Source organism: Paractinoplanes rishiriensis (assembly GCF_016862375.1).
GTDB lineage: Bacteria > Actinomycetota > Actinomycetes > Mycobacteriales > Micromonosporaceae > Actinoplanes > Actinoplanes rishiriensis.
Window position 1 is genome coordinate 1 of the sequence record NZ_BOMV01000041.1, and the last position, 55,531, is coordinate 55,531.

The window sequence follows — 55,531 nt, forward strand, 5'->3', positions numbered from 1 at the left end:
ACTCGTTCAACTTTACTAGGTCGACCTGCCCATGTCAACCGGTTTCTCCCGGTTGGAACCGATCTGCCCTAGTACCTCCCCCGAGCCAGGCGCGCAGCGTTGCTGCGATCCGAAGTTCGAAGGATTTGGCAGGACGGCCGCTGCGGATCTCTCCGCTCGCTCGTCCGCGTCCCTGCCGGCTCCCAAAACATTACCCGGTCCCGCACGCGCCTCCAAATCGCCCCCCGCCTTTCCGCATCACCCCAGCTCAGCGCTGGGAGAGGCGCAGGAAAGGGCGATCGCCCCCAGTAGGGCGGAGACGGGGGCCGCAGGGCGCGAGGGCGAAGGGTGAGGACGGAAGGGCACGGAGGGCGCAAGGCCCCAGGGCGCCAGGGCGCGAGAGCGGCGAGCGGACTTCAGGAAGCGCGCGGAGAGCGGAAGTACAGAGCGCCCTCGCGCAACCCCCTGGGTCAGGGCCGGCGGACCTCGACCATCCCCGCCTTCACCCGCACCCCCAACAGCGGCTGGTCACTGGCCGCCGGCCCGTGCACCACCGCGCCGTCCGTCAAGCGGAAGGTGCTGCCGTGCCAGGGGCAGACCACGCAAGCGTCTGCCCCTGACCCGACCACCTCACCATTACCCAGCGGTCCCGTCTCGTGGCCACAGCGTTCGATCATTGCGGTGACCAGCGAAGCCGTGCGGTACAGCAGCACCGGCACGGCACCGACCGAACGGACGACCGGCTTCTCGTCGGGAAGCGACGCCAGCGAGCAGATCTCCGTCCACTCCTCCGGGACGCGCGCGATCTCCGGTGCCGCCTGGTTGACGCCCGCGCTTCGGGCGTACGACAAATGTCCTCCGAGGTAGGCACCCAGCCCAGCCACCGACAGGCCGGCGAAAGCCAGGCCGACACCCGACCGCCCGCGCTTGCGGGCCACCAGCGACGCCGCGTAGAGCGCAACCGCCACGCCGTTGGCCGAAGCGTGCACCAGGCCGACCCGTTGACGGTCCTTGGTCATCTGGGACCAGTCGGTCCAGCCGGCCAGGATCGCCGGCGGCGCGGTGGCCACGCCCAGGCCGATCAGCTTGGTGGCCGCGTTGCGCATGCCGGGCAGCAGGTCGAGCACCGCGGCCGAGACAAACGCGCCCACCGGCAGCTGGACCAGCACCGGGTGCAACGGGTGACCCAGCCAGGTGCCGTGCAGCAGGTCGCGCAGACGCTGCGACCGGATCGTGCCGGTCACGACCGCCTGCACCTTCTCCGCGACGCCATCCAGTTCGCGGGCTTGCTCGAGGCGGTTGAGCATCTGCATCCCGGCCGGGTTCCCCCAGTTCAGCGGTCGAAACCCAGTCCCTTCAGCGCGTCGCCGAAACCCCGGTGGAAGGTCGGGTAGGCCCAGATCGTCGACAGCAGCGTGCGCACCGGCACCTCGGCGTGCACCGCCACCGACATGGCCCCGAGCATCTCGCCGCCGGACGGGCCGGCCGTGGTCGCACCCACCAGCACGCCGCGCTGCCGATCGGCGACCAGCTTGATGAAGCCCTCGTTGCCCGGACCGTGGATGTAGCCGCGCGACGTCGAGGACAGCGGCACATGGCTCTCCACCACGTCGATCCCGGCACCGCGGGCCTGCACCGCGGTCATCCCCACCGCGCCGATCTCCGGGTCGATGAAAGTCACCCGCGGCCGTGCCCGGTAGTCGGCGTCCGGGCCGCCCTGGCCCAGGATGTCCCGCACCGCGATGTCCGCCTCGTACATGGACATGTGGGTGAAGGCGCCGTTTCCGGTCACATCGCCGACCGCCCACACACCGTCCTGCACCCGCATCCGGGCGTCGGTACTCAGCCACCGCGCCGACGGGTCAAGCCCGACGGTGTCCACCCCGAGATCGCCCAGCCGTGCCGTCCGACCGGTCGCGACCAGCAGTTTCTCCCCGGTCAGCACGGTGTCGTCGGTGAGCTTCAAAGAAAATTCGGTCCCGTACGCGACCTCCGACGCGCGGACGCCGGTGCGCACGCGGACCCCGTCGGCCGTGAGCGCCTCGGCCGCGACCTGTGAGGACTCCGGCTCCTCCAGGGCCATCAGCCGTTCGCCGCCCTCGACGATCGTGACCTGCACACCGAACCGCGCGAACACCTGCGCCAACTCGCACCCGATCGAGCCGCCGCCGAGGATCAGCAGCGACGACGGCAGGGTGTCGGCCTCAATCGCCTCCCGGTTTGTCCACATGGGCGTGCCGGCCAAGCCGGGCACCGGCGGGATCACCGCCTTGGTCCCGGTCGCGATCACCAGGCCGCGCGTGGCCGCGTACGTGTCCTCGCCGACTTTGATCTGACCCGGACCGACGATCCTGGCCGTACCCCGCACGAAGCTCGCGCCCTTACTGACGAGTCGGTCCACGGCGACCTTGTCGTTCCAGTCGTCGGTGGCGGCGTCCCGGATGCGTTTGGCGACCGGTGCCCAATCCGGCGTAACCGTCGCGGAGCCGGCGAGTCCCGGAATCCGGCGGGCCTCGGCGAGCGCCAGCCCGGCCCGCACCATCATCTTGGTGGGCACGCAGCCCCAGTACGGGCACTCGCCGCCGACCAGCGTGTTTTCCACGCCGACAACCGCCAGCCCCGCCTCGGCCAGGCGTCCCGCGACCTCTTCGCCGCCCACGCCCAACCCCACGACCACCACGTCGACCTGTCGCTTCTCGCCCATGGGGTTCAGCTAAGCACTAGCGTGCCGCCCATGGAGGGCTTCATCGCACCCGGTTTCGAGGCGGTGGCCGCGGCGTTCGCCGTGGAGCCGCGAGGTGGTTCGGCGCTCACTGTGCTGCGGCACGGTGAGCCGGTTGTGGACGTGCGCGAGGGCTGGCGGGACCCCGCTCATTCGCTGCCATGGGACGAGAACACGCTGGTCAACGTTTATTCGGTGGGCAAGCCGATCCTCGCGGCGGCGGTGCTCATCCTGGCGGGGCGCGGCCTCATCGATATATCGGCGCCGACCGCGGCTTACTGGCCGTCGTTTCAAACAAAGGCGACCGTACGCGACCTGCTCGCGCACCTCGCTGCGCTGCCGTCGTTCCCGGTGGAGCGCCCGGTGGCGGCGTGGTCCGACTGGGACCTGCTCTGCGCCGACCTGGCCGCCGCCACCCCGGAATGGGAACCCGGCACGGTGGCCGCCGAACACGCGATGACGTACGGGCATCTGCTCGGCGAGGTGGTGCGGCGCGTCGACGGCCGCCCGCCGGCCCAGTTCGTCCGGGACGAGATCGGTCCGGACCTGGGCTTCGCACTGTCCGATGCGGACATGTCGCGCTGCGCGGACCTGGAGTTCGAGTCGCCCGGCTGGCCGGCGCAGACGCTCGGCGAACCGGGCTCGGTGCACGCGCGCGCCGTCTCCAACCCACCCGGCGCCCGCGACCTGGCCGTCCTGAACAGCCCGTTGTGGCGCCGCGCAGCCGTCCCCGCGATCAACACGCACACGTCGTCGCGCGCGATGGCCCAGTTCTACGCAGACGTGCTGGCCGGCCGGCTGCCCGCGCTGGCCGTTCCGCAGTACACCGGCTTCGACCGTTTCCTGGACAGCGACGTGACCTGGGGTTTCGGCGTCCAGATCGAGGCCGACGGCACCTGGGGCCAGGGCGGCCTGGGCGGCAACGCGGCCTGGGCGGACCCCGCGCGCGGCCTGGCCATCGCGTACGTGACCAGACGTTTGGGCGATTTCGACGCGGTCGACCGAATCGAGGAAACCTTGGCGCAACTCCCGGCGGATTCTTCTCATGCCGCCCGGCCCGCCGCCGATTCCTAACGACGCGGAAGAGGGATCAAGGAGGCGGCGACGAGGGGGCGATGACGGACCGGGCTGGTGTCCGTCATCCTCGTCACCGCCGCGCTGGCGCCGTCCGTGGTTTCGGCCACGGACGGTGCCAGCGATCCCGCCGCTCAGCGGCGGTCAGTCGTTCCGGCACTTCGCACTGCCGGAACCGGCAGCACAGAACCGTCCATGTTGATGCCCAAAATGGCGCAAATCGTGCGGAATGCTTGGGGCTTCCCGACACCGCAGGAGTTCCGATGTCCTACATCTCGCCGCCGGCCCTGTTCGACGAGGCGCCGGCCCTCCCGGTCGAACCGCCCCGCGCGAACCTGATCAGCGTGATCCCCGCGGTCGCCGTCGCGGCGCTGGCCCTGTTCGGCGCCGGCTGGTACGGCGGTGTCACCTACGCCACTGCCGAGCACGACGCGAAACCGGCTGCTGCCCAGGTCGGCCGCCTGCAGCAGGCTCAGACCACCTGCGCCGAACCGAACGCGGGCGTGAGCGTCGCCGACGGCGGACGAACGTTGACCGTCGACGTCAAGGGTGAGGAAGACTTCGTCGGCACGACCACCGGAACCCTCGACTGTGTGCTCCAGTTCCTCGAGTCACCCGCGGCGGTGACCCAGCACATCTACCAGACCAGAGCGCTGGACGGGCGCCAGCAGAACACCTGGCAGACATACGCGGCGTCGTGGTCCTACCACCCCGACAGCGGCCTCAACCTGATCGTCCAGGCGAAGTAGCGCGCGTCAGAAGGTGGCGATCGGGTTGACCGGGCTGCCGGACGTGCCGGCGAAGCGGACCGGCGCGACGGCGAGCTGGAAGTCCCACTGGCCGAGCTCGGCCGCCGTCGTCGCGCACGCCTCCAGGTCGCAGTTGTCGAGCAGCCACAGCCCCATCGCGACGAGGCTCACGGCGTGCACCGGCATCAGCACGGCGTCGTACCCCGACGGCTGAACGTCCTGCGGTGTGTCGGCGCCGATCAGCGCGACCTCGCGTTCCTGCAGCCACGGCAGGCAGGAAGCGTGCCAGCCGGCCTGCGTGATGCCGCCGGCCGGACCGGACTCGTGCCGGGCCCGCCCATAGCCGGTCCGCAGGAGTACCGCGTCACCGGACCGAACCCGCACACCCTGGCGGCGCTCGGCCTCCTCGAGATCGTGGGGAAACACCCCCTGCCCCGGCTCCAGCCACGGCACTTCACGGACCGCCGCAACGTCCAGCAGCACGCCCCGCGTGACGATCCCGTCCGCCGCCGCCGTGACGGCCGCCCACGCAGATCCGCTCGCGGCGTCGACCAACGAATGCGACCGCCCGTTGTACATCCTGCCGTCCCAGAACAGATGGCACGGCGAATCAAGGTGCGTGATCGTGTTGCCGTGGAACATGATGCCGAGCCGCTCGTTCGAAAACCCCCACCGCCGGTCGGCGTGAAAGTGGGCCGGCATGTGCTCGGCCCCCGGCATCTCGGCAGCACACGGGCACGCGGTAGTCGACCGCTCCATCTCCCCCGGTACGGCGACCTCCCACCCACACGACACACTCCGGCCGTGCCGCACGGCCCGCGCCGCCGCCAGCCGAACATCGTCGGTGATGTGGTTGAGGGTCCCGCGCTCGTCGTCGTCGCCCCACCGCCCCCAGTTAGACAGCGTGTCGAAATACCCGACCACGTCGTCCTGTGTGGGTACCGATCGCTCGGCCGTCATCCCCGCATCGACTCCTCCGCCGACCTTACGATTTCCGTCACGCAGATCCTATGCAGCTCGACGGATGCTACCGGGCGGCGTGCAAGGCTGACCTCATGCGAAACCTGGCCTCAATTGCCCTACCGGCAAGATCCTGCGCGATGTCGCCTAGCGCGGGAGCGGAACCGGCTTTTCCGCAGCAAGCAGGCTTCAGGTGCTTGACGCATAGACATGCCTGTGAGCAATCCGTGAGCAGTGCTCTCGCTGGTGTCAAGAGGAATGACGAACGCCGACCCGCGCTTCCGCTGGTCGGCGTGCTATCGCTCTGGTGGCCAGGGGCGGGGTCGAACCGCCGACCTTCCGATTTTCAGTCGGACGCTCGTACCAACTGAGCTACCTGGCCAGGGAATTGCTGCGGTCCTGACGGGACTTGAACCCGCGACCTCCGCCTTGACAGGGCGGCGAGCACTCCAACTGCTCCACAGGACCTTGCTATTCAACTGTGCTATTCAACTGTCTTACCGCTGGTCTTGCTGGCAACCTTGCGGCAACCAACTTACCAGTGCCCCCAACGGGATTCGAACCCGTGCTACCGCCTTGAAAGGGCGGCGTCCTGGGCCACTAGACGATGAGGGCAACTCCGCCAGTATTGCACGTCTGCAACACCATGCGGTGGTGACCCCAACCGGGCCCCGCTTGAGGCTTGGAAAGCATACGTGATCCGGTGGTCCCAATCCAAACCGGTATCCCCTTCCCGGCGGCAGGCCTCCTACCAGGGGAAACGTCAGCCGACGGCGGCGGAGACGAGCGCGACCGCCTCGGCCAGTCCGGTGAGCTGGACCACGCCGGCGGGGAGTTCGTGGGGCCAGCCGGGGCCGGCGGCGGCCACCAGGAACGGGGGCCGCGGGTGGGCGGTCAGCGCGTCCAGCTGGGTCGGGTCGCCGGTGCCGGGCAGCTGGGACCAGAGCACGACCGCGGTGGGGCCGGTTCGCGTCACGGCGTCGGCGAGAGCTCGCGGGGGGACCCGGGCGCCCAGCAGACGGGCCGGCACGCCCGCCTCGGCCAGGGCGGCCGCGAGCGCCTCCAGCGGCAGGGTGTGCTGTTCCTCGTCAGCCGCCGCCAGGAGCACCCGGGGCAGGCCGGGCGGCCGGGGCACGGCGGCCAGCACCTCGGTGAGGCAGCGGGAGAGCAGGTGTTCGACCTCGACGAAACGCTCCGTGGCCTGGTAGCGCTCGCCGATCCCGATCAGGACCGGCACCACCACCTCGGCCCAGGTGTCGATCACGCCGTGCTCGACCAGGGCGGCGGTGAGCAGGTGGCGCATGGCCGGCACGTCCAGGCGCATGGCGGCCCGGGCCAGGCCGCGGGCGGCGGGTGAAGCCGGGCCGAGCGGGATGGCCTGACCACCGCCGTCCCGGGCGGCTCCGGGGACCGGGGGCGTTTCACCGTTGGCGGCGGCCGCGCCGACCGAGGCCGCAACGCCGGCCGGGATACGCCGCGCCCAGGCAGCCGCCTCGGCCGGCGCCACGCCCTGCGCGGTGAGCCGCAGCATGACCTCGAGCCGGTCCAGGTCCTGTCTGGTGTACCTGCGGTGCTGTCCGGGCACGTGCCGGCTGGGTCCCAACCCGTATCTCTGGTGCCACGTGCGCAACGTCGTGACCGCCACGCCGAGACGACGGGCGGCCGCGCCGGCGCTCAGGCCGTCATCGACCACCCGGCCGCTCCGGCGCCTCGCGAGGAACGGGAACGGGCAGAACGGCGGTGACCCCGGCCAGCCACGGTGCATACCGGTCGGGCTCGGTGTCCAGGGCGGTGAGCAGGGCGGACACCGACACCCAGCGCAGGTCGGCCACCTCGGCGGGATCCGGCACCGGGCGCCGCGCGTCCGGCAGATCGCCCACCAGCACGTGGTCGTACTCGTGCTCGACCCGCCCGGTCGCCGGGTCCTCGGCCCGGTACGTGTAGACGCCCACCTCCGACAGCGGCACCCCGGCGATACCGAGTTCCTCGACCAGCCGCCGCCCGGCCGCCGTCGCCACGTCCTCGCCGGGCTGCGGGTGGCCACAGCAACTGTTGGCCCAGCGCAGCGGAAACCGGGTCTTGGCGGCGGAACGTTGCTGCAGCAGCACCCGGCCGCTGTCCGGATCGCGCAGGAACACGGAGAAGGCCCGGTGCAGCCGTCCGGGCGAGCGGTGCGCCTCGTCGACCGTCATAACCCCGACCGGCACGCCCGACCCGTCGACGAGTTCAACCTGGTGCGATTCCCGGACGCTCATCACGAGGCCCCGGTGATCCGGGTGGCCGCCAGCTTGCCGGAGATCAGCACCATCGGCACGCCCACGCCGGGCTGGGTGCCCGAACCGGTGAAGACCACGTTTTCGAGCGCGGGGTGCAGGTTCGACGGCCGGAACGGACCGGTCTGTCCGAAGGTGTGCGCGGCCGCGAACGGCGTACCGGCCGCCATGCCCTGGTCCTGCCAGTCCGCCGGGGTGATCACCCGCTGTACCTCGATCCCGTCGCCGAAGCCCACATAGCCGCGCCTCTCCAGGGTGCGGACCAGCGACGCCGCATACCGCTCGGCCAGGTCGCCACGCCAGTCCATCGGTCCGGTGACCAGATTGGGTGCGGGTGCCAGCACGTAATAGGTCTGCCGGCCGTCCGGAGCAGCCGCCGGGTCGGTGTGCGTGGGGTTCGTGACCAGCAGCGACGGGTCGCTCATCAGCAGGCCGTCCCGGATCACTTCGTCGAAGGTGCGCTTCCAGTGCGTACCGAAATGGATGTTGTGATGGGCGATTTTCCGGTACGCCTGCCGTGAGCCCACATGCAGCACCACGCACGACGGCGAGTACCGCAGTTTGCGGGACCGGCCCGGCGGGAGGAGATCGCGGTACGCGACCGGCAGATCGGGGTTGAGCACCACCACGTCGGCGGGGATCCGGCTGCCGTCCGCGGTGATCACCCCGGTGGCCCGGCCGGCGCTCGTCTCGACCCGGGTGACCGTGGTGTCGTAGCGGAACGTGACCCCGTGCTTTTCGGCCGCGCCGGCCAGCGCCCGCGGCACCGCGTGCATGCCGCCCTTGGGGAAATAGACCCCGGCCACCGAGTCCAGGTACGCGATGACGGCGTAGATCGCGAGTGCATCGTGCGGCGCGAGCCCCGCGTACATGGCCTGGAAAGAAAAAATGCGCAGCGTGCGCGGGTCCCGGAAGAATTCGCCCATCTTGGGTTGGAGGCGGCGGAAGCCGCCCATCCCGAGCAGCTTGAGCAGGTTGAGGTTGAGCAGGTCGAACGGGGTGTCCAGGTTGCGGCCGATGAAGTGGTGGCGCTCCAGCTGCCAGAGCTGCCGGGCGAAGTCGACGAAGCGCAGGTAGCCGTCGGCCTCGCGGGGACCGCACACCCGGCTGATCTCGGCGGCCATCCGGACCGTGTCGGTGCGGACGTCCAGCGTGGAGCCGTCCGGGTAGTAGGCCCGGTACGCGGGGTCGAGCGGGGTGAGTTCCAGCCAGTCGGTCAACCGCTCGCCGACTGCGGCCAGCGGCTCCTCGATCAGCGACGGCATGGTCAGCACGGTGGGGCCGGTGTCGAACTCGTATCCCTGCGCGGCGAGGCGCCCGGCCCGGCCGCCGGGGACCGGTTCCCGCTCGACCACGGTGACCTGGCGGCCGGCCGCGGCCAGGTGCAGGGCGCAGGCCAGGCCGCCCAGTCCGGCGCCGACCACCACCACCCGGTCGGTGGGTCCCGTCACGATTCGCATGGCTGACATCATGCCGGGCGCTGGGTGGCGCGGACGGCGAGCTCGTTCAGCGCGGCCCGGCTGTCCGGCCGGATCGGCGCGGTGGCCAGCACCGCGGCCGCCTCGGCGACCCGGTCCCGGATCATGGTCTCGACCCGCTCCGGAGCGCCGGTGTCCGCGATGACCTGCGCGATCCGGGCGATCTGGTCGTGGTCGGGCCCGCCGGGGCCGTCGGCGGGGTTGACGGCCCCGGCGGGGTCATACGCCAGCTCAGCCTGCTGCGCGGGAGTGGCAAGCCGGCGGGCGAGCATGAGCAGGGTGGTGGGTTTGCCGGAACGCAGATCGTCGCCGGCCGGTTTGCCGGTGACGGCCGGGTCGCCGTACACCCCGAGCAGGTCGTCGCGGAGCTGGAAGGCCTCCCCGACGAGCAGTCCGTAGCGCGCGTACGCCTCGTCCAGGGCCGGGTCGTCGACCGGGCCGGCCAGCGCGAGGCCGAACTGGAGCGGGCGTTGCACCGTGTAGCCCGCGGTCTTGAGCCGGGCGACCAGCAGGGCCTGCTCGACCGACCAGTCCCCGGGCTTGGTCTCCCCGAGCACGTCCAGGTATTGCCCGGCGACCGCCTCGACCCGCATCCGGTCGTAGCAGGACCGGACCGCGAACAGCGTGGCGGTAGCCACCGGGCTGCGGGCCAGCAGCTGGTCGGCCCAGACCAGGCACAGGTCGCCGACCAGGATGGCCGCGGTCGAGCCGAACCGGTCGGCGTCGCCGGAGCGGCCGTCCGAGGCGTGCTGGCCCGCGAAGATCCGGTGCGCGGTCGGCCGGCCGCGGCGGGTCGCCGACTCGTCCATCACGTCGTCGTGCACCAGCGCGAACGTGTGCATCAGCTCGAGCGCGGCGAGCGCCGGCAGCAGCGGTTCGATCGGCTCGCCGGGCTGGGTGACCCCACGCCAGCCCCAGTAGGCGAAGGTCGGCCGCAGTCGCTTGCCGCCGGCCAGCACCAGGTCACGGGCGGTGCGGGCGAGCCCGCCGAGGGCCGGGTCGATGCCGTCCAGCGCGACGGTCTGCGCCGCCAGGAAGTCGGCCAGGGTGCCCTCGATCGCATCGATCAGCACCGTTACGCGGGCAGCTTGGCGGGGTATGCCGCGGTGCCGGTTTCCCTCGAGCGTGTCGTTCGCCACGGGACTCACCGTACTCTAGGTTGGTAGTTGCGTCGATTCGTGCGTCGATTTTCGGAGGGTTTCCGGTGGAAACGGATGTGGCCGCGGCCTACCAGCGCTGCCGGGCCCTGCACAAGCGCCACGGCCGCACCTACTACCTGGCCACCCGGCTGCTGCCGGCCTGGAAGCGGCGGCACGTGCACGCGCTCTACGGCTTCACCCGATATGCGGACGAAATCGTCGATCAGACCGAGGCGCTCCCGGCCGCCGAGCGCGCCGCCCGGCTGACCGCGTGGTCTGAGCGGTTCGTGGCGGGCCTGCACGGTGAACCGGTCGACGACCCGCTGCTGCCCGCCGTGCTGCACACCATCGCGGTGTTCGACCTCGACGTGGACGACTTCGACACGTTCCTGCGCTGCATGGCGATGGATCTGACGATCACCAGCTACCCGGCCTACGACGATCTGCTCGGCTACATGGAGGGCTCGGCCGCCGTGATCGGCACCATGATGTTGCCGATCCTCGGTTCCCGCGATCCCGCCGCGGCCCGCGAACCCGCCCGCCAACTCGGCCTCGCGTTCCAGCTCACCAACTTCATCCGGGACGTCGCCGAGGACCTCGAGCGCGGCCGCGTCTATCTGCCGCAGGAGGACCTCGCCCGGTTCGGCCTGAGCACCGCCGATCTGCGTCCGGGCAACCCCAGGATCAAACCCCTGATCTCGTACGAGGTGAGCCGGGCGCGACGGCATTACCGGGCCGCCGCGCCCGGCATCCCGCTGCTCGAGCCCGCATCCCAGGCCTGCATGCGAACCGCGTTCGAGCTGTACGGCGGCATCCTGGACGAGGTCGAGGCGGCCGGCTACGACGTGTTCGCCCGGCGGGCCACGGTGCCCAACCGGCGACGGGCCGCGGTCGCCGTGCGCAGCCTGCTGACCAGGCCCGGCGCCCCGGTGGCGTCGTGATGCGTACCGCCGTCGTCCTCTTCACCCGCGACCTGCGTGTGCACGACAACCCCGCGCTCGCCGCCGCCTGCGCGAACGCCGACCGGGTGGTGCCGCTGTTCGTGCTCGACCCGAAGCTCGCCGGCCTCTCGCCGAACCGGCTGCGCTTCCTGCACCAGTCGCTCGCCGACCTGCGTGCGACGCTGCGCGACAGGGGCGGCGACCTGGTGCTGCGCACCGGCGACCCGGTGGCCGAGACGATGAAGGTGGCCGGCGAGGTCGGCGCCACGATGCTCGGGATGGCCGCGGACGTCACCGCGTACGCCCGTCGCCGGGAACGCCGGCTGACCGCGGAGTGCGAGCGGGAGCGGATCTCGTTGCGCTTGTTCCCGGGGGTGACGATCGTCGACCCGGGGGTGCTGCGGCCGGGTGGCGGCGGTCCCGCGTACAAGGTCTTCTCGCCCTACCACCGGGCCTGGCAGTCGGCGACCTGGCGGGACGAGGTGGCCACCCCGCGCCGGATCACCGTGCCGGACGGCGTCGCAGCCGGGGGGATGCCGGCGATCGGGGCCGGCGAGTCACCGGACGCGGCCGGCGGCGGCGAGACCGAGGGACGCCGGCGACTCGGCACCTGGCTCAACCACCTCGACCCGTACCCGGACCTGCATGACGACCTGCCCGCCGACGGGACCAGCCGGCTCAGTGCGTACCTGCGCTTTGGTTGTGTCTCGCCACTCGCTCTCGCCAATGCAGCCAGGCAGCGCAACGCCGAGGCCTATGTCCGCCAGCTCTGCTGGCGGGACTTTTATTACCAGGTGGTGCTGACCTTCCCCAAGATCTCCACGGACGCTTACCGGCCGAATGCCGACGACACCTGGCGCGCCGACCCGGAGGCCCTGAAGCACTGGCAGGACGGACAGACCGGGGTGCCCATTGTGGACGCCGGGATGCGCCAGCTGAGGGCCGAGGGGTGGATGCACAACCGGGCCCGCCTGATCACCGCGGCGTTCCTCACCAAGCACCTGGGCGTCGACTGGCGACCGGGCCTGGCCTGGTTCTTCCGCTGGCTGATCGACGGCGACGTGCCGAACAACTCCGGCAATTGGCAGTGGGTCGCGGGCACCGGAAACGACACCCGTCCCTACCGCCGCTTCAATCCGATCCGTCAGGCCCAGCGTTTCGACCCCGATGGCGTGTACGTTCGGCGCTACGTACCCGAGTTGAAATCGGTCGAGGGCGCCGCCGTCCACCAGCCGTGGCGCCTCCCGGCCGACATTCGTCGCGGCCTCGATTACCCCGGACCCCTGGAGTCACACCGGGACGAGGCAGTCTGGCTGCGGCCGTAACAGCGGGGTCCGCCTGGCCCGTTGCGTCCGTCAACCTGGGGGCCGGCGGATCCCGCGCCACGCTTGCTATGCCCCGGCAGCCGCGTCTCTAACACTCGCGATCATCGGTGCCGGGCCGCGTTCCGCCACGGAAAGGCGGATTCTCCGTTCCACGAGCAGCAACGTCGATCTATTCTCACAGGACGCTTTCGAGGAGGAACGGCGTGCTGACATTCACAAATGCGGCCGAACAAGGGGCGTGGACCCTGGCCGAGGCACTGAGCGAAAAGGCCTTCGCGGCCATGAAACAGGCGGAGGAGGCGGCCGAGGCGTTCCGCACCGGCAAGCTGGCCATGCGCCGGCAATTCAAGTCGCGCGGCATGTCCGAAATAGACGCCGACATCCGATGGTCAGGCACCACGCAGGCACGGAAGGCTCTGTCCGACAACGAGTGGTACATGGCGCAGGCCAGCATGTACAACGAGGCCGCGGCCGCGCAGTACGCGAAGGCGCTCTACCTCAAGAAGAGCTGACCTCGGTCCGGCCGCCCAGGTCGGCGGTCTGACCGGCGTGATACCCGTGCGCCATCCCGCCGCCGCGCAGCCGCCGCGGGCCCATCTTGGCCAGCCGCGGATAGACCTCGTTCCGGCGCCGCTCGACCAGGTCGGTGCGGTCGACCAGGACCAGTTCGGCACCCGGCTCGGCCGCGACCGCACTCCGCTCGGCCGCCCGGAGCCGCGCCTGAATCGCCTGCGTGTAGCCGGCCAGCCAGGACCGGCGGTACGCCGCCGCGTGCTGTCCGCCCGGCACCGGCGCACCGGTCAGCCCGTGCGCCGCCTGCACCAGCAGCGAGGTGAACAGCAGCTCGACCCGTTCCAGGTCGGCGCCGTGCCCGAACAGGTGGAGCCGCAGGTCACCCGGCCGCGCGAGCTGCACGACGCGACAGCGCAGTGCGGCGGCCACCGCCGCGAGCAGGGCCGCTTTGTCCCGGGCGTACGGGGCGACGACCGTGACCATCCGGTCGCCCACCGGATCGGCCGTGGGGTCCGCCGCGGCCAGCAGTGCCTGGTCGACGCCGTACTTGGCGATCAGGTCGGTGGCCTTGGCCGTGAACGCCTCGGCCTCGGCCGCGGTGCACGCCGGGTCCTCGGCCATGGCCAGCAGCTTGCGGACCCTGGCGAGCAGCGGATCGTCGTCGTTCATGCGGACCCATGATGCAGGTCGCTCATGCGGCCCGGTGGCGCAGGGTCGCGACCGTCGAGCCGGCCAGCGCCAGGAGACAGTCGGGCAGTTGCCCGTCGGCGATGGCCGCGCCGAACAGGGCCTCGCCGGTGCTGATGTCGCCGTTCATGTAGGCGCTGACGAACCGCGCCACCCAGCGCTTGTCATATCGAGCATCGTCAATGCCAGGGAAGTCAAGTGTCCATGCTCCGCCTGGCGGGACCTGCCCGACCATGGTGGCGGCGAGGCACCAGGCGACGTCGTAAGCTCCGACGACGCCGAACCGGTCGACGACCGCGTCGAAGGTGCCGACCACGGCGTCACTGTCGCCGCTCAGCGCACTCTCCAAGACCAGCGCCGCGTCGTCGAAAGCGTGCTGTGGTACCTCCGTCACGCCAAGAAAGGTACGTGGATCGGTCAAGGTGTGCTCGTCGACGGCCGAACTAGTACCGGAATTCACGCTCCGCGAAGAAGGCACGTGATCCGCGCGGTGCAGACCCGATCCCCGTCGTCGTCGGTGATGACCACCTCGTACGTGGCCATCGTGCGACCCCGGTGCACCGGCCTGGCCACCCCGGTCACCACCCCCGAGCGGGCGCCCTTGTGATGGGTGGCGTTGATGTCCACGCCCACCGCGAACGGCCGGTCCACGGTCTGGCCGTGCATCGCGGCGCCGACCGAGCCGAGCGTCTCGGCCAGCACGCACGAGGCGCCCCCGTGCAGCAGCCCGTACGGCTGGGTGTTGCCGACCACCGGCATGGTGCCGACCACCCGATCCGGCGACGCCTCGCTGAGCTCGATGCCCATCCGCTCGCCGAGCGCGCCTCCGCCGGAGGTGAACAGGCCCTCGACGGCGTCGGCTGCGATATCCATGAGCCGGTACGTTACCTCCGGTTGCGCGCCTTTCCTGCGACTTCGATCACATCAGCCGGGTCGCGGAGTCGCCCCGCTGGTCCTACTGTTCGCATGACCGATCCGGCCTTGAGGAGACCACATGACCGAGCCGCAGGACACCGTCGAGACGCGCGGCGACGACCGCGTCGACCTGATCGCGAACGACACCACCGGCGACGGCCGGCCGAACGTCTGGGTGTCGGACACCGACGGCGACGGCAAGCCGGACCTGTTCCAGTTCGACACGGACGGCGACGGCCGGGTCGACATCACCATCGTCGACCTCGACCAGGACGGCACCCCGGAGACCGTGGTGGACGGCGACGGCGGCCTCCCGCCGCAGGTCTAGGCGCCGCCGAGCGCGGACAGCGCGGCCCACAGCACGGCGATCGCGAGCAGCGTCGTACCGACCGTGGAGGCGGTATGACGCCATGACCGCGGGCCGGCGACCGCCTCCGGGTGACCGAGGCGGCGCAGCAGCGCCCGCTGTTCGCGGATCTCATCGCACCGGGAGCCGGCCGACCCGTCGGACACCCGCGCCGAGGCGCGGCTGAGCTCGACCGCCAGCCGCGCCTGACCGCGCTGGAGGCGGCGGACGGCCCGGCCCGCCTCGCGTCCGGCCGCGGTCATGGCGTGCCGGCGGGCTGCCGACCGGCCGGCACCCGAGCCGAGCACCGCCAGTTCGCCCTCCGTGATCAGCTCGGGGTCGCGGAGGGTGGCCAACTGCCCGACGTAGTAGTCCGCCTCTCGGTCGTGCAGATGCCGCACCAGCAGCAGGATCAGCAGCAGCGGCGGCAGGCCCTTGAGCAGCAGCACGCCGAGCAGCCCCAGGGTGCCGTTGCCCAGACCGTCGCCGAACAGCGGCGAGTTCCAGAGCACGTGCGCGGCCCACGCCCCGGCCACGGCCAGCAGCGCCACCCCGGCCCGGTGTGGCCGGCCGCGGCCGCGCTGCACCACCAGATAGCCGATGCCGGCCCCGGCCAGCGCGCCGAACAGCGTGTGGCTCCACACCCCCGACAGGAAGCCGCGCAGCAGGAACGTGGCCACCACCGGCTGCACCTGGTCACCCTGCCCGGCGAGCGCCACCGCGCCGACCGCGAAGACGACGTCCTCGGCGATCTGGAAGCCGAGCCCCACCATGGCGCCGTAGACCACGCCGTCCAGCACGCTGTTCACCTGCGTGCGGGCCATCAGCACGATGGCCACCACGCCGAGCGTCTTGGCGGTCTCCTCGACCGTCGGACCGGCCAGCGCCGCGCCCCAGTCGGCCGCGAGATGCGGCGAGCCGAGCTTGGCCATCAGGTTTTCCAGGGCCGCGCTGCCCGGTATGGACACCGCGGTGGCCACCAGCGCACCCCAGGCCAGCGCCAGCACCAGCAGTTCGGTCGGTTCCCGCTCGAGGAAGTCGAGTTCCGAGAGAAAAAGCCAAAACGGTACGGCGAACAGCGCGAACAACAGCACGGCGGTGCCCGCGGCGATCGGGTACGCCACGAAGAAGCGCCCGGTCAACTGGGTCATCCGCACCGCACCCGCCACGAGCAGGACCAGCACCACCCAGAACGCCGGCGTCCGGGCCAGCGCGGACGCCCGGCCGCCGGCACTGGCGGGCCGGACCACGGCCGACGTCACCGGGTCGTCCCGTCGTGGCGCAGGGTGCTGGTGCTGGCCTCGATCCGGGGCAGCGTGCGGCCCAGGTCGAGCTCGCCGCCGCTCACCGTCACCTCGATGGTCAGGCCGTCGACCACGAAGACCAGGTAGCGGCCGCCCCGGCCGGGCGCGGTGTAGCCGCCCTGCAGACCGTTCAGCCCGCCCATCGTGGCGACCGCCAGCTGGGTGCCGGTGACCTGGTAACCGGAGGTGCCGGTGATCCGCTTGCGGAGCCGGGCCGCGGCGGTGGCGAGGTCGCCGGCGAACGGGCGGACCGCGATCGCGTACCGCACCGGGCCGATCCGGAACAGCGCGGTGCCGGCGGTGTCGCCGGGCCGGGTGCCGGTCACGTCGACGGTGGCACCGGGTGGCGGCACGACGCTCACCCCGGCCGCCACCGGATAGGGCTCGTCGGACCGGACCGGCCGCTCGGCCGGCAGCGCGCGGTCGATCGCGGGCAGGCCGACGGCCGGCACGGCGAGGATGGCGACCACTCCGAGTGCACCGAGGAGGTTTCTCCGCTGACTCCCGGTAACCGCCATGTCCCCACGCTAATCGGACATGCGCCGGCCCGCGCCGAACGGCCACTGTGGAGAGCGGAGCGACCAGGGAGATTACGGATTTGTCCGTTTTAGCGAGAGGTAAGCGGGCGGGACGGCCGGGGTCAGCCAGACGCCGTTCTCGCTGCGGTGGAAGACGTGGCCGGCGTCGGCCATCGCGGCCGCGGCCACCTCGAACACCACCACGTCGGCCGACCGCCGATGCCCCACCCGCAGCGCCGTCGGTACGTCCAGCGAGAGGTGGACGTGCTGCCGCCGGCCCGGGCGCAGGCCGTCCCGCCGGATCGGCTCGGCGTTCTGCCGCGGCGTGCCGTGATAGAGGACCGGGGGCGGCTCGGCGGGCGGCAGCGCCAGGTCGACGCCGACCCGGTGCGAATGGCCCTGGCTGGCCCGGATCCAGTCGGTGCCGTCGGGGCGGCGGGCGACCGCGAACCGGGACTTGTCGTTCTGCGCCACGATCAGGTCGAGGTCGTCCCGGCTGAGACCGAGCGCGGCGAGCAGGTCGGCGACCGGCACCCAGCCGTTCGGGTCCAGGGTGAGGCCCGCGGACTCCGGCCGGTGCCGCAGCACCATCGAGATCCGGCGGCTGACCCGCGCCTGCTCGCGCGACAGCTGGGTCATCCGGTCAGTTCCAGGACCGCGAGGTAGTACGGGCGGTCCTCCTCGTCGATCGACACGAGCCGCCACCGGGTGCCGGACACGAGTTCCGCCAGCTCGCCGATCGAGCAGTTCAAATAGTCGAACCAGGTGGTGGCCAGCAGCCGGTAGCGCAGCCGCAGCCGCAACTGGCCGCCGAGCCGCCCGCGCTCGCGATTGCGCCGGTGGTACGTCACGTGCACCGGATCGGTGGTGCGGTACGGGTCGGTGCCCTGCGCCACGATCCGCGCACCCGGATTGGCGAGCCGGGCCAGCGCCGCGAGGAAGACCGGCGCGCGCTCCGGCCCCTCGAGCAGCCCGAGGTTGTTGCCGAGCAGTAAGAACGTGTCGTACCGGGCGGGCGCGCCCGCGGCGTACGCGTCAATCGTGGTGACCACGGTGTCCCTCAGCCCGCGCCGACGGGCGATGTCGATCGCACCGGGCGAGGTGTCCAGCCCGGTCACCGCCATGCCGCGCCGCTGCAACTCGACCGCGATGCGCCCGGCGCCCACCCCGATGTCCAGCACGTGCCCGCGACACAGGCGCAGCGCCCGATGGTCGTGCGGCTGCCAGTCCTCGGGCTCGTCCAGGTAGTGGTCGGCCGGCGCCCCGTTGATCAGCCCGTCGTCCCGCTCGATCACCTCGATCACCGGCCGCGGCACCCGGCCACCGGCCAGCGGGCGCGGTCCGACCCCGGTGCGCACCGCGTACGCGTCCCGGATCATCTCGCCGAACACATCACCGATCGTTGGCTGCTCCACATCACTACCCTTGGCGCATGCCCTCGCTCGAGCAACTCGGTTCCGAGAAATACGTCCTGCTCACCACGTACCGGCGGGATGGCCGCGCGGTGCCGACCGCGCTCTGGGTCCTGCCCGACGGCGACGGACTCGCCTTCTGGACGCCCCGGGACAGCGGAAAGGTGAAGCGGATCCGCAACAGCGGGCGGGTCACGGTGACCGCCTGCGACCTCCGCGGCAATCCCCGCGGGGAGGCACTGCCCGGCACGGCCCGGCTCGGCGACGAGGCCGATCGCAAGCACTTCGGCCGGGTGCTGGCCCGCAAGTACGGTCTGATGGGCCGGCTCACGCTGCTCGGCAGCCGGATCCGGCGCACGGTCGACGGCACGGTGATCATCCGAGTCAAGCCGGTCGAGGCCTGACCAGAAGACCCGACCCGGAGACGAGGAAGGGGCGATCGCCTTCCCCAGCGCTCGCCCCTTGCAACGATCTTTCGCCTCGACTTGAGACTTGTTCAGTCACCCTGACGCTGCGTGGGAATCTGTCCTTGCAGCAGGGCACGAACTTCCGACTCCCGGTAACGACGGTGGCCACCCAGCGTGCGAATTGCGCTGAGTTTGCCGGCCTTCGCCCACCGGGTGACAGTCTTTGGGTCGACACGGAACATCGACGCCACCTCGGCCGGCGTTAGTAGCGGCTCAGGATCGTGCGTACGCGATGCCATCGGTCACTCCTCCACAGGTACCTAAAGACATCGGCCGGGGTCCCGCCGGCCGGTGCGTCTCTCATGGTCCGGCTAGTCCCCGATGTCCGACATGGGCCGAACGGACGAACGTCCCCAGATAGACGGATGAAGCATGCCCGATTTTTACGTGTTTTCTACGCCAGATAGTGCCTCGTTTAGTCCGATTATCACGCTTCGCCTGGCGTCGATTACGAGGAGTATTCGCCTCGGGAGCGTTCCCACGGGCAGTGAATCATGCCCGTCTGTCCCATTTTCGCAGGTCAGTTGCAGCGCTCGAGAAGCTGGACGGTACGCCACCGTTCCACCAGCTTTTCGTACGCCGTCGAGGCCGCCTCGGCGTCGCCCCGGGACAGCGCGGAGAGGCCCGCGGCCACCAGACCGGGTGAATCGTCCTGGGTCAGAACGTCATCCGGGAGGATGTTGACCAGGCCGCCGTAGTCGAGCTCGACGATGGACCGGGGGTGGAACTCCTCCAGCCACCGGGTGCCCTCCTCGACCGCCTCGGTGATCGGGGCGTCGCCCAGCGACTTGCGCAAGACCGACACGCCCCGGTGCGCCCGGCGGCGGGCCTTGGAGATCTCGGTGCGGTAGCGCAGCGTGCGCCCGCCGGCCTCCAGCGAGATCTCCCGCTCGTCCAGATCGACGAAGACGAACCAGCGCAGCGGCACACCCCAGGTGGCGATCTGCTCGTGCACCCGCGGCACCCCGTGCTCGAGCACCTTGGCCCCGCTGCGCCAGTCCTCCACGATCGCCCGGGCCTGACCGGCCAGCACCGGCGGGACGAACGCGTCGGCCAGCACGCTGGGCACGCCGTCCCGCGCGTTCAGGGCCGCCTCGGCCACCCGCAGCCGCAGGTTCCAGGGGCACACCAGCAGCGACTCCCCCGACTCCAGCACGTACGCCTCGTCGGGCAGGTCGGGCAGCCTGGTCCAGCCGGCGCCCAGCGCCTCGAGCACGGCGGTGCGCTGCTTGACCGGACCGTCGACCGGGCCCAGGGCGCGGCCCTCACGGGCGTAGCGGCGCCAGAAAACCTGCCGGTCGCGGTCGAAGGCGGTCAGCGGCTCGTAAACCCGTAGGTACGACGCGAACAGTGACGGCACGGCGCGATCCTTTCACGAATTCCGCCGCGTGGAACTTCCCGCTCGGACGTAATCCCGACGGTGTCCGCCCTACTACGCTTTCCCCAAGTCCGGCATACCCCGCCGGATCACTGGCCCCACGAAGGCCTCGACCTCAGATCAGGAGAGCAACGATGGGCGTGTTCGACACCGACGGCACCGACGCCAGCGGGCACGAACAGGTCGTTTTCTGCCAGGACCGGCAGACCGGCCTGAAGGCGATCATCGGCATCTACTCGACGGCCCTCGGGCCGGCACTCGGCGGCACCCGCTTCTATCCGTACCCGAGCGAGGAGGCGGCCCTCGCCGACGTGCTCAAGCTGTCCCGCGGGATGGCCTACAAGAACGCGCTGGCCGGGCTCGACCACGGCGGCGGCAAGGCGGTGATCTGGGGCGATCCGGCCCTGGCGAAATCCGAGGCGCTGCTGCGCGCGTACGGGCGGTTCGTCGAGTCCCTCTCCGGCCGCTATTACACCGCCTGCGACGTCGGCACCTACGTACTGGACATGGACGTCGTCGCCCGCGAGACGGGGTACGTGACCGGCCGCAGCGTCGAACACGGTGGCGCCGGCGACTCCTCGATCCTCACCGCGTGGGGCGTCTTCCAGGGCATGCGCGCGGCGGCCGAGCACGCCTGGGGCAGCCCCACCCTGTCCGGCCGGACGGTCGGCATCGCGGGCCTCGGCAAAGTCGGTAAATACCTGGCCGGCCACCTGCTCTCCGACGGCGCCGAGGTGATCGCCACCGACGTCAACGAGGCCGCACTGGCCTGGGCCCGGGCCACCCATCCGCAGATCCGGCTGGTGCCGGACACGGCGGCGCTGATCACCTCGGACATCGACGTGTACGCGCCGTGCGCCCTGGGCGGCGCGCTGGACGACGACACGGTGCAGGTGCTGCGCGCGACCGTGGTGGCCGGCGGCGCCAACAACCAGCTCGCCCATCCCGGCATCGAAAAGACCTTGGCCGAACGCGGCATCCTCTACACGCCCGACTACGTGGTCAACGCGGGCGGCGTGATCCAGGTCGCCGACGAGATCGAGGGTTTCAACTTCGAGCGCGCCAAGCTGCGCGCGACCGGGATCTTCGACACCACCGGGCGCATCCTCGCGCTGGCCGACGAGGAGGGCGTGTCGCCCGCCGTGGCCGCCGACCGGCTGGCCGAACAGCGGATGGCCGAGGTCGGCCGGTTGCGGTCGATCTACCTCGGTTGACCCACCCCGATCCACCTCGGCAGAGAGCGGTTTCGGACCTGCCGTGCGTTCCGGGAGAGAAAACCGCGACGCGCGGCAGTGTCACACGCAACCCGAGGTGCCGAAGGCGGCATCGTCCATGTACCGTAAGACCCACGAGAGATGCCTGACGTCATCGGGGCCCGCCTTCGGGCTGCCCCGAATTCTGTGCGAGGGGGTCGAGCCATGGGGCGCGGCCGTGCTAAGGCCAAGCAGACGAAGGTGGCCCGGGAGTTGAAATACCACTCCCCGAACACCGACCTCACCGCCTTGCAGCGCGAACTGGCGGGTGCCAGTAAGTCCGACCGTCATTTCGACGACGACAACGATGAGTTCGTCGACGACGACGAGGACGACGCGGACGACGACCAGGACACCTGGTCGCCGACAAGGCGCTGACCCGCATTGCACAGAGCACGCGGCTGACCGCGTGCTTCCGTGTGTCGTGGTCACCAATCCCACGTTTCAAACAACACTGAAGCCCACGCGGGCTGACGCTCGCGTGGGCTTCGAGCCGGTTTCACCAACCCGCTGTGCTGGGGCTCAGCGGGGCCGGTTGTTCCAGTTGTAGAACGTCGGGATGTTCTCGAAGTGGTTCCAGGCGCACACCGCCGAGCCGCCGTCCTCCGACGTGCCCTCGGCGCGCTCGAGCCGAGCCGTTTCGGCCTCCTCGATGAGTGCGGCCAACCCGGCCCGGGTGTCGTGCACCCGTGCCGTCACCGGATCGACTCCCACGCCGTTCGGCTGTTCAGCCTCCGACGCCCGTGGGTTGGTGATCTCGGGCATGGTCCAGCACTCCCTCCAGTAGGCGAATCTTGCTGTTGCGGCAGTGGTCGGTCTCGGTGGTGTCGAACCGGCCATGCTCGAAGTAGCGGTTCGCCGCGTGGGCGCCGCCGCAGAAACCGAAGTACGGGCAGGACTGCCGGCATGCCTGGACGCCGTCCAGGAACTCGGCGATCCAGGGCGTCGCCGCCGCACCCGCGAGGATCTCACCCAGCGGCCTTTCGAGTACGTTGCCGCTGCTGAAGTCGCCGTATCGGGGGTCGTGGAAGCCGGCCAGCTCGGGCGAGAGCAGAACCACCGAGCCGTCGTACGCGATCGTGGGAATCGGATCGAGCCGGCGCGGGAGCAGGTCGTCCGCGGTGCCGTCCAGCACCGCCGCGACGTAGCGCAGCGACCACTCGACCTCGCGCAGGTGGATGCGCGGTTCGCGGCGCCAGGCGGCGACCAGTTCCGACCAGAACGCGGTGACGTCGGCGGCCTCGTGCCGGTTGGCCCGGGTGTTGACGCCCTCGCGCTCCTCGACGTTGATGCCGAGCACGTCACAGCCCAGGTCGAGGAAGTAGTCGTACAGGCCGGCCGCCACGCCTGGTCGTGGGTCGCCGACGACGCAGAGCGCCGAGAACGGGATGCCGCGCCGGCGCAGGGTGTCGATGCCGCGGACGATCCGGTCGTACGCGGGCCGGCCGCCACGGGTGATCCGCTCGCCGTTGTACGCCTCCGGGCCGTCCACGCTGACGCTGACGCGTACCTGGTGCTCGATGAAGAAGTCGCACCAGGCGTCATCGATCAGCGTGGCGTTGGTCTGCACGTGGTGCTCGATGCCGGAACCGAACGGCGCCAGCAGCGCGGCCAGGTGCTCGCGTCCGGTCGCCAGCGGCTCGCCACCGTGCCAGACCACCGAGAACCGGCCGGACCGCGCCCACTCCGCGACCAGCTCGGCCACCGCGGCCGCGACCTCGACCGGCATCCGCTTGTCGACCTGGCGGAACGGCAGATAGCAGTAGGAGCAGTCGAGGTTGCACAGGGTGTTGGGCTGCATCACGACATAGGTGGGCACAGAGGCGATGCCGCGCATCCCGCTCCAGGCTCGTGTCATGGCGTGCACCCCCGTCCAACCGTCCAGGTCAGGCTAGGCCGCACGGTCCACCCCGTACATGAAAGATCCGCATGTGCCCAAATATCGACACACGCGGATCAAAGCTTTGCCGTCAGCCGCGGGTGTACTGCCCCATCATCTGGACCTCGCCGGTCCCGTCGATGACCTCGCCGACCTGCCACGCCTCGATGCCGCGGCCGGTCAGGTATGCCATCGCGCGGTCGGCGTCGTCGGACGAGACGATCGCGAACATGCCCACGCCCATGTTGAACGTGGCCTCCATCTCGTTGTCCTCGATCCGGCCCTTGGCCTGGATCAGGTCGAAGATGGGCTGCGGGCGCCAGGTGGAGCGGTCGACCACGGCGTCCACGTGCTCGGGCAGGATGCGCACCAGGTTGCCCGGGATGCCGCCGCCGGTGACATGCGAGAACGCGCGGACGTCGGTCTCCTCGATCAGGCCCAGGCAGTCCTTGGCATAGATCTTGGTGGGGGTGAGGAGTTCCTCGCCCAGGGTGCGCTGCGAGCCGAAGTCGTCGACCACCGAGTCGAGGCGCATCCGGCCGGCGCCCAGCAGCACGTGCCGGACCAGTGAGTAGCCGTTCGAGTGCAGGCCGGACGAGCGCATCGCGATGACCGCGTCGCCCACCTCGACCCGCTCCCGGCCGAGGATCTCGCTCTCCTCGACCACGCCGACGCCGGTGGCGGATACGTCGTACTCGTCGGGGCGCAGCACGCCCGGGTGCTCGGCCGTCTCGCCGCCGAGCAGGGCGCAGCCGGCGTACCGGCAGCCGTCGGCGATGCCGGCGCCGATCTCGGCGACCTTGTCCGGTACGACCTCGCCGCAGGCGATGTAGTCGAGCAGGAACAGCGGCTCGGCACCGCAGGCCACCAGGTCGTCGACGACCATGGCGACCAGGTCGATGCCGATCGTGTCGTGGATGTCGAGTTGCTGGGCGATCACCAGCTTGGTGCCGACGCCGTCGGTCGACGAGGCCAGGATCGGGCTCTTGTACTTCTGGACGTTGAGCCGGAACAGACCGGAGAAGCCGCCCAGGTCGCCCATCACCTCGGGACGGGAGGTCTTCCGGACCTTCGACTTGAGCAACTCGACGGCCCGGTCGCCGGCCTCGATCGAGACCCCGGCGTCCGCGTACGTGACAGTGCGCTTGCGCGCGCGCCCGGCGCCGGCCGTCCACGGCCGCCGGTCGGCGCCCTCGGCGCCGCTGGATCCGGCACTGTTGCGCTCGGACACGTGCGTCACGGTTCTCCCCTTAGAGCTGCGGTGTTCACGATCACGGGTGGTTCAGGGCGCTGGCCCCGTTGGGGCTGGTGGCGTATTCCGCCTCCAGCTCGGCGACCGCGGCGGTCGCAGCGTCGTCGGTGGCCGCCGGCATCGACGCCCGCTTGCCGACCCCCTCCAGGAGGTGCTTGCCGATCAGGTTGCCGGCCGGCAACTCGATCGGGTACTGCCCGTCGAAGCAGGCCATGCAGAGCCGCGTGCGCGGTTGCTCGGTCGCCTGGACCAGGCCTTCCAGGGAAACATAACCCAGGCTGTCGGCGCCGATCGAGCGTCGGATGCCATCGGTTTCCAGGCCGTTCGCAATCAGCTCGGCCCGGGTGGCGAAGTCGATGCCGTAGAAGCACGGCCACTGCACCGGCGGCGACGAGATGCGCACGTGCACCTCGAGCGCGCCCGCCTCCCGGAGCATCCGCACCAGGGCGCGCTGGGTGTTGCCGCGGACGATCGAGTCGTCCACCACCACCAGGCGCTTGCCCCGCACCACCTCGCGCAGAGGGTTGAGCTTGAGCCGGATGCCCAGCTGGCGGATGGTCTGGGAGGGCTGGATGAAGGTGCGCCCGACGTACGCGTTCTTGGTGAGGCCGGCGCTGTACGGGATGCCGGACGCCTCGGCGTATCCGATGGCGGCCGGGGTGCCCGACTCCGGCACCGGGATCACCAGGTCGGCCTCGACCGGATATTCCTTGGCCAGCCGGCGGCCGATCGCGACCCGGGCCGAGTACATGTTGCGGCCGGCGATCGTGGTGTCCGGCCGGGCCAGATAGACGTACTCGAAAAGGCAGCCCTTGGGCTCGGGCGCGGCGAACCGGGTGGAGCGCAGGCCGTGCTCGTCGACCGCGAGCATCTCGCCCGGCTCGACCTCACGGACGAAGCTGGCGCCGACGATGTCCAGGGCCGCGGTCTCACTGGCGATCACCCAGCCGCGTTCCATCCGGCCCAGCACCAGCGGCCGTACGCCCTGCGGGTCGCGCGCCGCGTACAGCGTGCTCTCGTCCATGAAGACGAAGCTGAACGCGCCCCGCAGTCGCGGAAGCACCTCGAGCGCCGCGGCCTCGACCGACAGGTCGGGGCGGCTGGCCAGCAGGGTGGTCACCAGGGCGGTGTCCGAGGTGGCGCCGTCCTTAGCCAGCCCAGGCGCATCGAGACCGCGCTCGGCCACCTCGCGCGACAGCTCGGCAGTGTTGACCAAGTTGCCGTTGTGAGCCAGCGCGATCGTCGTGCCGGCCGTGGTGGCGCGGATCGTGGGCTGGGCATTTTCCCAGTTCGAACCGCCGGTCGTGGAATACCGGGTGTGTCCGATCGCCAGGTGGCCGCGCAGGCTCGCCAGGGTCGGCTCGTCGAAGACCTGAGAGACCAGGCCGAGATCCTTGTAAACCACCACGCCGGAACCGTCGCTCACGGCGATGCCGGCGGCCTCCTGGCCGCGGTGCTGGAGAGCAAAGAGACCGAAATAAGTAAGTTTTGCTACTTCTTCCTCGGGGGCCCACACACCGAAGACGCCGCAGGCATCCTGGGGGCCGCGCTCCTGGGGGTCGAGATCGTCGGTCAACCGGCCGTCGCCTCGGGGCACCTGTCGCTCCCTGCTCGTCTGGTAAGGCAAGCTCAGCTGCTCGAACTTGCTTGTCCGCTCCGATCGCTCAGTGTACGCGAGCGAGCCGGGCCCGGCTCGGCTCACGCCAGGCCGGTCCGGCGGGTCACTCGCCGGCGTCCCCGGAGAGCGGCAGGAACTCGGTGAGGTCGGTCCGGATGCCGCTCGCCCGGAGACGTCCGTCACTTACCGCATCGGACCAGCTCACACGCTCCGTGGCGAGGAGCAGCCAGGTGAGTGGATCCGTTTCGACCACATTGGGCGGTGTACCGCGGGTGTGCCGCGGGCCCGCAACACACTGAATTGCGCCAAAAGGTGGAACTCGTACCTCGACCGATCGGCCGGGTGCGCGCCGGGCCAACTCGGCCAACAAAAATCGCACAGCGTCACGAAGCAGTGACCTGCCGAGATCGTCACCACGATCCAGCGCGTCCAACGCTTCTTTTACCGACTCGGATTTATTGTGCGCGGAGGACATGTCGGGACGATACGACCCGGTCCACTGAGATTGGTACGCGGCCCTGGGTCGCGCAACGGACGTATGACAAGGCATAGTGGCCGACGGTGTTTTATGTCGCGGCATGTAACCGGCACCCTAATCGGCCGGCTATCCGTGCGACCCGGAAGGCGGTGGACGTGACAACGCACCTACGAGCCCGAGTGGCCCAGGCCGGTGCGTTACTGGCGGTGGTCGCCGGCGGTATCGCTGTGGCTCCAGCAGCGGCGCTGGCCAGCCCACCAAACGTGCAGATCACCGACATCTCCACCGAGGTGGTCGCCGGCGCGCGCTTCAGCATGACCTACGAGGTGGCCGACACCAACGACAACGGTGGCCAGCGGGTGAGCGTGGGGCTCCAGGTGCAGAACTCCGCCCGCATGCCCTGCAGCGGCAACTGTGGCCAACAGACCCAGGTCGACAACAACCCACGGCAGTTCCGCGCCGAGTTCACCGCGCCCAACGTCGGCGCCGGTCAGACCCAGAACGTCACGATCCAGGTCACGGCCACGATCAACGGCGAGTCCAACTCGGCCACCCAGCAGGTTCGGGTCACCGGCCCGGACCGGCCGCAGTCGGTGTCGCAGATCTCCGGCCGGGTCAAGGACCAGGAGGGCAAGTCCGTCTCGGGTGCCTCGGTCGCCATGAAGGACAGTGCCGGCAACGTCTACGAGTCGACCACGAACGGCTCCGGCGGATACTCGTTCAACGCGACCAACGACAAGCCGATCGCGCCCGGCACCATCTCGGTCGGCGCGCTCAAGGACGGCTACGAGTCCGCCACCGTGCAGATCCAGGCCTCGGCCGGACGCAGCATCAACGTGCCGCTCACTCTCAAGCTGGTCGCGGCGACCCCGTCGGCGACGCCGTCGGCGTCCCCGTCCGCCGAGGCCAGCACCGAGGCGCTGGACGAGGCCCTCGACGAGGAGACCGCCGAGGCGGCACCGGCCAACCCCGACACCGAGAACACGTCGGACAGTTCCGGCGGCTCCGGCTCGCTGCTGTTCATCGTGCTCGGCGGCCTGCTGGTGGCGGCCGGTGTGGGCGCGATCGTGCTGGTCATGATGCGTCGCAAGAACCAGGGCGAGGACGACGGCGTGGACGGCGACGACCCGACCGCGATGCCCGGCGGCGGAGGCGTGATGCCAACCGCGCGCGGCCGCTTCAACGACGCGACCCGGGTGGCCGCGCCGATGGGTGCCGGCCGGGACGCGACCATGGTGGCCCCGCGAGGCGGCGCCGCGTCGCTCTCCGACGCGCCGACCATGCTGCACCGCCCAGTGCCGGCCGAGGACGAGTTCCCCGACCCGTACGGCGCGCCGATCCCGCAGCAGGGCGGCTACCACGGCGGAGCAGCCGCCGGTGGCTGGGACGACCAGGCCGACAACTACGGCGGTGGCGGCGACGCTTACGGCGGCGGTGGCACCTACGGCGAGCCCACCCAGTACGGCCGCCCGCAGGCTGACGACGGCTACGGCGGCGGCGCGGCCTACGCCGGTGCCGGCGCGGCCGGTGGCGGCCAGTACGGCGGCGGCGACCAGCGGCGCTACGACGAGCCCACCGGCATGTACCGCCCCGAACAGGACGACGACGGCTACGGCGGCGGCACCTACGACCGCGGCGGCTACGGCGGCCAGTACGGCGGCGGCCAGTACGGCGGCGGCGGTGCCTACCAGGCCGGCGGCTACGACGACCAGGGCGGCTACGACAGCGGCAACGGCTACGGCCCCCAGACCGGCGGTCCGCAGACCGGCGGCCCCCAGACCGGCGGCCCGCAGACCGGCGGCCCTCAGACCGGCGGCGGCACCTACGGCGGCGGCACCTACGGCCGCGGTGGCGGCGCCTACGGCGACCAGGGTGACGGCTACGACCAGGGCGGCTACGGCGACCAGCGCGGCGGCACCTACGGCCGCGGTGGTGGCGGCGGCGGTGGCGGCGCCTACGGCGAGCAGGGCGGCGGCTACGACCAGGGCGGCTACGGCGACCAGCGCGGCGGCGGTGCCTACGGTGGACAGTCCCGCCAGCAGGAGCCGTCCCACCCGGGCCAGCGCCGCTCGCTCGACTGGATGGACAACTAGCTCGCAATAAGTTCCGGACGACCCCGCACCCACTTGGTGCGGGGTCGTTCCGCATGCACGGGAGCACACGAAAGCCGGTCGGCATCACGCCGACCGGCTTCGCTGGGTTGGTGGGTGTTACGCCTTGGGCTTGTCCGTCCCGCTCTCGGCCGCGTCATCTTCAGAAGATTCACCGGCTGAACCCGCCTCGGCAGACTCCGCCTCGTCGGGCGCCTCGACCTGATCCGCCGCTTCGGCCTTCGTCGCCGGCTCCGAATCCGTAGCCTGGTCAGAGTCAGTGTCCACGGCAGACGCGGCTTTTGCCCGTGTCGTGGCTTTTGTCGAGGTGGAGGTGGCCTCGGCGTCGGCATCGTCAGCGTCGATTTCCGCCGCGGCCGTCGAGCCATCGGTCGACCCGGCTGACGCGTCGTCGTCAGCCACAGCCACCGATCCGGCCTTTGCGCCGTCCGCGGCTTCGGTTGCTGACGCAGGCTCGGCGCCGGCGCCCGTCAAAGTCACCGACGTGGCGTCGGCCTCCACCGCAGGCACCGACTCCGGCTCAGCATCGGCCTCAGTCGAGGTCGCCCGCCCAGCCGACTCGGTCACCGCCTCAGGCTCCGCCGCACCGGCCGGTCCGGCCGCCGACGGCTCCGACACATCCTCCGGCTCCGCCGCACCCTCCGGCTCGGTTGCCGACGCCGGCTCGGCCGGTGTGGTGGTTGGCAGGCCGGGGATCAGCGCCGTCGGGTCGGATGCGTGTGCCAGGTCGCCGTGGCGGTTGGCCAGTTCGGCGGTGCCGCCGAAGAGGGCGGGCAGCGTCGCCGACCATGCCTCGCGCAACTCGGTGAGCGGGATCACAAACTCGTCGCGGACCTCGAGCACCGGCTCCTGCGTGGTCAGGCCGATCGGGGTGCACGGCACGCCGTACTCGGTGGCCAGGGCGATGAATGCCTTGTCGTGGCCGCGTGGGATGGCGACGATGGCGCGGCCCGCGGACTCGCTGAACAGCTGGACGAAGGCCGTGTTGCCGTCGTCGGGCAGGGCCAGCCGGGCACCGACGTTGCGGCGCAGGCAGCTTTCCACCAGGCCCTGCGCCAGGCCACCGTCCGACAGGTCGTGGGCCGAGCCGACGTGGCCGGCCTGTGAGGCGCGTGCCATCAGGGCCGCCAGGCGCTGCTCGCGTACCAGATCGACCTTGGGAGGACGGCCGCCGAGGTGGCCGTGGGTGACCCAGGCCCACTCCGAACCGGAGAGTTCGCAGGCGGTCTCGCCGAGCAGGAAGATGACGTCGCCGTCGCCCGCGGGGGGCGCGAAGCCCATCGGGACGCGGCGGGACACATCGTCGAAGACGCCCAGCACGCCGACCACGGGGGTCGGGTGGATCGCGGCGGCGCCCGTCTGGTTGTAGAAGCTGACGTTGCCGCCGGTGACCGGGGTGCCCAGCTGCTGGCAGCCGTCGGCGAGACCGCGGACGGCCTCGGCGAACTGCCACATCACGGCCGGGTCCTCGGGCGAGCCGAAGTTGAGGCAGTCGGTGACCGCTACCGGCTCGGCGCCGGTGACAGCGACATTGCGGTACGCCTCGGCGAGCGCGAGCTTGGCACCCTCGTACGGGTCGAGCCGGGCGAACCGGCCGTTGCCGTCCACCGACAGCGCGACACCGAGGCCGGTGCGCTCGTCGATGCGCAGCACACCCGCGTCCTCGGGCTGGGCCAGCACGGTGTTGCCGAGGACGTAGCGGTCGTACTGTTCGGTGACCCAGGTCTTGTCGCACAGGTTCGGCGACCCGGCCATCCGCAGGACCGTTTCGCGAAGTTCGTCCCCGGTGGACGGTCGCGGCAGCGTTTCCGCGCGGTCGGCCTGAAGCAGTATCAAGTCGGCCGGCTCGCGGATCGGCCGGGCATACACCGGGCCGTCGTCGGCCAGCGAGCCCGGCGGCACGTCGACCACCACGTGCCCGTTCCAGGTGATCACCAGGCGGCCCGGCGAGCCGTCCTCGCCGCCGGCCGTGACCTCGCCGATCGCGGTGGCCCACACGCCCCACTTCTCGGCGACGGCCAGCACGCGACCCAGGTTGTCCGGGTTGACGATGAGGAGCATCCGCTCCTGCGACTCGCTGGCCAGGATCTCGGTGGGCGACATCGACGCCTCGCGCAGCGGCACCCGCTCGAGCCAGACCCGCATGCCGGTGCCGGCCGCCGCGGCGGTCTCGGTGAGCGCGCAGGTCAGGCCGGCGCCGCCGAGGTCCTGGATGCCCGCGACGAGGCCGGCGTCGTACAGCTCGAGGCAGCTCTCGATCAGAAGCTTTTCCATGAACGGGTCACCGACCTGGACGGACGGGCGGCGCTGCTCGGCCCCCTCGTCGAAGGTCGCGGACGCGAGCACGGAGACACCTCCGATGCCGTCCCGGCCGGTGCGGGCGCCGAGGAGCACCACCACGTTGCCGACGCCGGCCGCCTCCTTGCGCTGCAGGCGCTGCACCGGCAGCACGCCGATACTCAGGGCGTTGACCAGCGGGTTGCCCTGGTAGGTCGGGTCGAAGACGATCTCGCCGCCGATGTTGGGCAGACCCAGGCAGTTGCCGTACCCGCCGATGCCGGCCACCACGCCGGGCAGCACGCGGGCGGTGTCCGGGTGGTCGGCCGCGCCGAAGCGCAGCGGGTCCATCACGGCGACCGGGCGGGCGCCCATCGCGAGGATGTCGCGGACGATGCCGCCCACGCCGGTCGCGGCGCCCTGGTAGGGCTCGACGAAGCTCGGGTGGTTGTGCGACTCGACCTTGAAGGTGACCGCCAGGTCGTCGGAGATCTGCACGACGCCCGCGTTTTCCCCGATGCCGGCCAGCATCCGGGTGTTCTGCGGGGCCTTGTCACCGAACTGGCGCAGGTGCACCTTGCTCGACTTGTAGGAGCAGTGCTCGCTCCACATGATCGAGTACATCGCCAGCTCGGACGCGGTCGGCCGGCGGCTGAGGATCTGCCGGATCCGTTCGTACTCGTCGTCCTTGAGGCCCAGGTCGGCATGTGGCTGAAGCTCTTGTGGCGTGCTGAGCGCACGCTGCACCGTGTCGGGACCGCCGTCGAACTCATTGACCAGCACGTCCGTGGCGGCGAAGCCGGTCGGCTTGGTCGGTGCGGCAGCCGCCGGTGGCTTGTTCGGCGCCGGCGGCGCCGCCGCGCCGCTGGTGGCCGTGTCCGGCTGCGAGGTCATTACTGTTGTCCCCCTGCGTGCTGTCCGCCGGCGGTCGCCCCGGCCAGGGCCCGCAGGACGGAGGTGAAGAAGCCGAGGCCGTCGAGTGACGGGCCGGTCAGCGCCTCCACTGCGTGTTCCGGGTGCGGCATGATGCCGACGACGTTGCCGGCCTCATTGGTGATCGCGGCGATGTCCCGCTGCGAACCGTTCGGGTTGCCACGGATGTACCGGGCCACGACCCGGCCCTCGGCCTCGAGCGCGTCCAGCGTGCGCTCGTCGGCGACGTAGCAGCCCTCGCCGTTCTTGACCGGGATGAGCACTTCCTGGCCCACGCTGAACCGATTGGTCCAGGCGGTGTCGTTCGAGTCGATCCGCAGGAACTGGTCGCGGTTGCGGAAGTGCAGATGCTGGTTGCGGGTGAGCGCGCCGGGCAGCAGGTGGGCCTCGCAGAGGATCTGGAAGCCGTTGCAGATGCCGAGCACGGGCAGGCCGCCGCGGGCGGCGTCGATGATCGATTCCATCGCCGGGGCGAACCGGGCGATAGCGCCACAACGCAGATAGTCCCCGTAGGAAAAGCCGCCGGGCAGCACCACGGCGTCGACGGCGTGCAGGTCGGGGTCGCCGTGCCAGAGGCGCACCACGTCGCCGCCGGCGATGCCCGCGGCGCGGGCCGCGTCGCCGTCGTCGAGGGATCCGGGGAAGGTGACCACACCGATCCGCATGGTCAGGCGACCTCCGCCGGAACGCCGTTCACCGAGTGGATCGTGAAGTCCTCGATCACCGGGTTGGCGAGCAGCTTGTCGGCGATCTCACGGGCGCGCTCGAGATCGGCCTCACCGGCGAACTCGATCTCGATCCGCCGACCGATGCGGACCGAGGAGACATCGGTCACACCGAGCCTGGGCAGCGCGTTTGCCACTGCCTGGCCCTGCGGATCGAGAATCTCCGGCTTCAGCATGACGTCGACCACGACGCGAGCCACGGGCACTCCTGACTGATAGTGGTGAGCACGGGCAGCCTACCTTGTGAACCATCCGATCGGCCCATCGGCCGGTGTCGGCAGCGTGACCCGCGCGGCGCTGAGCAGGCAACTTCGACGGTGATCCAGGACACCCGAAACATCGAAGCTTCAATCGTCTCCGGGGTCATCACACGGTGATAGGTGCGAACTGAATTATTGGCGGCGTCGGTGCCGGCACCTACCGTCTAGTCATCGATCTCCGGATGGCCCGGCGGCGGTCGCCCCCACCGCCGCCGACGCCATGAATCGAGCAGTCTCCGCCGGGGCGTGGTGTGAGGGTCGAGCTCCGCCACGCCTCGGCGGCACGACCTTAGAAACCGGCCTCCTAGAGAATCGGCGCCGGCCGGTATGCGGCGGCCGCCGGGTGCGCCGCAACGATCGTCGCCACCCGCTCGGCCACCTCGCGGACCTGCGACGGTGCCGCGCCGACGAACGCCGCCCGATCCGAGACCAGGGTGTCGATCTCGGCCCGGGACAACCGCAGCCGCTCGTCGCCGGCAAGCCGGTCGAACAGGTCGTTGCCGGCCGCGCCCTTTTCCCGCATGGCCAGCGCCACCGCGACCGCGTGCTCCTTGATCACCTCGTGCGCCACCTCGCGACCGACGCCCTTGCGGACGGCGGCCACCAGGATCTTGGTGGTGGCCAGGAACGGCAGGAAGCGGTCCAGTTCGCGAGCGATGACCGCCGGGTACGCGCCGAACTCGTCGAGCACCGTGAGGAAGGTCTGGAACAGGCCGTCGGTCGCGAAGAACGCATCCGGCAGCGCCACCCGGCGCACCACCGAGCAGGAGACGTCGCCCTCGTTCCACTGGTCGCCGGCCAGCTCGCCGACCATCGACAGGTAACCGCGGACGATCACCGCGAGCCCGTTCACCCGCTCCGACGACCGGGTGTTCATCTTGTGTGGCATCGCCGACGACCCGACCTGGCCCGGTTTGAAGCCCTCGGTGACCAGTTCCTGACCGACCATCAGCCGGATCGTGGTGGCCAGCGAGGACGGCGCGGCCACCACCTGGGCCAGCGCCGACACCACGTCGAAGTCGAGCGACCGCGGGTAGACCTGGCCGACGCTGCTCAGCACCCGGTTGAAGCCGAGGTGCCCGGCGACCCGCTGCTCCAGCGTGGCCAGTGCCTCGAAGTCGCCGTCCAGCAGGTCTAGTTGGTCGGCCGCGGTGCCGACCGGGCCCTTGATCCCGCGCAGCGGGTACCGGCCGATCAGGTCGTCCAGCCGCTCGTACGCGATCAGCAACTCCTGCGCGGCCGAGGCGAACCGCTTGCCCAGCGTGGTGGCCTGCGCCGCGACGTTGTGCGACCGGCCGGTCACCACCAGGTCCGAATACTCCACGGCGCGCTCGGCGAGCCGGGACAGCGCGGACACCACCCGTTCCCGGATCAGCTCGAGCGACGCCCGGATCTGCAACTGCTCGACGTTCTCGGTCAGGTCGCGGGACGTCATGCCCTTGTGGATCTGCTCGAAGCCGGCGAGCTCGCTGAACTCCTCGATCCGCGCCTTCACGTCGTGCCGGGTGACCCGCTCGCGGGCCGCGATCGAGGCCAGGTCGACCCGGTCGAGCACCGCCTCGTACGCCTCCACCGCGCCCTCCGGCACCGCCACCCCGAGATCGCGCTGCGCCCGCAACACAGCCAGCCAGAGCCGGCGCTCCATCCGGATCTTCTCCTCGGGAGACCAAAGAGTGGTGAGGTCGGCGGAGGCGTAGCGGGCGGCAAGCACGTTCGGGATGGTCACGCGAGCGATTCTGTCACGGGCTCCGGTTGCCTCTTCGGCAGCTCATGCCGCAGGGTGCGCACCTCACGGCTGCTCAGCATGCCGATCCCCGCAATGATCATGAGAGCGGCGGCGCCGATCAGGGTCGGCTTGATGCCGGCCGCGTGCGCGATCGGGCCCATCGCCATCTCGCCGATCGGGATGGCCACGAACGAACCGACCATGTCGTATGAGTAGACCCGGGCCAGCTTGTCCGGCGGCACGTGTTCCTGCATGGTCGTCTCCCACGCGACACCGAACTGCTCGATCGACAGCCCGGCCACGAACGCGCCGAGCATCAGCGCCCAGACCGCGGGATAGACGCCGAGCAGGATGATCGGCAGCGCGAACGGCAGGCAGCAGGCCACGCCGAAGAACAGCATCCGCCGCAGCCGGAGCCGCAACGCCACCAGGCCGCCGACGATCATCCCGGCGGTCTGCGCGGCCAGCACGAAACCCCAGGCCTGCCGGCCGAACGTCTGGTCCGCGACGAACGGGCCGAGCACGAACAGGCCACCGCTCCACGCCGCGTTGGTCACGCAGAAGCCGGCCACGACCACCCAGAGCCAGGTCCGCGACCGGAACTCGGTCCAGCCGATGCGCAGGTCGGCCAGCAGGTTCGAACGTTCCGCGCGCTTCGCCGGCTCCGGGACCCGCAGGCCCAGAAAGAACAGTGCCGAGAGGGCGAACGTGCCCGCGTCCACCGCGATGCCCCAGCCCGGACTGGACACCGCCACCACCAGGCCGGCCACCGGCGCACCCACCACGGCCGCCGTGTTCAGGCAGACCCGGTTGATCGCGTTCGCCTGCTGGCGCAACGCCTCGGGCACGGTCGACGGCAGGATCGAGGCGCTCGCCGGCAGGGCCAGCGCGCCAACCATGCCGTTGAGCGCGGCGAGGCCCATGAGCAGCGGAATGGTGGCGGTGCCGGTGAGCACCAGGACGGCCACGACGGCCTGGGTGACGGCGGCGGCCAGGCTGGCGCCGACCATCAGCAGGCGTTTCGGCACCCGGTCGGCCAGCACCCCGCCGAACAGCAGGAAGGCCACGTTGACCACGGTGCGGGAGCCGACCACCAGGCCCAGGTCGGCGACCGAGCCGGTGAGGTCGAGCACCGCGAACGCCAGCGCGATGGGCGCGAACGAGTTGCCCAGGGCGTTGATCGTGCGGCCGGCCACCAGGAAGCGGAACGGACGGTGCCGCAGCGGCGCCATCGAGCTGCTCATCGGGACTCCATCTCGAACATCGCCGTGGTGGTGCTCGTGCGGATGGTGCCGGGGGTGCGCGGCGGCCGGGCCGCCGCGTGCAGCTCGGTCAGGGCGGCGCCGACCCGGTCCCGGAACTCGCGCCATTGTGCCGGGTCGATCCACAGCTCGGCGTCGACCAGCAGCATCGGGCCAGGCGGGAAGTGCGCGTCCCGGGTGCGGCGGATCAGCTCGTGGGCGAACGCGGCCATCTCGACCCGGCGCTGCTCGTCGCTGCGCCCGCCGCGGTGGCGTTGCTGATCCCGTTCGTGTGACGCGTCGTAGCGGTAGCGCTTCGCGACGCCGCCGCGGATCTTTTCCTCGCCCTCGACCAGGATCAGTCCGCCGGCCAGCAGGTTGCGCAGGTGGTAACTGGCGTTGGCGTGGGTCAGCCCCAGCTCACGGGCCACCTCGGCGGCGGTCATCGAGCTCGCGGTGAGCAGGGACATGATCTGCAGCCGTACGGGATGGGCCATGGCGCGCAGCGCGGCCTGCTCACCCTTATCTCCCAAAGACATGTTTGGGAGTCTAGGGCAGGGCATGGCGACTGTCCAACGTTTCTTTGGGAGTGGCACACTGCTCAGAGAACCGGCATTCTCGCTATTGTTACTGACGAGTAGCAGGCGCAAATACCGAAAGGTCCACCGATGACTGATTTCAATGCTGAGTCGCTCTCCTCGATCGGCCCCAAGGAGTTCGCTCAGCTCGTCAAGACGACGCCGGACTCGCAGATCGCCGAGGTCATGAACGGCGACGCCCGCACCAAGATCCTCGACGAGGTCTTCAACCGCATGCCGTCCCTGTTCCGCGCCGAGAAGGCCGGCGACACCTCCGCCGTCATCCACTGGATCATCTCGGGTGGCCCGAACGGCAGCGACACGTACGAGACCGTGATCGAAAACGGCGGGTGCACGGTGACCAACCAGCCGGTCCGCGAGCCGAAGCTGGCCATGACCATGGACCCGGTGACCTTCCTCAAGGTCGTCTCGGGCGACGGCAACCCGATGATGATGTTCATGACCGGCAAGATCAAGGCGAAGGGCGACCTCGGCCTGGCCGCCAACGTCGCGAAGCTCTTCGACATCCCCCGGGCCTGAGCGACCAGACTTGGGACGGGGGCCGGCGCGGACGCCGGCCCCCGTTTCACGTCAGGCCGTGGTCGCGGGCATAGATCGCCGCCTGGGTGCGGTCGCGCAGGCCGAGCCGGCCGAGGATGTGCGAGACGTGGTTCTTGACCGTGCCCTCGCTCACGAACAGCTGCCGGGCGATCTCGCGGTTGGTGGCACCGCGCGCGATCAGCCGCAGCACCTCGTGCTCGCGCTCGGTCAGTTCCAGCCGCGGCCGCTCGGGTGGCACCCGGTCCAGCGCACCGACCAGCCGCCGGATGGCCGCGCTGTCGTGCTGGTCCACGCCGGCCCGGGCCAGGCGTACGGCCTGCGCCAACTCGCGCGGCGGCAGGTCTTTGAGCAGGTAGCCGCCGGTGCCGGCGCGCAGCGCGCGGAGCACGTACTCCTCGTCGTCGAATGTGGTGAGCATCAGCACCCGGCAGGACGGCAGCCGCTCCCGCAACAGTTCGGCCGCGTGCAGGCCGTCCAGCACCGGCATCCGGACGTCCATCAGCACCACCTCGGCCCGATTCCGCACGGCCAGTTCGACCGCCGCCCGGCCGTCCGCCGCGGTGCCGACCACCTCGATGCCCGGCTCGATGGCCAGCAACGACGCGATCCCTTCCCGGATCAGAGCCTGGTCGTCGGCGACCAGCACGCGGATCGGCTCGTCGCTCACCCGGCGCTCCCCACGCTCGCGGTCACCCGGGTGCCGTGGCCGGGCGCCGACTCGATCCGCACGGTGCCGCCGAGTGCCGCCAGCCGGTCCCGCATGCCCGGCAGGCCACTGCCGGTGGCCGACTCGACCGCGAAGCCCCGGCCGTTGTCGGCAACCTCCAGAGTGGCCGCGCCGGCGAAGCTCAGCGCCACCCGCACCAGGTCGGCACCGGCGTGCCGGCGCGCATTGGTGAGCGCCTCCTGCGCCACCCGGTAGAGCGCCTCGAGACCCGCCCGCGGATGGCCGGCCTCGCTGCCGGTGAGCTCCAGCGACACCCGAAAGTCCGGGTCGTCGAGCCCGTGGGCCAGCGTGGCCAGCGCCGCGGCCAGCGAGAACGGCTCGGCCCGGAGCGCGCCGACCGACTCGCGGACTTCCCGGAGAGCACGGCTGGCGGCGCTCTGCGCGTCGCGCACCGCACGATCGGCGACCTCGTCGTCGCGTACCCGAAACGCTTGTGCTTTTTGCAGTTGCACGCTGATCGCGGTGAGGTGGTGCCCGACGCTGTCGTGAATGTCGCGGGCCAGCCGGTTGCGCTCGGCGGCCGCACTCAACTCGGCCACCCGGCGCTGCGCCGCACTCAGCTCGGCGACCAGTTCCTCGGCCCGCATCCGGCTGCGCCGCTGCTGATCGGCAACCGCCGCGGCGGCCACCGACAGCACCGTCCCGATCAGGAACATCAGCAGGTCGGAGACGAGCTCGGGATTGCGGAACCAGTCCGGGACCGCGACCGTCCGCACCACCGCCACCAGCAGATAGCCGGCCGCCAGCCCGATGCTCCACCGGCGGCCGAGGGTGAAATACGCGAAGAACGGCACCAACACGTAGAGGACCCGCGCGAACCCGGGCCCGTCACCGGCGGCGACCACCTCGAGGAGTGCCATCCGGGCGATCAGCAGCCCGACCGCCCACCGCCCGCGCCGCGCCACCTGCTCGACGGCCAGCAGGGCCAGCAACCCACCCACGAAGGCGGCGAGCTCGCTCACCGACCAGCCCGGTGCCAGCCCCGCCGCCGCATAGGCCGCCCCGGTGGCCAGCACGGCGAGGTAGAGGGCCGAGGCCATCCAGCGTGTCACCAGGTCAGGCTAGGCGCGGGCGGCACACCGCCCCAAGCCCGGCGATCGAAGTCTGGCCAAAGGTCATGTGCCCCCGGCGTCCACGGTGGCCAGTTGGCACTGTCGGCGCCCATCGACGCCCGGCACGGTGAGCCCATGTCCGATTACCTGCTGTACCGCCTGGCCGGCTGGACCGGCCTGACCGGCGCAATCCTCATCGTGATCGCCGCCGCCCGCCGCGCCGGCCTGCTGCCCGAGACCGAACTGACCCACGCCCTGGCTCCACCCGCCTCGGCGCTGCTGCTGCTCACGCTGACCGCGCTCTATCTGTGCCAGCGCGCTCCCGCCGGCCGCCTGGGCCTGGCCGGCTTCGTCCTCAACCACCTGGGCCTGTCCGGCCTGTTCGCGATCGAGTTCCTCACCCACGCGCTCCGCAGCGTGAACATCGCTCCCGGCCGGCCCTACTTCCTGGTGGTGGCGGTGACGTTCCTGGCCGGCGTGCTGCTGTTCACCGCGGCGTCGTGGCGGGCGGGCGTGCTGCCGCGAGGGGCTTTGATCCTGTACGCGACCGGCCTGAGCGCGGCGGCGCTGCGCAACTCGGTACCCGAGCCGGTCTACCTGACCGGTCTGGTGGTGGGCGCAGCCGGCGTTTTGTGGTTGTCGCTGGCTCTGCTACGCACCACCGGCGGGTCGCCGGCGAAAATCGCTGCGGCGAACCGGGCTTCGGTCGCCTGATCGGGTCGGACGCGTCCAGCCGCGGTCGGAGGGGCCGTCCTTCCCGCCGTTTTGTGGCGACTCCAGCATTTCAGCGCCGAGAACGCGCCTCCAAGGGCTTGATGCGACCCTCCACGGCGGCCAGCGCGATATCCGTCCGGAACTGAGCGCCGTCCAACCGGACGCCGTCCACCAGCGCGTAGGCGGCGTCCCGGGCGCCGGCCAAGTCGGGACCGAGCGCCGTCACGCTCAACACCCGGCCGCCGGCCGAGATCAGGGCGCCGTCCTCGCGGCGGGCCGTGCCGGCGTGGATCACGCCGGGGACCTCCGCGCCCTCGATCACGTCGCCGGTGCGCGGGGTGCCGGGGTAGTTGTGGCTGGCCACCACCACCGTGATCGCGGCGCCGTCGTGCCAGCGCAGCGGCGGGTGCTCGGCCAGCCGGCCGGTCGCGGCCGCCTGCAGCAGGCCGGCCAGGGGCGTGGCCAGCAGCGCCAGCACCACCTGGGTCTCCGGGTCGCCGAAGCGGGCGTTGAACTCGATGACCTTGGGGCCGTCGGGGGTGAGCGCCAGCCCGACATAGAGCAGGCCGGCGAACGGGGTGCCGCGGTCGCGCATCTCGGCCAGCGTGGGCTCGACCGTCTCGCGGAGCACCCGCGGCACCAGGTCGTCCGGGGCCCAGTCGAGCGGGGCGTAGGCGCCCATGCCGCCGGTGTTCGGGCCCGCGTCGCCGTCGCCGAGGCGCTTGAAGTCCTGGGCCGGCATCAGCGGGACGGCCGCGGCGCCGTCGGTCACCACGAACAGCGACACCTCGGGGCCGGAGAGGTACTCCTCGATCACGACCTTGCCGCAGTCGGCCGCGTGCTGCACGGCCACCTCGAGCGAGTCGGTGACCACCACGCCCTTGCCGGCGGCGAGACCATCATTCTTGACCACGTACGGGGCACCCAGCTCGTCGAGAGCGCGGGCCACCTCGTCCGCTTCCGTGCAGGCGTACGAGCGCGCGGTCGGCACCCCGGCCGCCGCCATCACGTCCTTGGCGAACGCCTTCGACCCCTCCAACTGGGCGGCCGCCGCGCTCGGCCCGAAGCAGGCGATGCCCTTGGCCCGCACCGCGTCGGCGACCCCGGCCACCAGCGGCGCCTCGGGACCGACCACCACCAGGTCGGCGGCCAGCTCGACGGCCAGCGCCGCGACCGCCGCCGGATCGGTGGCCGTGACTGGGTGCAGCTCAGCCAGCTGGGCAATTCCCGGATTACCGGGGGCCGCGGCCAGGAAGTCCACGGACGGGTCGGCAGCGAGGCCCACGGCGAGGGCGTGCTCGCGCCCGCCGGACCCGATCAGAAGTACGCGCACGACGGGCGATCCTACCGGCGCTGTCCTTCCCCACGTCGCACAGCAGGGCAGTCGCGTAAACTTCGGCAGTACCCGGGCTTCGCCGAGTACCAATCCAGCTGGAAAGGCGTCACAGAAGTGCCGGTGATCGTGTTGGTCGGCGCCCAATGGGGCGACGAGGGCAAGGGCAAGGCCACTGACCTGCTGGGCGACCGGCTGGACTACGTCGTCAAGTTCAACGGCGGCAACAACGCCGGCCACACCGTGGTGATCAAGGGCGAGAAGTACGCGCTGCACCTGCTCCCCAGTGGCATCCTCACGCCGGGGGTGACCCCGGTGATCGGCAACGGGGTGGTGGTCGACCTCGCCGTCCTGTTCCAGGAGATCGACGGCCTCGAGGCCCGCGGCACCGACACCTCGCGGCTGCGGATCAGCGCGAACGCACACGTCATCCCGTCCTACAACCGCTCGCTCGACAAGGTCAGCGAGCGCTACCTGGGCGCACGCCGGATCGGCACCACGGGACGCGGCATCGGGCCCACCTACGCCGACAAGATGAACCGGATTGGCGTACGCATCCAGGATCTTTTCGACGAGTCGATCCTGCGGCAGAAGGTCGAGGCCGCGCTGACCTTCAAAAACCAGGTCCTCTCCAAGATCTACAACCGGCAGGCGGTCAAGGCCGACGAGGTGGTCGCCGAGCTGCTGTCCTACGTCGACCGGCTGCGGCCCTACGTGGGCGACACCGCGCTCGAGCTGGCCGAGGCGATCGACGCCGGCAAGGTGGTGCTCTGCGAGGCCGGTCAGGCCACCCTGCTCGACGTCGACCACGGCACCTACCCGTTCGTGACCAGCTCCAACGCCACCTCGGGCGGGGCCTGCACCGGCTCCGGCATCCCGCCGACCCGGATCGACCGGGTGGTCGCGGTGCTCAAGGCGTTCACCACCCGGGTGGGCGAGGGCCCGTTCCCCACCGAGCTGCACGACAAGTTCGGCGACTATCTGCGCGAGGTCGGCCACGAGTACGGCACCACCACCGGCCGGCCCCGCCGGATCGGCTGGCTCGACCTGGTGATCGGCCGCTACGCGCAGCGGATCAACGGGGTCACCGACTTCGCTCTGACCAAGCTGGACAACTACGACGACCTCGACGAGATCCCGGTGTGCGTCGCCTACGACGTGCACGGCGTCCGGCACGACGAGATGCCGATCAGCCAGAGCGACTTCCACCACGCCACCCCGATCTACGAGACGCTGCCCGGCTGGAAGCAGGACATCTCCGGCTGCCGCACGTTCGAGGACCTGCCCAAGGACGCCCAGCGCTTCGTCGAGTTCGTCGAGCAGCGCCTCGGCGCCCGCATCTCGATCGTCGGCGTCGGCCCCGGCCGCGAGGCGGTCATCGAGCGTCACTCGGTGCTGAGCGAGGTCTGACGGTGTACGACGTCGTGCTGCTCAGCCTCGCGGAGGGCGGCGGCTCCGCGGAGGAAGGTGCTTGCGGCTCCAGTTGCGGCGGTTGCGGCACCGCGGAGCGCGCCGCGTGCGGGCCGCGGGTCCCGGTGCTGGAGTGTGCGGCCGCGCTCACCGCGGCCGGCGCCCGGGTCGAGACGGTCACGGCCGCCTCCGACCGGGAGATCGACGACGTCCTGTCCCGTTTCGACGGCCCGGTCCGGCCGGATGGTCTGACCTGGCCCGACCCCGACACCAAGACCAGGTTGGTGGTGGCCACCGCTGTCGACGGCCAGTTGCGCGCCGTCGTGCGCAGGCTGGTTCGGCGGTACGCCCCGGCGCCCAGCAAACGGCCGGCCGACCTCGCGGCCAACCGCACCGTCCCCGATCTGCCGCCGCTGGCCATCCTGCCGCTCGACCCGGCCGGCACCACCGATCTGGCCGCCCAGCTGGGCCTGCCGCGCACCCCGGCGGCGGTGGCGGCGGCCGTGCTGACCGGCCCGGTGCGGCGGCTCGACCTGCTGCGCAACGACGGCGGTTCGGTCACCGTGGACGGTGCCCTGATGGGCGGCGCCGACGACGCCGGGCGGGCGGTGCCGTGGCGCGGCCGGGTCGAGGTGGACGACACGGTCCTGTCCGACGGCAGCGAGCCGATCCTGGCCTGCGCGATCGGCAACGGCGGCGGCTACGCCGAGTTCGACGGCCTGCGCCTGCTGTCCGACGGCGACCCCACGGACGGCCGGGTCGAGGTGGCGGTGGCCGTGCCGAGCATCGTCAAGCAGCGCTTCCGCGGCACCAGGGTGCGGGTCGAGGTGCGCCGGGCCCGTGGCCGGGCGGTGTCCGTGCTGCCCCGCGACGGCGAGTTGCAGTTCCTCGACGACGGGGTGGGCGGCTCGATCAACCGCAAGCGTTCCTGGTGGACCGAGCCCGGGGCGTGGGCGGTGTACGCGCGCTGAGCGACTGTGCGAGTCTGGATGTAGTACTTCAGTTCTACGAGGTGTTACGGGGAGGACGCTTCCGTGGAGGACGAGAACGCCGACCGCGTCTACGTACCGGGGACGAATCCCACGCCCCCGGATCGGGACGTGGAGCCGTTCTGGGCGCAGGAGGAGCTGGAGGCTCCCGTGCACGGTGGCCGGCCCGTACCGCACGAGGCGCCACCGGCCGTGCCACTGCCGGGACCGCCGCCGGGGCCGCCTCCCGGGCCGCCGGGGGTCTACCGTCCGGATCGACCGGCCCAGATTCCGGTGCCGGCGCCGCCGCCCGCCACGACGCAGGTGCCGGTCCCGCCGCGGCCCGCCACGACGCAGGTGCCGATCCCACTGCCGCCCACCGTGCCCCACCAGCGGCCCCCGGTCCCGCCGCAGCAGCCTTCGCCGCCGCCGCCGACGCAGGCCTGGCCCAACCTCGAGCCGCCGGCCACCGCAGCGCACGAGCCCTCGACCGACGCCACCGGCCCCGAGCAGACCGGCCCAGCGCAGACCGGCCCCAAGCAGACCGGCCAGCAGCGGACCGGTCCGACCGTGCCGGTTTCCGGCTCTCCGGCGGCTGCTGAGCCCATCTCGGCCGCGCCCACCTCCGGCGCCGGCACGCCGCCCTCCACTCCGGATACGCCCTGGTCACATCCGCCGCAGCGGCCCGAGCCGGCGGCACCGGAACCGGCCCGCGCCACCGGCTCGGCGTCCGTGCCCGGCATCGTCCGGCCCGACCAGCAGCCGCCGCCTCCCCCGCCGCCGCAGCAGCCGGGGCCTGCGTCCGACCCGTCGAACGCCGCGATCTACCGGCCCGGCCCGCTCCCTCCTCCGGGTCCGGTCCCGCCGCATTATCAGCAGTCCGTGCCGCCGCAGCCCATGCCGCCGCAGCCCATGCCGCCGCAGCCCGTGCAGCCGCAGCCCGGTCCGCCGCGCAACGGCCCGTACCCGCCCACGGTCGACCCGCGCGCGCTTCCGCCGTACCAGCAAATGCCGCAACCTCCGCAGCAAGCCGGACCACCGCCGCCGGCCGATCCGTTCCAGGATCTGCCGTGGGTGTCCGACGGCAACACGCCGACCGCCGAGGAGTTCGCCCGGCGCCGGATGGCCAAGCCGGCCGATCCGGTCGCCACCCAGGGGCCCCGGGCGATCCTGCGCAAGGGCACGATGGGCCTGGTCAAGATGGCGCCGGGCCGGCGCGAGCAGGAATACAAGCAGGACGTCGAGATGGTCCGCCGCAACTTCGGCGGGCTGCGCCAGGTGACCGTGGTCAACCCCAAGGGCGGTGCCGGCAAGACCGTGGCCGTGCTGCTGCTCGCCATGACGTTCGGCCAGAAGCGCGGCGGTTACGTGCTGGCCTGGGACAACAACGAGACCCAGGGCACCCTCGGCATGCGGGCGCAGCAGGACTTCCACGCCCGCACGGTCCGCGACATGATGCGCGACCTGCAGCTGTTCCGCGGTTCACAGGGCCGGGTCGGCGACCTGTCGCAGTACGTGCGGGCCCAGGGCGAGGGCATGTTCGACGTGCTCGCCTCGGACGAGTCGGCCACGGCCGGCGAGATGCTCACCTCGAGCGCGTTCGCCGAGATCCGTGAGATCGTCAGCCGGTTCTACAAGCTGATCTTCGTGGACACCGGCAACAACGTGCGCGCCCAGAACTGGCAGGCGGCCATCGACGCCACGGACCAGCTGGTGATCACCATGTCGGCCCGTAACGACTCGGCCGAGACCGCCGCCCGGATGCTCGATCACCTCGAGCAGAGCGGCCGCCAGCGGCTGGTACGCCAGGCGATCAGCGTGGTCTCGATGCCGCCGACCCGCAAGGACATCGACCTCCCCGCGATCCAGCGCCACTTCGCGGCCCGCACCCGAGCCGTCCTGCTGGCACCGTACGAGAAGCTCATCGACTCCGGCGAGCCGCTCCGCTACGGCCAGCTCTCCAGCAACACGAAGGACGCCTGGCTGAAGATCGCGGCCGCGGTGGCCGAGGGCCTGTAGCGCGCCCCCGGCCGGCCAGCACGATCAGGACAGTACGATCAGGACAGGGCGTCGGCGGCAGCCGGGTCGCTGTCCCGCAGGAACTGGGCACAGCGGGCCGCCTCGTCCGCCTCGCCGATCTCGGCGGCAGCCTGCGAGAGGCTGTGCAGGCAGCGCAGGAAGCCCTGGTTGGCGGGGTGCGACCAGGGCACCGGACCGTGCCCCTTCCAGCCGTTGCGGCGCAGCGCGTCGAGGCCGCGGTGATATCCGGTGCGGGCGTACGCATACGCGGTGACCGGCTCGCCGGCGGCCAGCGCGGCACTGGCCAGGGCGGCCCACGCGGCGCTGTAGGCCGGGTGCGCCGCCGCGACGGCCTTGAACTCGGCCTCGGTGCCGGCCGCAGCCAGTTCCTTGTCGGCCGCAGCGTCGGCGGGCAGCAGGGTGGCCGGTGGCTCGGGCATCAGATTCTGCATAACCTCATTCAACCGGTCGCACCAGGATGAATTCCTGGCGGGGTTATCAGTCCCACGCCGCGGCGAGGCGGGCCAGCCGGTCGGCGTACTCGATCCGGTGTTGCCAGGCCGCCGGCCAGGCGGCGAGTCCGCGAGCCGCACCCGCGAAGGCGCCGGCCAGGCACGCGATGGAATCCGAGTCGCCGGACGACGCGGCGCCGCGGCCGAGCACCGCGACCGGCTCGTCCGGCGAGATCAGGTAGCAGTAGAGCGCGGTGGCCAGCGCCTCCTCGGCGATCCAGCCGGCGCCGGTGGCCAGGCACGGGTCGCCCGCGAAGTCACCCTTGGCGAGCGCCGCCGACACCCGGTCGAGGGCCGCCGCACATTCGTCCCAGCCGCGCGCGATGAAGCCCTCCGGCGAATCCATCCCAGGTTGCTGCCAGAGGTCACCGAGCCAGTCGGACCGGTAGATGGTGCGCTGCTGATCGCAGCGATCCCGCAGCGTGGCCAGCAGATCGTCCGGCGCCAGGCCACCGCGGAGAAACCAGCAGGCGTACGCCGTGAGCTCGCTCGCCGCCAAGCCGGTGGGATGGCCGTGAGTGAGCGCCGCCTGCAACTGGGCCGCCCCGGACCGCTGGTCGTCGGTCAGCCCCGGGATCAGGCCGACCGGCGTGACCCGCATGTTGGCGCCGCACCCCTTGGAGGAGGCCTGGGTGGCCCGCTGCCAGGGTCCGCCCTCGGCCAGCGCCCCGCAGGCCCGCAGGCAGGTCATCCCGGGCGCGCGGTTGTTGTCCGGGCTCTGCGCCCAAGCCAGGAACGCCTCCCGGAGCAGCGGTTCGAGGACGTCCGGGCTGATCTCGGGTGCGGCCAGCAGCGACTCGCCGACCGCGAGCGCCATCTGGGTGTCGTCGGTGACCAGGGCCGGATCGCCGGTCAGTTCGGTCGGACCGGCCGGGCCGTATCGGGCGACAATTGCCGCGTAATCCTCGAACTCGGTCGGTTTGCCGAGCGCGTCCCCGTACGCCAGCCCGTAGAGCGATCCCGCGGCATTTTGCACGGTCGTTACCCTACGTGGCATGTCCGGTGATCCGCTGCTGCCCGTCCTCGGCGGGGAGATCCCGTTCGACTCCACCGCGTTGGAGGTGGAGTCCCGGGCCGAGTTCGAGATCCACCTGGCCCGGCGGTCGCTGGCCGGTCTCGTGGTGCTGGGCCTGCGCCTCGACCTGGACCCACCCGACTTCTCCGGGGTCGACGTGTCCGGCGCGCTGTTCGTCGGCTGCCGGCTGGCCGGCGAAACCGTGGAGATCGACCTGATCCGGCGCGGTGCGCACCTGGTGCCGCCGTTCGAGGCCCGGCCGTACCCGACCCATCCGGCCACTCTGTACACCCCGGAGGACCTGTCCTTCGGGTTCGCCGAGGACGGCTTCGCGGGGATGTACGACACCCTGGTCTACCAGCATTTCCTGGAGCACGGTGGGGCGTCGCCGGACATCCGCGAGGCGCTGTCCCAGCGGCTGCACGACGCCGGCATCGACAACGCGCTAGGCAAGGCGCTGGCCGCCTGGGTGTGCGGCCGCGACGTCAAGGCCGCGGTCGGGATCATGGGCGGCCACGCGGTGCCGCGCGGCTCCTCGGCCTACCGCATCGCGGCCATGCTGGCCTGGCGGCTCGCCTCAGTGGGCCGGCTGGTGGTCACCGGCGGCGGGCCGGGCGTGATGGAGGCGGCCAACCTGGGCGCGTACTTCAACGACCGGCCGGCCTCGCAGCTGGTCACGGCGATCGACCGGCTGGCGGCGGCACCGCACTTCGCCGATCACGAGCCGTTCACGGCGGCCGCGCTGGCGGTGCGCGCGGCCTATCCGGCCCCGGCCACCGCGGTGTCCGACGTGGTGGGCCGGCTGCGGCACGGCGGCCTGGCTCTGCCCACCTGGCTGTACGGGCACGAGCCGGCCAACCTGTTCGCCGGCCAGATCGGCAAGTACTTCTCGAACGCCGTCCGGGAGGACTCGATCCTGCGGCTGGCCCGGGGCGGCATCGTGTTCGCGCCCGGCTGGGCCGGCACCGTGCAGGAGATCTTCCAGGCCGCGACGAAGACCTTCTACCAGACCGACGGGCCGTCCGGGCCGTTCGTCTTCCTCGGCGTCGACCACTGGCGGCAGTTGCCGGTGGAGGCGCTGCTGCGGCCGTTGCTGGCCCGGTCACCGCAAGGCGATCAGTCCCACCTCGTGGTGGTCACCGACTCGATCGACGTCGCCCTCACCGCGTTGGCCCGATGAGTCAGGCCCGTATGAGTCAGGCAATGTGGACGCGGCGCCAGTGCGTCACCGGCAGGTCCCTCTCCGGTAGATCGGTGAGGCCGTTCTCGTCCATGGCGTTGTAGACGGCCAGCCGGGACCCGTCGAACAGGAACTCGACCGCGTGCAGGACGCGCGGCCGCCAGTCCGCTCGGGTGACCAGCTCGATGACGTTGACGGCCTTCAGGATCTGGCCGCGGGCCCGGCGCAGCGCCGCGTGCGGGTCGGGCCGCCAGTCGAAGTGCTCGTACCAGTCGATCGGCACCGACATGTCGATCTCGTCCCAGGTGATCGCGCACTCGTCGAATTTACGGTGTGTTATTTCGACGCGCGTGACCCCAAAGTCGAGAACCACCGGCCCGTCGGCGAACCAGCCTCGTTCGGCCATGTCCCACATCAGCCAGCCGGACCGCAGCTTACGGCCGATGAGCCGCACAAACTTGGTGCGGTGGACCGCTGCAAGAGCCTCGGCGTCGTGGTGCCACGCCGGTGCATAGCCCTCGATACCCAGCAATGTCATGATCCTCCGTTTTCCGGAGGACGATCGATCGTATACATACCTCTCAGTAACCCTGCAACACGAAGTGGGCCTTTAGTCCGCTTTCGGGTGGTGGGCGGGGTGGTTGGATGGCGCCGGTCCCCTGTTCGGGGACCGGCAGTCACCGAACAATTACTTCGAGAGGGTGGTGCCCACCGAGCGGAGGTTCTCGCAGGCCTCGACGACCCGCTTGGCCAGACCGTTCTCGGCCAGCTTGCCCCAGGCGCGCGGGTCGTACTGCTTCTTGTTGCCGACCTCGCCGTCCACCTTGAGCACGCCCTCGTAGTTGCGGAGCATGTGGTCGGCCACCGGCCGGGTGAACGCGTACTGCGTGTCGGTGTCGATGTTCATCTTGACCACGCCGTAGTCCAGCGCGCCGTGGATCTCCGACAGCAGCGAGCCGGAGCCGCCGTGGAAGACCAGGTCGAGCGGCTTCTCCTTGCCGTACTTCGCGCCGATCGCGTCCTGGATCTCCTTGAGGATCTCGGGGCGCAGCTTGACGTTGCCCGGCTTGTAGACGCCGTGCACGTTGCCGAAGGTCAGCGCGGTCAGGTAGCGGCCCTTCTCGCCCAGGCCGAGGGCCGCGGCGGTGGCCAGGCCGTCCTCGACGGTCGAGTACAGCTTGTCGTCGATCGCGGCGGAGACGCCGTCCTCCTCGCCGCCCACGACGCCGACCTCGATCTCGAGGATGATGTGCGCGGCCGCGGTGTCGCGGAGCAGTTCCTCGGCGATCTGCAGGTTCTCGTCGAGCGGCACGGCCGAGCCGTCCCACATGTGCGACTGGAACAGCGGGGCCTGACCGCGGCCGACCCGCTCCTTGGAGATCGCCACCAGGGGCCGGACGAACTTGTCGAGCTTGTCCTTGGGGCAGTGGTCGGTGTGCAGCGCCACGTTGATCGGGTAGTTCTTGGCGACCACGTGCGCGAACTCGGCGAGCGCCACGGAGCCGGCGACCATGTCCTTCACCGTCGGGCCGGAGACGTACTCGGCGCCGCCGGTGGAGATCTGGATGATGCCGTCGCTGCCGGCCTCGGTGAAGCCCTGCAGGGCCGCGTTGAGGGTCTGCGAGGACGTCACATTGATCGCCGGATAGGCGAACGCGCCGGCCTTGGCGCGGTCGATCATCTCGGCGTAGACCTCGGGAGAAGCGATAGGCATCGGGTGCGCTCCTTGCTCATTGCGTACTGGGAGACAGAGGGCAGGACCGCGCTGTCCTCCAGCAGGCAGTATTCCGCAGGCGTCCGGACGATGGGAAATCACCCCGGAACTCGGAACGAGAACCCGGCACATCCCGCATACCTCGCAATCTAGGCTCAGACCCTATGGGGTCGATCCTGCGCCTTCTGGCTGCTGCACTCCTGTTCACGCTCCCGGCCGGCGCGGCCGCCGCGGCGCCTGCCACCCCCACCGTCGAGGCGCATGTCGGTGGCCTCACGCTCGCACCGGACGGTCCTGAGAAGATCACCATGATGTGGCTGCGGGCCACCGACGCCACGCTGTCCGAGCACAGCTTCACGATGACCGTCGACTTCACGGACATCGCCGGATTTGCCGAGTTCAACATGGGGCTGGTGGTCAGTTCCGAGTTCAACACCATCGGTTCGCTCGCCGGATCCCCAGCGGAATCACCAGGGCCATGCCAGCGCACAGACACCACCTTCACCTGCGCCTGGGACGAGACGATCTATCGGCCGGACACCATTTCGGCGTTCGGGCTCCTGATGGCCGAGCCCAAGGACGGTGCCGTCGCCGGGGCCGAGGGCAAGGTAGCGATCACCACCCGGATCGACGGCGGCGAAGCCACCACCACCGAATCCACGGTCCGGGTCGGGGTCGCCGTGGACGTCGCCGCCGCCGAGGACCTCGAGGTCTCGACCGTGGCCGGCGAGGCGGCGAACACCAGCCCGGCGGTGCGCAACGCCGGTTCGGCCGATGTCAACGGCGTGGTCATGTACGTGGCCTCCGATGCCCGGCTGCTGCTCGACACGTCCTATTCCAACTGCCGCTACGGCGACGGCCGGATGGCGTGTGTCTTCGACGACGTGGTGCCGGCCGGCGGCGGCCGGGTCCTCGACCAGCCGCTCCGGCTGCGCCCGCCGGCCGACTCGGTGCCCGGCAGCCAGGCCCAGGTCGTCGTGCAGTGGATGACGAAGACCGAGTGGGAGGACTTCGCGCCGGGTCTGCCCGAGGACTTCCTCGACGTGCCCGGCGTCGACCCACCGCTCACCCTCACCGAGGCGGCCGGCGCCCAGGCCGATCCGGAGTCGGACATCGAGCCCGAGAACGACACCGGCACCATCACGCTGACCGTGACCGGCACCGACGCCCCGGACTTCGCGGCGATCGGCGCACAGGTCACCTCGGACCCGAGCGGGAGCGCGACGATCCAGGTCGGCGCCCGGAACGTCGGCCCGGGCACGCTGTATCCCGACCTCTACCCCAACAACCAGGTGCACACCCAGGTCGTCCTGCCGTCCAACGTCGAAGTCAGGAGTGCCGACGACCGGTGCGAACAGAACGGCGAGACCTTCGTCTGTTACGCCACCGAGACGATGGAGCCGGGCTACGGCGACACCTTCGACTTCGCCCTTCAGGTGCAGGCCGGCCCCGGGCGGGCCGGGCAGGCCGCGGTCGCCGACACCCTGACCGGCCAGGCCGGTGCCGAGGCCGCCGACTCGGCCAACAACCTCGCCGACATCGTGGTGACCCGGGCGGACGGCGGCGGCTCCGGCGGCGGCCTGCCGGTCACCGGTTCCCAGGCGGCCGGCACCGCGGCGGTCGGCCTCGCGATGATCGCCATCGGGCTTATCGCGGTACGCCGTCACCGGCGCCCGGTTTGCGCGCATGCTGTGCGGGGAACGGGGCCTGGACGCCACCGGAAGGGGACCGCGAGATGACGTATCCCGAAAACATCGATCTGGAAACGCCCGAGGCGGACGCCGCCGAGCAGGCCGCCAGCGCCCGGCTGGAGGACGACGGCCTCGAGGAGAGGTCGACCACGCTGGCCGACGAGACGCCGGTCTGGGACGCGCAGGAACAGCACCGGGTGGTCGAACTCGACGACGACTACCGATGACAAATCTGTCGCCGGGCGGCCCGGCACGCCGGATCATCTAGGTTGTGCTGCTGACCCTGACGACCACCCGCCGCCCGGCCACCGACCTCGGCTACCTGCTGGTCAAGCACCCCGACCGGGTGCACTCGTTCGACGTGCCCACCGGCACCGCGTACGTGCTCTATCCCGAGGCGACCGACGAACGGTGCACGGCGGCACTGCTGCTCGACGTCGATCCGCAGCGACTGCGCAGCCAGCGGGACACCTTCGAACTCGGTCAGTACGTCAACGACCGCCCGTACGCGGCCTCCAGCCTGCTCGCCGCGGCACTGGCCAAGACCTTCCGCAGCGCCATGCGCGGCGCCTCCAAGGACCGGCCGGAACTCGCCGCCGAGAGCATCCCGCTGGAGATCCGGGTGCCGGTGCTGCGCGGCACCACCGATCTGGCCGCCCGGCTGTTCGGCCCGTTGGGCTGGGACGTCACCGCCACGCCGATCCCGCTGGAGCCGGAGATCGGCGGCGACAGCCGGTACGTCGACCTGCGGCTGGCCGGCACCGCCCGGCTCGCCGACGCGCTCAACCACCTGTATGTGCTGCTGCCGGTCCTCGACGACGCCAAGCACTACTGGGTCGCGCCCGACGAGATCGACAAGCTGCTCCGCTCGGGTGCGGGCTGGCTCGCCAACCATCCCGAGAAGGTGCTGGTCGCGCGCCGCTACCTCGCGCACCGCAAGCACCTGGCCGATTCGGCGCTGAGCCGGCTCGAGGTCGACGAGCCGCCGGCCGAGGAGGAGGCGGAACTGCCGGTCGCCCGCAAGGTCTCGCTGGCCGAGCAGCGCCGGGACGCGGTGCTGGCCGCGCTCGCCGAGGTGGACGCGGCCCGCGTGCTCGACCTGGGCTGCGGCGGCGGCGCTCTGCTCGCCGCCCTGGCCAAGGACCGCCGCTTCACCGAGATCGTCGGCTGCGACGTGTCGTCCCGGGCCCTCGACCAGGCGAGCCGCCGGGTGCGCCTTGACCGGCTGCCCGAGCGGCAGCGCGACCGGATCAAGCTGTACCAGTCGGCGCTCACCTACCGTGACGACCGGCTGCGCGGCTACGACGCGGCCGTCCTCATGGAGGTCATCGAGCACGTCGACCCGCCGCGGCTGCCCGCGCTGGAGGCGACGGTGTTCGGGCACGCCCGGCCCAGGGCGGTCGTCGTGACCACCCCGAACGCCGAATACAACGTGCACTACGAGGGCCTGAGCGGGATGCGGCACTCGGACCACCGCTTCGAGTGGACCCGAGCCGAGTTCGAGGACTGGGCCCGGCGCACCGCGGACCGGTACGGCTACGCGGTGACGTTCCGGCCGGTCGGCGAGGAGCACGAGACCACCGGCCCACCCACCCAGCTGGCAATCTTCACGAGTACGGAGGTGACCGCATGATCGACATCCCGGAGCTCTCGCTCGTCGCGCTGGTCGGCATCTCCGGATCCGGCAAGTCGACCTTCGCCGGTACGCATTTCAAGCCCACCCAGGTGCTGTCCTCCGACTACTTCCGGGGCCTGGTGGCCGACGACGAGAACGACCAGTCCGCCTCGGGCGACGCGTTCGAGGTGCTGCACTACGTGGCCGGCAAGCGGCTGGCGGCCGGGCGGCTCACCGTGGTCGACGCCACCAACCTGCTGCCGCACGCCCGGGCCGGCCTGGTCAAGGTGGCCCGCGAGCACGACGTGCTGCCGGTGGCGATCGTCCTGGACGTGCCGGAGGCGCTCGCCTGGGAACGCACCGAATCCCGGCCGGACCGCACGTTCGGCCGTCAGGTGATCAGCCGCATGCACCGTGACCTGCGACGTTCGCTCGGGTCGCTGGCCCGGGAGGGGTTCCGCAAGGTGCACGTGCTGCGCGGTCCCGACGAGATCGCGGCTGCCGAGATCCGGTACGAGAAGCTGTTCAACGACAAGCGCGAGCTGACCGGCCCGTTCGACATCGTCGGCGACGTGCACGGCTGCCGGGTAGAACTGGTGGCGCTGCTCGGCAAGCTCGGCTACGAGGTGGTGCTCGACGAGGCCGGGCACGCGGTCAACGCCGTACACCCGCACGGCCGTACCGCGGTCTTCGTGGGTGACCTGGTCGACCGGGGTCCGGACGCGCCGGGCGTCCTGCGCCTGGTGATGGGCATGGTGGCGGCCGGCACCGCGCTGTGCGTGCCGGGCAACCACGAGCAGAAGCTGGCCCGCAAGCTCAACGGCCGCAACGTGCAGCTCACGCACGGCCTGCCGGAGACGCTCGAGCAGCTGGCCCGCGAGCCCGACGAGTTCACCGCCGAGGTCAAGACCTTCATCGAGGGCCTGGTCAGCCACTACGTGCTGGACGACGGCAAGCTCGTGGTGGCGCACGCCGGCCTCAAGGAGGCCTACCAGGGCCGGGCGTCCGGGCGGGTGCGCAGCTTTGCGCTGTATGGGGAGACGACCGGCGAGACCGATGAGTACGGCCTGCCGGTGCGCTACCCGTGGGCGCGCGACTACCGCGGTTCGGCGGCGGTCGTCTACGGCCACACCCCCACCCCGAAGCCCGAGTGGATCAACAACACCATCTGCCTCGACACCGGTTGCGTCTTCGGCGGCGAGCTGACCGCGCTGCGCTGGCCGTCGCGCGAGCTGGTGGCGGTGCCGGCCGCCAAGGAGTACTACGCCCCGGTGCGGCCACTCGTCGCCGCAACCCGGCCGGACGACGGTCTCGACCTGACCGACGTCACCGGTCGCCGGCACCTCGATTACGGGTACGGGCGGACGACCGTCGCCGCCGAGAACGCGGCCGCGGCCCTGGAGGTGATGAGCCGGTTCGCGCTGGACCCGGCCACGCTGGTCTGGCTGCCGCCGACGATGGCGCCTTGCACGACCTCGACCCTCGACGACTACCTGGAGCACCCGTCCTCGGCCTTCGCCGACCTGCGCGCCGCCGGCGTCGACCGGGTGGTGTGCGAGGAGAAGCACATGGGCTCGCGCGCCGTGGTCCGGGTCTCGCGGACCGGTGCCGGCGACGCGATCTGGACCCGCACCGGCCGGCCGTTCTTCGGCCCCGAGCTGGATGAGCCGCTGCTCGCCCGGGTGCGTGCCGCGGCCACCCCGCTGTTCGCCGAGCTGGCGACCGACTGGCTGCTGGTCGACGCCGAGCTGTTGCCCTGGTCGGCCAAGGCCGGCGGGCTGATCCGGGAGCGCTACGCCGGGATCGGCGCGGCCGGCCGGCACGCGCTGCCCGCCGCCCTCGGGGTGCTCGACCGGGTGGCCGCCCGTGGGCTGGACGTGGCCGCGTTGCGCGACCGGATCCAGCTGCGCACCGCGGAGATCGACGGATACACGGCCGCCTATCGCGCGTACGTGAAACCCACCGACGGCCTCGCCGGGGTGACGCTCGCGCCGTTCGCGCTCCTGGCCGGCGCCGGCGCCTCGTACACCCGAAAGGATCATGGCTGGCACCTGGCGCAGGCGGACCGCCTGGTCGCGGCAGACCCGGAGTTCTTCACCCCGACCCGCCGCATGGTGGTCGACCTCGGTGATCCCGCGGCCGAGTCGGCCGCCACCGAGTGGTGGCTCACGCTCACCGGCGCGGGCGGCGAGGGCATGGTGGTCAAGCCGTACGGTGGACTGGCCGTCACCGAGGGTAAGGGCCGCCTCGTCCAGCCGGGCGTGAAGTGCCGCGGCCGGGAGTACCTGCGGATCATTTACGGTCCCGAGTACACCCGCCCCGAGCAGCTCGCCGGTCTCCGCCGACGCAATCTCGGCCGTAAGCGCAACCTGGCACTGCGCGAGCACGGCCTGGGCCTGGCCGCCCTGGACCGGCTGGCCGAGGGTGCGCCGGTGTGGCGCGTCCACGAGCTGGTCTTCGCCATCCTGGCGGCCGAGTCGGAACCGGTCGACCCGCGTCTATGACCCAC

The 55,531-nt window shown here is 71.2% G+C and carries 53 protein-coding genes, 3 tRNA genes and 1 pseudogene; 20 read left to right on the forward strand and 37 right to left on the reverse strand.

Annotation, left to right across the window (positions count from 1 at the left end; translation table 11 throughout):
* Positions 1–449: 449 nt before the first annotated feature.
* Both Ari01nite_RS18580 and Ari01nite_RS18585 read right to left on the reverse strand, forming a co-directional pair.
* Positions 450–1,292 (reverse strand): Rieske (2Fe-2S) protein, encoded by an 843-nt coding sequence (locus Ari01nite_RS18580; RefSeq protein WP_203782527.1) that lies wholly within the window; start codon positions 1,290–1,292, stop codon positions 450–452.
* 20 nt (positions 1,293–1,312) lie between these two features.
* Complete coding sequence (locus Ari01nite_RS18585) at positions 1,313–2,683, reverse strand: dihydrolipoyl dehydrogenase family protein (protein WP_203782528.1); 1,371 nt, start codon at positions 2,681–2,683, stop codon at positions 1,313–1,315.
* Between the two features lie 30 nt (positions 2,684–2,713).
* Between Ari01nite_RS18585 and Ari01nite_RS18590 the strand changes: the two genes are divergently transcribed.
* Complete coding sequence (locus Ari01nite_RS18590; RefSeq protein WP_203782529.1) at positions 2,714–3,775, forward strand: serine hydrolase domain-containing protein; 1,062 nt, start codon at positions 2,714–2,716, stop codon at positions 3,773–3,775.
* Between the two features lie 263 nt (positions 3,776–4,038).
* Positions 4,039–4,524, forward strand: coding sequence for a hypothetical protein (locus tag Ari01nite_RS18595; RefSeq protein WP_203782530.1), 486 nt, complete (start codon positions 4,039–4,041; stop codon positions 4,522–4,524).
* A 6-nt stretch (positions 4,525–4,530) separates the two neighbouring features.
* Here the strand turns inward: Ari01nite_RS18595 and Ari01nite_RS18600 are convergent, their stop codons facing one another.
* From Ari01nite_RS18600 to Ari01nite_RS18635, 8 genes are all read right to left on the reverse strand, one after another.
* Positions 4,531–5,484 (reverse strand): cyclase family protein, encoded by a 954-nt coding sequence (locus Ari01nite_RS18600; protein WP_203782531.1) that lies wholly within the window; start codon positions 5,482–5,484, stop codon positions 4,531–4,533.
* A 305-nt stretch (positions 5,485–5,789) separates the two neighbouring features.
* Positions 5,790–5,866 (reverse strand) — tRNA-Phe (locus tag Ari01nite_RS18605).
* 12 nt (positions 5,867–5,878) lie between these two features.
* A tRNA-Asp gene (locus tag Ari01nite_RS18610) sits at positions 5,879–5,952 on the reverse strand.
* A 74-nt stretch (positions 5,953–6,026) separates the two neighbouring features.
* Positions 6,027–6,099 (reverse strand) — tRNA-Glu (locus Ari01nite_RS18615).
* Between the two features lie 148 nt (positions 6,100–6,247).
* The gene (locus Ari01nite_RS18620) at positions 6,248–7,177 is read right to left on the reverse strand and encodes a MerR family transcriptional regulator (RefSeq protein ID WP_203782532.1); all 930 of its coding nucleotides are present in this window, start codon (positions 7,175–7,177) and stop codon (positions 6,248–6,250) included.
* Positions 7,167–7,739, reverse strand: a complete 573-nt coding sequence (idi, locus tag Ari01nite_RS18625; protein ID WP_203782533.1) for an isopentenyl-diphosphate Delta-isomerase — start codon at positions 7,737–7,739, stop codon at positions 7,167–7,169. The genes Ari01nite_RS18620 and idi overlap by 11 nt, the downstream gene beginning before the upstream one ends.
* Positions 7,739–9,217 (reverse strand): phytoene desaturase family protein, encoded by a 1,479-nt coding sequence (gene crtI, locus Ari01nite_RS18630; RefSeq protein ID WP_203782534.1) that lies wholly within the window; start codon positions 9,215–9,217, stop codon positions 7,739–7,741. The genes idi and crtI overlap by 1 nt, the downstream gene beginning before the upstream one ends.
* An 8-nt stretch (positions 9,218–9,225) precedes the next feature.
* Positions 9,226–10,374, reverse strand: a complete 1,149-nt coding sequence (locus Ari01nite_RS18635; RefSeq protein ID WP_203782535.1) for a polyprenyl synthetase family protein — start codon at positions 10,372–10,374, stop codon at positions 9,226–9,228.
* A gap of 65 nt (positions 10,375–10,439) precedes the next feature.
* Between Ari01nite_RS18635 and Ari01nite_RS18640 the strand changes: the two genes are divergently transcribed.
* The 3 genes from Ari01nite_RS18640 (at position 10,440) to Ari01nite_RS18650 (ending at position 13,152) form a co-directional block, all read left to right on the forward strand.
* Positions 10,440–11,315: a phytoene/squalene synthase family protein gene (locus Ari01nite_RS18640; protein ID WP_203782536.1), complete on the forward strand. Its 876-nt coding sequence runs from the start codon at positions 10,440–10,442 to the stop codon at positions 11,313–11,315.
* Positions 11,315–12,640, forward strand: a complete 1,326-nt coding sequence (locus Ari01nite_RS18645; protein WP_203782537.1) for a cryptochrome/photolyase family protein — start codon at positions 11,315–11,317, stop codon at positions 12,638–12,640. The genes Ari01nite_RS18640 and Ari01nite_RS18645 overlap by 1 nt, the downstream gene beginning before the upstream one ends.
* Positions 12,641–12,843: 203 nt before the next feature.
* Positions 12,844–13,152: a hypothetical protein gene (locus tag Ari01nite_RS18650; protein ID WP_203782538.1), complete on the forward strand. Its 309-nt coding sequence runs from the start codon at positions 12,844–12,846 to the stop codon at positions 13,150–13,152.
* On the opposite strand, the gene Ari01nite_RS18655 is transcribed toward Ari01nite_RS18650, so the two are convergent.
* The 3 genes from Ari01nite_RS18655 to Ari01nite_RS18665 all read right to left on the reverse strand — a co-directional run bounded on the left by Ari01nite_RS18655 (position 13,139) and on the right by Ari01nite_RS18665 (position 14,713).
* Positions 13,139–13,822, reverse strand: a complete 684-nt coding sequence (locus tag Ari01nite_RS18655; protein ID WP_203782539.1) for a DUF2786 domain-containing protein — start codon at positions 13,820–13,822, stop codon at positions 13,139–13,141. The genes Ari01nite_RS18650 and Ari01nite_RS18655 overlap by 14 nt on opposite strands.
* 22 nt (positions 13,823–13,844) lie before the next feature.
* Positions 13,845–14,234, reverse strand: coding sequence for a hypothetical protein (locus Ari01nite_RS18660; protein ID WP_203782540.1), 390 nt, complete (start codon positions 14,232–14,234; stop codon positions 13,845–13,847).
* 62 nt (positions 14,235–14,296) lie between these two features.
* Positions 14,297–14,713, reverse strand: coding sequence for a PaaI family thioesterase (locus Ari01nite_RS18665; protein WP_203782541.1), 417 nt, complete (start codon positions 14,711–14,713; stop codon positions 14,297–14,299).
* Positions 14,714–14,834: 121 nt separating this feature from the next.
* Here Ari01nite_RS18665 and Ari01nite_RS18670 point away from each other — a divergent pair, with 121 nt between their 5' ends.
* Positions 14,835–15,083 carry a hypothetical protein gene (locus Ari01nite_RS18670; RefSeq protein ID WP_203782542.1) on the forward strand — a complete coding sequence of 83 codons (249 nt, stop codon included), beginning with the start codon at positions 14,835–14,837 and terminating at the stop codon, positions 15,081–15,083.
* Here Ari01nite_RS18670 and Ari01nite_RS18675 read toward each other — a convergent pair.
* The 4 genes from Ari01nite_RS18675 to Ari01nite_RS18690 all read right to left on the reverse strand — a co-directional run bounded on the left by Ari01nite_RS18675 (position 15,080) and on the right by Ari01nite_RS18690 (position 18,302).
* Entirely contained in the window at positions 15,080–16,363 is a 1,284-nt protein-coding gene (locus Ari01nite_RS18675) for a PrsW family intramembrane metalloprotease (RefSeq protein WP_239162839.1), read from the reverse strand. The two genes, Ari01nite_RS18670 and Ari01nite_RS18675, sit on opposite strands and share 4 nt — an antisense overlap.
* Complete coding sequence (locus tag Ari01nite_RS18680; RefSeq protein WP_203782543.1) at positions 16,360–16,923, reverse strand: hypothetical protein; 564 nt, start codon at positions 16,921–16,923, stop codon at positions 16,360–16,362. The genes Ari01nite_RS18675 and Ari01nite_RS18680 overlap by 4 nt, the downstream gene beginning before the upstream one ends.
* 72 nt (positions 16,924–16,995) lie before the next feature.
* Complete coding sequence (locus Ari01nite_RS18685; RefSeq protein WP_203782544.1) at positions 16,996–17,562, reverse strand: RNA 2'-phosphotransferase; 567 nt, start codon at positions 17,560–17,562, stop codon at positions 16,996–16,998.
* Positions 17,559–18,302, reverse strand: coding sequence for a class I SAM-dependent methyltransferase (locus Ari01nite_RS18690; protein WP_203782578.1), 744 nt, complete (start codon positions 18,300–18,302; stop codon positions 17,559–17,561). Before Ari01nite_RS18690 ends, Ari01nite_RS18685 begins: the two co-directional genes overlap by 4 nt.
* 53 nt (positions 18,303–18,355) lie before the next feature.
* Here Ari01nite_RS18690 and Ari01nite_RS18695 point away from each other — a divergent pair, with 53 nt between their 5' ends.
* Positions 18,356–18,739 carry a PPOX class F420-dependent oxidoreductase gene (locus Ari01nite_RS18695; RefSeq protein ID WP_203782545.1) on the forward strand — a complete coding sequence of 128 codons (384 nt, stop codon included), beginning with the start codon at positions 18,356–18,358 and terminating at the stop codon, positions 18,737–18,739.
* Between the two features lie 92 nt (positions 18,740–18,831).
* Here Ari01nite_RS18695 and Ari01nite_RS18700 read toward each other — a convergent pair whose 3' ends face one another.
* Together Ari01nite_RS18700 and Ari01nite_RS18705 are read right to left on the reverse strand one after the other, a co-directional pair.
* Positions 18,832–19,041, reverse strand: coding sequence for a BldC family transcriptional regulator (locus Ari01nite_RS18700; protein WP_014687221.1), 210 nt, complete (start codon positions 19,039–19,041; stop codon positions 18,832–18,834).
* A 281-nt stretch (positions 19,042–19,322) separates the two neighbouring features.
* Positions 19,323–20,162 (reverse strand): DUF8083 family protein, encoded by an 840-nt coding sequence (locus Ari01nite_RS18705; RefSeq protein WP_203782546.1) that lies wholly within the window; start codon positions 20,160–20,162, stop codon positions 19,323–19,325.
* 152 nt (positions 20,163–20,314) lie between these two features.
* Here Ari01nite_RS18705 and Ari01nite_RS18710 point away from each other — a divergent pair, with 152 nt between their 5' ends.
* A complete protein-coding gene (locus Ari01nite_RS18710; protein WP_203782547.1) occupies positions 20,315–21,394 on the forward strand; it encodes a Leu/Phe/Val dehydrogenase in 1,080 nt (359 codons plus the stop codon).
* Positions 21,395–21,598: 204 nt separating this feature from the next.
* Positions 21,599–21,811 carry a DUF3073 domain-containing protein gene (locus Ari01nite_RS18715; protein ID WP_203782548.1) on the forward strand — a complete coding sequence of 71 codons (213 nt, stop codon included), beginning with the start codon at positions 21,599–21,601 and terminating at the stop codon, positions 21,809–21,811.
* A gap of 144 nt (positions 21,812–21,955) precedes the next feature.
* Here the strand turns inward: Ari01nite_RS18715 and amcA are convergent, their stop codons facing one another.
* From amcA to Ari01nite_RS18740, 5 genes are all read right to left on the reverse strand, one after another.
* Positions 21,956–22,198: a multiple cyclophane-containing RiPP AmcA gene (gene amcA / locus Ari01nite_RS18720; protein ID WP_203782549.1), complete on the reverse strand. Its 243-nt coding sequence runs from the start codon at positions 22,196–22,198 to the stop codon at positions 21,956–21,958.
* Entirely contained in the window at positions 22,161–23,270 is a 1,110-nt protein-coding gene (gene amcB / locus Ari01nite_RS18725; RefSeq protein WP_307837779.1) for a cyclophane-forming radical SAM peptide maturase AmcB, read from the reverse strand. Before amcB ends, amcA begins: the two co-directional genes overlap by 38 nt.
* 133 nt (positions 23,271–23,403) lie before the next feature.
* Positions 23,404–24,552, reverse strand: a complete 1,149-nt coding sequence (gene purM / locus Ari01nite_RS18730; protein ID WP_203782551.1) for a phosphoribosylformylglycinamidine cyclo-ligase — start codon at positions 24,550–24,552, stop codon at positions 23,404–23,406.
* A 31-nt stretch (positions 24,553–24,583) separates the two neighbouring features.
* The gene (purF, locus tag Ari01nite_RS18735) at positions 24,584–26,161 is read right to left on the reverse strand and encodes an amidophosphoribosyltransferase (RefSeq protein WP_203782552.1); all 1,578 of its coding nucleotides are present in this window, start codon (positions 26,159–26,161) and stop codon (positions 24,584–24,586) included.
* A gap of 124 nt (positions 26,162–26,285) precedes the next feature.
* Positions 26,286–26,657: a sterol carrier family protein gene (locus tag Ari01nite_RS18740; RefSeq protein WP_203782553.1), complete on the reverse strand. Its 372-nt coding sequence runs from the start codon at positions 26,655–26,657 to the stop codon at positions 26,286–26,288.
* Between the two features lie 158 nt (positions 26,658–26,815).
* On the opposite strand from Ari01nite_RS18740, the gene Ari01nite_RS18745 reads away from it, so the two are divergent.
* On the forward strand, positions 26,816–28,753 hold the full coding sequence (locus Ari01nite_RS18745) for a carboxypeptidase-like regulatory domain-containing protein (RefSeq protein ID WP_203782554.1): 1,938 nt from the start codon (positions 26,816–26,818) through the stop codon (positions 28,751–28,753).
* 767 nt (positions 28,754–29,520) lie between these two features.
* Here Ari01nite_RS18745 and purL read toward each other — a convergent pair.
* From purL to Ari01nite_RS18775, 6 genes and pseudogenes are all read right to left on the reverse strand, one after another.
* A pseudogene (purL, locus tag Ari01nite_RS18750) lies at positions 29,521–31,942 on the reverse strand (phosphoribosylformylglycinamidine synthase subunit PurL); the annotation flags it as partial.
* Positions 31,942–32,652 carry a phosphoribosylformylglycinamidine synthase subunit PurQ gene (gene purQ / locus Ari01nite_RS18755; RefSeq protein ID WP_203782579.1) on the reverse strand — a complete coding sequence of 237 codons (711 nt, stop codon included), beginning with the start codon at positions 32,650–32,652 and terminating at the stop codon, positions 31,942–31,944. The gene purQ and the pseudogene purL, both read right to left, overlap by 1 nt.
* Entirely contained in the window at positions 32,649–32,906 is a 258-nt protein-coding gene (gene purS, locus Ari01nite_RS18760) for a phosphoribosylformylglycinamidine synthase subunit PurS (RefSeq protein WP_203782555.1), read from the reverse strand. Before purS ends, purQ begins: the two co-directional genes overlap by 4 nt.
* A 364-nt stretch (positions 32,907–33,270) precedes the next feature.
* Positions 33,271–34,692, reverse strand: coding sequence for an adenylosuccinate lyase (purB, locus tag Ari01nite_RS18765; protein ID WP_203782556.1), 1,422 nt, complete (start codon positions 34,690–34,692; stop codon positions 33,271–33,273).
* A complete protein-coding gene (locus Ari01nite_RS18770) occupies positions 34,689–35,936 on the reverse strand; it encodes an MFS transporter (protein ID WP_203782557.1) in 1,248 nt (415 codons plus the stop codon). The genes purB and Ari01nite_RS18770 overlap by 4 nt, the downstream gene beginning before the upstream one ends.
* On the reverse strand, positions 35,933–36,472 hold the full coding sequence (locus Ari01nite_RS18775; protein WP_239162841.1) for an ArsR/SmtB family transcription factor: 540 nt from the start codon (positions 36,470–36,472) through the stop codon (positions 35,933–35,935). Before Ari01nite_RS18775 ends, Ari01nite_RS18770 begins: the two co-directional genes overlap by 4 nt.
* Positions 36,473–36,601: 129 nt before the next feature.
* Between Ari01nite_RS18775 and Ari01nite_RS18780 the strand changes: the two genes are divergently transcribed.
* Positions 36,602–37,051, forward strand: coding sequence for an SCP2 sterol-binding domain-containing protein (locus tag Ari01nite_RS18780; protein ID WP_203782558.1), 450 nt, complete (start codon positions 36,602–36,604; stop codon positions 37,049–37,051).
* Between the two features lie 46 nt (positions 37,052–37,097).
* Here the strand turns inward: Ari01nite_RS18780 and Ari01nite_RS18785 are convergent, their stop codons facing one another.
* Together Ari01nite_RS18785 and Ari01nite_RS18790 are read right to left on the reverse strand one after the other, a co-directional pair.
* Entirely contained in the window at positions 37,098–37,739 is a 642-nt protein-coding gene (locus tag Ari01nite_RS18785; RefSeq protein ID WP_203782559.1) for a response regulator, read from the reverse strand.
* On the reverse strand, positions 37,736–38,851 hold the full coding sequence (locus tag Ari01nite_RS18790) for a sensor histidine kinase (protein ID WP_203782560.1): 1,116 nt from the start codon (positions 38,849–38,851) through the stop codon (positions 37,736–37,738). The genes Ari01nite_RS18785 and Ari01nite_RS18790 overlap by 4 nt, the downstream gene beginning before the upstream one ends.
* Positions 38,852–38,986: 135 nt before the next feature.
* Here Ari01nite_RS18790 and Ari01nite_RS18795 point away from each other — a divergent pair, with 135 nt between their 5' ends.
* Positions 38,987–39,565, forward strand: a complete 579-nt coding sequence (locus Ari01nite_RS18795; protein WP_203782561.1) for a hypothetical protein — start codon at positions 38,987–38,989, stop codon at positions 39,563–39,565.
* 70 nt (positions 39,566–39,635) lie between these two features.
* Here Ari01nite_RS18795 and purD read toward each other — a convergent pair whose 3' ends face one another.
* Positions 39,636–40,898: a phosphoribosylamine--glycine ligase gene (purD, locus tag Ari01nite_RS18800; RefSeq protein WP_203782562.1), complete on the reverse strand. Its 1,263-nt coding sequence runs from the start codon at positions 40,896–40,898 to the stop codon at positions 39,636–39,638.
* Positions 40,899–41,015: 117 nt separating this feature from the next.
* Between purD and Ari01nite_RS18805 the strand changes: the two genes are divergently transcribed.
* The 3 genes from Ari01nite_RS18805 (at position 41,016) to Ari01nite_RS18815 (ending at position 45,295) form a co-directional block, all read left to right on the forward strand.
* A complete protein-coding gene (locus Ari01nite_RS18805) occupies positions 41,016–42,308 on the forward strand; it encodes an adenylosuccinate synthase (RefSeq protein ID WP_203782563.1) in 1,293 nt (430 codons plus the stop codon).
* 2 nt (positions 42,309–42,310) lie between these two features.
* Positions 42,311–43,279, forward strand: a complete 969-nt coding sequence (locus tag Ari01nite_RS18810) for a diacylglycerol kinase family protein (protein ID WP_203782564.1) — start codon at positions 42,311–42,313, stop codon at positions 43,277–43,279.
* Positions 43,280–43,342: 63 nt separating this feature from the next.
* Positions 43,343–45,295 carry a MinD/ParA family ATP-binding protein gene (locus Ari01nite_RS18815; RefSeq protein WP_203782565.1) on the forward strand — a complete coding sequence of 651 codons (1,953 nt, stop codon included), beginning with the start codon at positions 43,343–43,345 and terminating at the stop codon, positions 45,293–45,295.
* A 38-nt stretch (positions 45,296–45,333) separates the two neighbouring features.
* Here the strand turns inward: Ari01nite_RS18815 and Ari01nite_RS18820 are convergent, their stop codons facing one another.
* Both Ari01nite_RS18820 and Ari01nite_RS18825 read right to left on the reverse strand, forming a co-directional pair.
* A complete protein-coding gene (locus Ari01nite_RS18820; RefSeq protein WP_203782566.1) occupies positions 45,334–45,747 on the reverse strand; it encodes a DUF3151 domain-containing protein in 414 nt (137 codons plus the stop codon).
* A 46-nt stretch (positions 45,748–45,793) separates the two neighbouring features.
* A complete protein-coding gene (locus tag Ari01nite_RS18825; protein ID WP_203782567.1) occupies positions 45,794–46,804 on the reverse strand; it encodes an ADP-ribosylglycohydrolase family protein in 1,011 nt (336 codons plus the stop codon).
* Between Ari01nite_RS18825 and Ari01nite_RS18830 the strand changes: the two genes are divergently transcribed.
* Positions 46,803–48,002 carry an LOG family protein gene (locus Ari01nite_RS18830; protein WP_203782568.1) on the forward strand — a complete coding sequence of 400 codons (1,200 nt, stop codon included), beginning with the start codon at positions 46,803–46,805 and terminating at the stop codon, positions 48,000–48,002. The two genes, Ari01nite_RS18825 and Ari01nite_RS18830, sit on opposite strands and share 2 nt — an antisense overlap.
* Before the next feature lie 16 nt (positions 48,003–48,018).
* On the opposite strand, the gene Ari01nite_RS18835 is transcribed toward Ari01nite_RS18830, so the two are convergent.
* Both Ari01nite_RS18835 and fbaA read right to left on the reverse strand, forming a co-directional pair.
* Complete coding sequence (locus tag Ari01nite_RS18835; RefSeq protein WP_203782569.1) at positions 48,019–48,540, reverse strand: hypothetical protein; 522 nt, start codon at positions 48,538–48,540, stop codon at positions 48,019–48,021.
* A gap of 150 nt (positions 48,541–48,690) precedes the next feature.
* Positions 48,691–49,716 (reverse strand): class II fructose-bisphosphate aldolase, encoded by a 1,026-nt coding sequence (gene fbaA, locus Ari01nite_RS18840; protein WP_203782570.1) that lies wholly within the window; start codon positions 49,714–49,716, stop codon positions 48,691–48,693.
* Positions 49,717–49,880: 164 nt separating this feature from the next.
* Between fbaA and Ari01nite_RS18845 the strand changes: the two genes are divergently transcribed.
* The 4 genes from Ari01nite_RS18845 to Ari01nite_RS18860 are packed head-to-tail and all read left to right on the forward strand — an operon-like array spanning position 49,881 to position 55,526.
* Positions 49,881–51,455 (forward strand): LPXTG cell wall anchor domain-containing protein, encoded by a 1,575-nt coding sequence (locus tag Ari01nite_RS18845; RefSeq protein ID WP_203782571.1) that lies wholly within the window; start codon positions 49,881–49,883, stop codon positions 51,453–51,455.
* Positions 51,452–51,634, forward strand: a complete 183-nt coding sequence (locus Ari01nite_RS18850) for a hypothetical protein (protein ID WP_203782572.1) — start codon at positions 51,452–51,454, stop codon at positions 51,632–51,634. The genes Ari01nite_RS18845 and Ari01nite_RS18850 overlap by 4 nt, the downstream gene beginning before the upstream one ends.
* 44 nt (positions 51,635–51,678) lie before the next feature.
* The gene (locus tag Ari01nite_RS18855) at positions 51,679–53,040 is read left to right on the forward strand and encodes a 3' terminal RNA ribose 2'-O-methyltransferase Hen1 (protein ID WP_203782573.1); all 1,362 of its coding nucleotides are present in this window, start codon (positions 51,679–51,681) and stop codon (positions 53,038–53,040) included.
* Positions 53,037–55,526: a polynucleotide kinase-phosphatase gene (locus Ari01nite_RS18860; protein WP_203782574.1), complete on the forward strand. Its 2,490-nt coding sequence runs from the start codon at positions 53,037–53,039 to the stop codon at positions 55,524–55,526. The genes Ari01nite_RS18855 and Ari01nite_RS18860 overlap by 4 nt, the downstream gene beginning before the upstream one ends.
* The last annotated feature ends 5 nt before the right edge of the window (positions 55,527–55,531 follow it).

What these genes read in the sequence shown, in the direction of transcription:
- Ari01nite_RS18580 (WP_203782527.1), bottom strand. Translation starts at nt 1,292, where the DNA reads ATGCAGATGCTCAACCGCCTCGAGCAAGCCCGCGAACTGGATGGCGTC.
- Ari01nite_RS18585 (WP_203782528.1), bottom strand. Translation starts at nt 2,683, where the DNA reads ATGGGCGAGAAGCGACAGGTCGACGTGGTGGTCGTGGGGTTGGGCGTG.
- Ari01nite_RS18590 (WP_203782529.1), top strand. Translation starts at nt 2,714, where the DNA reads ATGGAGGGCTTCATCGCACCCGGTTTCGAGGCGGTGGCCGCGGCGTTC.
- Ari01nite_RS18595 (WP_203782530.1), top strand. Translation starts at nt 4,039, where the DNA reads ATGTCCTACATCTCGCCGCCGGCCCTGTTCGACGAGGCGCCGGCCCTC.
- Ari01nite_RS18600 (WP_203782531.1), bottom strand. Translation starts at nt 5,484, where the DNA reads ATGACGGCCGAGCGATCGGTACCCACACAGGACGACGTGGTCGGGTAT.
- idi (WP_203782533.1), bottom strand. Translation starts at nt 7,739, where the DNA reads ATGAGCGTCCGGGAATCGCACCAGGTTGAACTCGTCGACGGGTCGGGC.
- crtI (WP_203782534.1), bottom strand. Translation starts at nt 9,217, where the DNA reads ATGCGAATCGTGACGGGACCCACCGACCGGGTGGTGGTGGTCGGCGCC.
- Ari01nite_RS18645 (WP_203782537.1), top strand. Translation starts at nt 11,315, where the DNA reads ATGCGTACCGCCGTCGTCCTCTTCACCCGCGACCTGCGTGTGCACGAC.
- Ari01nite_RS18655 (WP_203782539.1), bottom strand. Translation starts at nt 13,822, where the DNA reads ATGAACGACGACGATCCGCTGCTCGCCAGGGTCCGCAAGCTGCTGGCC.
- Ari01nite_RS18665 (WP_203782541.1), bottom strand. Translation starts at nt 14,713, where the DNA reads ATGGATATCGCAGCCGACGCCGTCGAGGGCCTGTTCACCTCCGGCGGA.
- Ari01nite_RS18670 (WP_203782542.1), top strand. Translation starts at nt 14,835, where the DNA reads ATGACCGAGCCGCAGGACACCGTCGAGACGCGCGGCGACGACCGCGTC.
- Ari01nite_RS18680 (WP_203782543.1), bottom strand. Translation starts at nt 16,923, where the DNA reads ATGGCGGTTACCGGGAGTCAGCGGAGAAACCTCCTCGGTGCACTCGGA.
- Ari01nite_RS18685 (WP_203782544.1), bottom strand. Translation starts at nt 17,562, where the DNA reads ATGACCCAGCTGTCGCGCGAGCAGGCGCGGGTCAGCCGCCGGATCTCG.
- Ari01nite_RS18690 (WP_203782578.1), bottom strand. Translation starts at nt 18,302, where the DNA reads ATGATCCGGGACGCGTACGCGGTGCGCACCGGGGTCGGACCGCGCCCG.
- Ari01nite_RS18695 (WP_203782545.1), top strand. Translation starts at nt 18,356, where the DNA reads ATGCCCTCGCTCGAGCAACTCGGTTCCGAGAAATACGTCCTGCTCACC.
- Ari01nite_RS18700 (WP_014687221.1), bottom strand. Translation starts at nt 19,041, where the DNA reads ATGGCATCGCGTACGCACGATCCTGAGCCGCTACTAACGCCGGCCGAG.
- Ari01nite_RS18710 (WP_203782547.1), top strand. Translation starts at nt 20,315, where the DNA reads ATGGGCGTGTTCGACACCGACGGCACCGACGCCAGCGGGCACGAACAG.
- Ari01nite_RS18715 (WP_203782548.1), top strand. Translation starts at nt 21,599, where the DNA reads ATGGGGCGCGGCCGTGCTAAGGCCAAGCAGACGAAGGTGGCCCGGGAG.
- amcA (WP_203782549.1), bottom strand. Translation starts at nt 22,198, where the DNA reads ATGCCCGAGATCACCAACCCACGGGCGTCGGAGGCTGAACAGCCGAAC.
- amcB (WP_307837779.1), bottom strand. Translation starts at nt 23,270, where the DNA reads ATGCGCGGCATCGCCTCTGTGCCCACCTATGTCGTGATGCAGCCCAAC.
- Ari01nite_RS18740 (WP_203782553.1), bottom strand. Translation starts at nt 26,657, where the DNA reads ATGTCCTCCGCGCACAATAAATCCGAGTCGGTAAAAGAAGCGTTGGAC.
- Ari01nite_RS18770 (WP_203782557.1), bottom strand. Translation starts at nt 35,936, where the DNA reads ATGAGCAGCTCGATGGCGCCGCTGCGGCACCGTCCGTTCCGCTTCCTG.
- Ari01nite_RS18775 (WP_239162841.1), bottom strand. Translation starts at nt 36,472, where the DNA reads ATGTCTTTGGGAGATAAGGGTGAGCAGGCCGCGCTGCGCGCCATGGCC.
- Ari01nite_RS18780 (WP_203782558.1), top strand. Translation starts at nt 36,602, where the DNA reads ATGACTGATTTCAATGCTGAGTCGCTCTCCTCGATCGGCCCCAAGGAG.
- Ari01nite_RS18795 (WP_203782561.1), top strand. Translation starts at nt 38,987, where the DNA reads ATGTCCGATTACCTGCTGTACCGCCTGGCCGGCTGGACCGGCCTGACC.
- Ari01nite_RS18820 (WP_203782566.1), bottom strand. Translation starts at nt 45,747, where the DNA reads ATGCAGAATCTGATGCCCGAGCCACCGGCCACCCTGCTGCCCGCCGAC.
- Ari01nite_RS18830 (WP_203782568.1), top strand. Translation starts at nt 46,803, where the DNA reads ATGTCCGGTGATCCGCTGCTGCCCGTCCTCGGCGGGGAGATCCCGTTC.
- Ari01nite_RS18825 (WP_203782567.1), bottom strand. Translation starts at nt 46,804, where the DNA reads ATGCCACGTAGGGTAACGACCGTGCAAAATGCCGCGGGATCGCTCTAC.
- Ari01nite_RS18835 (WP_203782569.1), bottom strand. Translation starts at nt 48,540, where the DNA reads ATGACATTGCTGGGTATCGAGGGCTATGCACCGGCGTGGCACCACGAC.
- fbaA (WP_203782570.1), bottom strand. Translation starts at nt 49,716, where the DNA reads ATGCCTATCGCTTCTCCCGAGGTCTACGCCGAGATGATCGACCGCGCC.
- Ari01nite_RS18845 (WP_203782571.1), top strand. Translation starts at nt 49,881, where the DNA reads ATGGGGTCGATCCTGCGCCTTCTGGCTGCTGCACTCCTGTTCACGCTC.
- Ari01nite_RS18850 (WP_203782572.1), top strand. Translation starts at nt 51,452, where the DNA reads ATGACGTATCCCGAAAACATCGATCTGGAAACGCCCGAGGCGGACGCC.
- Ari01nite_RS18860 (WP_203782574.1), top strand. Translation starts at nt 53,037, where the DNA reads ATGATCGACATCCCGGAGCTCTCGCTCGTCGCGCTGGTCGGCATCTCC.